Origin of the sequence: Pelosinus sp. sgz500959 (assembly GCF_042610375.1) — a bacterium.
Classification (GTDB): Bacteria; Bacillota; Negativicutes; order DSM-13327; family DSM-13327; genus CTSoil-075.
The window spans coordinates 1-57,671 of sequence record NZ_JBGJZL010000019.1; the positions used below are offsets into that span (position 1 = coordinate 1).

General features: G+C 38.6%; 50 protein-coding genes and 1 riboswitch (1 of these 51 running past the window's edge). Of the genes, 34 read left to right on the plus strand and 16 right to left on the minus strand.

Annotated features, from left to right (window positions below; genetic code table 11):
• Positions 1–124: 124 nt before the first annotated feature.
• Entirely contained in the window at positions 125–1,570 is a 1,446-nt protein-coding gene (locus ACAN52_RS19970) for a multicopper oxidase domain-containing protein (RefSeq protein ID WP_378956796.1), read from the plus strand.
• Positions 1,571–1,813: 243 nt separating this feature from the next.
• The gene (locus ACAN52_RS19975; RefSeq protein ID WP_378956798.1) at positions 1,814–4,459 is read left to right on the plus strand and encodes a GAF domain-containing protein; all 2,646 of its coding nucleotides are present in this window, start codon (positions 1,814–1,816) and stop codon (positions 4,457–4,459) included.
• Between the two features lie 378 nt (positions 4,460–4,837).
• Here ACAN52_RS19975 and ACAN52_RS19980 read toward each other — a convergent pair whose 3' ends face one another.
• Positions 4,838–5,434 carry a TetR/AcrR family transcriptional regulator gene (locus tag ACAN52_RS19980; RefSeq protein WP_378956799.1) on the minus strand — a complete coding sequence of 199 codons (597 nt, stop codon included), beginning with the start codon at positions 5,432–5,434 and terminating at the stop codon, positions 4,838–4,840.
• Between the two features lie 367 nt (positions 5,435–5,801).
• On the opposite strand from ACAN52_RS19980, the gene ACAN52_RS19985 reads away from it, so the two are divergent.
• The 5 genes from ACAN52_RS19985 (at position 5,802) to ACAN52_RS20005 (ending at position 13,080) form a co-directional block, all read left to right on the plus strand.
• Positions 5,802–7,127, plus strand: a complete 1,326-nt coding sequence (locus ACAN52_RS19985; RefSeq protein WP_378956800.1) for an MATE family efflux transporter — start codon at positions 5,802–5,804, stop codon at positions 7,125–7,127.
• Positions 7,128–7,186: 59 nt separating this feature from the next.
• Complete coding sequence (locus ACAN52_RS19990; protein WP_378956801.1) at positions 7,187–8,350, plus strand: efflux RND transporter periplasmic adaptor subunit; 1,164 nt, start codon at positions 7,187–7,189, stop codon at positions 8,348–8,350.
• A 14-nt stretch (positions 8,351–8,364) separates the two neighbouring features.
• Complete coding sequence (locus tag ACAN52_RS19995; RefSeq protein ID WP_378956802.1) at positions 8,365–11,532, plus strand: efflux RND transporter permease subunit; 3,168 nt, start codon at positions 8,365–8,367, stop codon at positions 11,530–11,532.
• 347 nt (positions 11,533–11,879) lie between these two features.
• The gene (locus tag ACAN52_RS20000) at positions 11,880–12,524 is read left to right on the plus strand and encodes a Vat family streptogramin A O-acetyltransferase (RefSeq protein ID WP_378956805.1); all 645 of its coding nucleotides are present in this window, start codon (positions 11,880–11,882) and stop codon (positions 12,522–12,524) included.
• A gap of 127 nt (positions 12,525–12,651) precedes the next feature.
• On the plus strand, positions 12,652–13,080 hold the full coding sequence (locus ACAN52_RS20005; protein WP_378956806.1) for an N-acetyltransferase: 429 nt from the start codon (positions 12,652–12,654) through the stop codon (positions 13,078–13,080).
• 221 nt (positions 13,081–13,301) lie between these two features.
• Here ACAN52_RS20005 and ACAN52_RS20010 read toward each other — a convergent pair whose 3' ends face one another.
• Together ACAN52_RS20010 and ACAN52_RS20015 are read right to left on the minus strand one after the other, a co-directional pair.
• A complete protein-coding gene (locus ACAN52_RS20010; RefSeq protein WP_378956807.1) occupies positions 13,302–13,619 on the minus strand; it encodes an AzlD domain-containing protein in 318 nt (105 codons plus the stop codon).
• On the minus strand, positions 13,612–14,301 hold the full coding sequence (locus tag ACAN52_RS20015; RefSeq protein ID WP_378956808.1) for an AzlC family ABC transporter permease: 690 nt from the start codon (positions 14,299–14,301) through the stop codon (positions 13,612–13,614). The genes ACAN52_RS20010 and ACAN52_RS20015 overlap by 8 nt, the downstream gene beginning before the upstream one ends.
• 262 nt (positions 14,302–14,563) lie before the next feature.
• On the opposite strand from ACAN52_RS20015, the gene ACAN52_RS20020 reads away from it, so the two are divergent.
• Complete coding sequence (locus tag ACAN52_RS20020) at positions 14,564–15,136, plus strand: helix-turn-helix domain-containing protein (protein WP_378956810.1); 573 nt, start codon at positions 14,564–14,566, stop codon at positions 15,134–15,136.
• A gap of 108 nt (positions 15,137–15,244) precedes the next feature.
• Positions 15,245–15,583: an antibiotic biosynthesis monooxygenase family protein gene (locus ACAN52_RS20025; RefSeq protein ID WP_378956812.1), complete on the plus strand. Its 339-nt coding sequence runs from the start codon at positions 15,245–15,247 to the stop codon at positions 15,581–15,583.
• A gap of 54 nt (positions 15,584–15,637) precedes the next feature.
• Here ACAN52_RS20025 and fosX read toward each other — a convergent pair whose 3' ends face one another.
• From fosX to pta, 4 genes are all read right to left on the minus strand, one after another.
• The gene (fosX, locus tag ACAN52_RS20030) at positions 15,638–16,042 is read right to left on the minus strand and encodes a FosX/FosE/FosI family fosfomycin resistance hydrolase (RefSeq protein WP_378956813.1); all 405 of its coding nucleotides are present in this window, start codon (positions 16,040–16,042) and stop codon (positions 15,638–15,640) included.
• Between the two features lie 42 nt (positions 16,043–16,084).
• Positions 16,085–16,945: an EamA family transporter gene (locus tag ACAN52_RS20035; RefSeq protein ID WP_378956815.1), complete on the minus strand. Its 861-nt coding sequence runs from the start codon at positions 16,943–16,945 to the stop codon at positions 16,085–16,087.
• A gap of 63 nt (positions 16,946–17,008) precedes the next feature.
• Positions 17,009–17,956 carry an NAD(P)-dependent oxidoreductase gene (locus ACAN52_RS20040; RefSeq protein WP_378956817.1) on the minus strand — a complete coding sequence of 316 codons (948 nt, stop codon included), beginning with the start codon at positions 17,954–17,956 and terminating at the stop codon, positions 17,009–17,011.
• 69 nt (positions 17,957–18,025) lie between these two features.
• Positions 18,026–19,000, minus strand: coding sequence for a phosphate acetyltransferase (gene pta, locus ACAN52_RS20045; RefSeq protein WP_378956818.1), 975 nt, complete (start codon positions 18,998–19,000; stop codon positions 18,026–18,028).
• Between the two features lie 185 nt (positions 19,001–19,185).
• Here pta and ACAN52_RS20050 point away from each other — a divergent pair, with 185 nt between their 5' ends.
• A complete protein-coding gene (locus tag ACAN52_RS20050; RefSeq protein ID WP_378956819.1) occupies positions 19,186–20,070 on the plus strand; it encodes a LysR family transcriptional regulator in 885 nt (294 codons plus the stop codon).
• Positions 20,071–20,281: 211 nt separating this feature from the next.
• Positions 20,282–20,902 carry a DJ-1/PfpI family protein gene (locus ACAN52_RS20055; RefSeq protein ID WP_378956820.1) on the plus strand — a complete coding sequence of 207 codons (621 nt, stop codon included), beginning with the start codon at positions 20,282–20,284 and terminating at the stop codon, positions 20,900–20,902.
• 572 nt (positions 20,903–21,474) lie between these two features.
• On the opposite strand, the gene ACAN52_RS20060 is transcribed toward ACAN52_RS20055, so the two are convergent.
• Complete coding sequence (locus tag ACAN52_RS20060) at positions 21,475–22,560, minus strand: response regulator (RefSeq protein WP_378956822.1); 1,086 nt, start codon at positions 22,558–22,560, stop codon at positions 21,475–21,477.
• A 265-nt stretch (positions 22,561–22,825) separates the two neighbouring features.
• On the opposite strand from ACAN52_RS20060, the gene ACAN52_RS20065 reads away from it, so the two are divergent.
• From ACAN52_RS20065 to ACAN52_RS20100, 8 genes are all read left to right on the plus strand, one after another.
• Entirely contained in the window at positions 22,826–23,464 is a 639-nt protein-coding gene (locus ACAN52_RS20065; RefSeq protein WP_378956824.1) for a lactate utilization protein, read from the plus strand.
• A 451-nt stretch (positions 23,465–23,915) separates the two neighbouring features.
• Positions 23,916–24,917: a saccharopine dehydrogenase family protein gene (locus ACAN52_RS20070; RefSeq protein ID WP_378956825.1), complete on the plus strand. Its 1,002-nt coding sequence runs from the start codon at positions 23,916–23,918 to the stop codon at positions 24,915–24,917.
• A 230-nt stretch (positions 24,918–25,147) separates the two neighbouring features.
• Positions 25,148–25,447 carry a helix-turn-helix domain-containing protein gene (locus ACAN52_RS20075; RefSeq protein ID WP_378956826.1) on the plus strand — a complete coding sequence of 100 codons (300 nt, stop codon included), beginning with the start codon at positions 25,148–25,150 and terminating at the stop codon, positions 25,445–25,447.
• Between the two features lie 362 nt (positions 25,448–25,809).
• Positions 25,810–26,703, plus strand: a complete 894-nt coding sequence (locus ACAN52_RS20080) for a LysR family transcriptional regulator (RefSeq protein ID WP_378956828.1) — start codon at positions 25,810–25,812, stop codon at positions 26,701–26,703.
• A gap of 25 nt (positions 26,704–26,728) precedes the next feature.
• Entirely contained in the window at positions 26,729–27,919 is a 1,191-nt protein-coding gene (locus ACAN52_RS20085; RefSeq protein ID WP_378956829.1) for an MFS transporter, read from the plus strand.
• Positions 27,920–28,091: 172 nt separating this feature from the next.
• Positions 28,092–29,015: a hypothetical protein gene (locus tag ACAN52_RS20090; RefSeq protein WP_378956882.1), complete on the plus strand. Its 924-nt coding sequence runs from the start codon at positions 28,092–28,094 to the stop codon at positions 29,013–29,015.
• A 129-nt stretch (positions 29,016–29,144) separates the two neighbouring features.
• Positions 29,145–30,929, plus strand: coding sequence for a glycoside hydrolase family 3 N-terminal domain-containing protein (locus ACAN52_RS20095; protein ID WP_378956830.1), 1,785 nt, complete (start codon positions 29,145–29,147; stop codon positions 30,927–30,929).
• 193 nt (positions 30,930–31,122) lie between these two features.
• Positions 31,123–31,365: a hypothetical protein gene (locus ACAN52_RS20100; RefSeq protein ID WP_378956832.1), complete on the plus strand. Its 243-nt coding sequence runs from the start codon at positions 31,123–31,125 to the stop codon at positions 31,363–31,365.
• Positions 31,366–31,506: 141 nt separating this feature from the next.
• Here the strand turns inward: ACAN52_RS20100 and ACAN52_RS20105 are convergent, their stop codons facing one another.
• The gene (locus tag ACAN52_RS20105) at positions 31,507–32,457 is read right to left on the minus strand and encodes a LysR substrate-binding domain-containing protein (protein ID WP_378956833.1); all 951 of its coding nucleotides are present in this window, start codon (positions 32,455–32,457) and stop codon (positions 31,507–31,509) included.
• 130 nt (positions 32,458–32,587) lie between these two features.
• On the opposite strand from ACAN52_RS20105, the gene ACAN52_RS20110 reads away from it, so the two are divergent.
• The 5 genes from ACAN52_RS20110 to ACAN52_RS20130 all read left to right on the plus strand — a co-directional run bounded on the left by ACAN52_RS20110 (position 32,588) and on the right by ACAN52_RS20130 (position 39,024).
• Positions 32,588–33,292 (plus strand): aspartate/glutamate racemase family protein, encoded by a 705-nt coding sequence (locus tag ACAN52_RS20110; protein ID WP_378956835.1) that lies wholly within the window; start codon positions 32,588–32,590, stop codon positions 33,290–33,292.
• A gap of 379 nt (positions 33,293–33,671) precedes the next feature.
• Entirely contained in the window at positions 33,672–34,220 is a 549-nt protein-coding gene (locus tag ACAN52_RS20115; protein ID WP_378956836.1) for a flavodoxin family protein, read from the plus strand.
• A 297-nt stretch (positions 34,221–34,517) separates the two neighbouring features.
• Entirely contained in the window at positions 34,518–36,041 is a 1,524-nt protein-coding gene (locus tag ACAN52_RS20120; protein ID WP_378956837.1) for a DUF1800 domain-containing protein, read from the plus strand.
• 14 nt (positions 36,042–36,055) lie between these two features.
• Positions 36,056–37,321, plus strand: a complete 1,266-nt coding sequence (locus ACAN52_RS20125; protein ID WP_378956839.1) for a DUF1501 domain-containing protein — start codon at positions 36,056–36,058, stop codon at positions 37,319–37,321.
• A gap of 176 nt (positions 37,322–37,497) precedes the next feature.
• Entirely contained in the window at positions 37,498–39,024 is a 1,527-nt protein-coding gene (locus tag ACAN52_RS20130) for a PAS domain-containing protein (protein ID WP_378956841.1), read from the plus strand.
• 253 nt (positions 39,025–39,277) lie between these two features.
• Here the strand turns inward: ACAN52_RS20130 and thiM are convergent, their stop codons facing one another.
• From thiM to ACAN52_RS20145, 3 genes are all read right to left on the minus strand, one after another.
• Positions 39,278–40,108, minus strand: coding sequence for a hydroxyethylthiazole kinase (gene thiM / locus ACAN52_RS20135; RefSeq protein WP_378956843.1), 831 nt, complete (start codon positions 40,106–40,108; stop codon positions 39,278–39,280).
• Positions 40,089–40,622 carry an energy coupling factor transporter S component ThiW gene (thiW, locus tag ACAN52_RS20140; protein WP_378956844.1) on the minus strand — a complete coding sequence of 178 codons (534 nt, stop codon included), beginning with the start codon at positions 40,620–40,622 and terminating at the stop codon, positions 40,089–40,091. Before thiW ends, thiM begins: the two co-directional genes overlap by 20 nt.
• Positions 40,623–40,981: 359 nt before the next feature.
• Positions 40,982–41,089, minus strand: a riboswitch (TPP riboswitch).
• A gap of 73 nt (positions 41,090–41,162) precedes the next feature.
• On the minus strand, positions 41,163–43,337 hold the full coding sequence (locus tag ACAN52_RS20145; protein WP_378956846.1) for a TonB-dependent siderophore receptor: 2,175 nt from the start codon (positions 43,335–43,337) through the stop codon (positions 41,163–41,165).
• A gap of 402 nt (positions 43,338–43,739) precedes the next feature.
• Between ACAN52_RS20145 and ACAN52_RS20150 the strand changes: the two genes are divergently transcribed.
• Both ACAN52_RS20150 and ACAN52_RS20155 read left to right on the plus strand, forming a co-directional pair.
• Positions 43,740–44,732: a helix-turn-helix domain-containing protein gene (locus ACAN52_RS20150; protein WP_378956848.1), complete on the plus strand. Its 993-nt coding sequence runs from the start codon at positions 43,740–43,742 to the stop codon at positions 44,730–44,732.
• 201 nt (positions 44,733–44,933) lie between these two features.
• Complete coding sequence (locus ACAN52_RS20155; RefSeq protein ID WP_378956850.1) at positions 44,934–46,226, plus strand: PepSY-associated TM helix domain-containing protein; 1,293 nt, start codon at positions 44,934–44,936, stop codon at positions 46,224–46,226.
• A gap of 170 nt (positions 46,227–46,396) precedes the next feature.
• Here ACAN52_RS20155 and ACAN52_RS20160 read toward each other — a convergent pair whose 3' ends face one another.
• Positions 46,397–46,474, minus strand: coding sequence for a hypothetical protein (locus ACAN52_RS20160; RefSeq protein ID WP_378956884.1), 78 nt, complete (start codon positions 46,472–46,474; stop codon positions 46,397–46,399).
• Between the two features lie 285 nt (positions 46,475–46,759).
• On the opposite strand from ACAN52_RS20160, the gene ACAN52_RS20165 reads away from it, so the two are divergent.
• The 3 genes from ACAN52_RS20165 (at position 46,760) to ACAN52_RS20175 (ending at position 50,818) form a co-directional block, all read left to right on the plus strand.
• On the plus strand, positions 46,760–48,514 hold the full coding sequence (locus ACAN52_RS20165) for an ABC transporter ATP-binding protein/permease (protein ID WP_378956851.1): 1,755 nt from the start codon (positions 46,760–46,762) through the stop codon (positions 48,512–48,514).
• Between the two features lie 39 nt (positions 48,515–48,553).
• Complete coding sequence (locus ACAN52_RS20170) at positions 48,554–48,976, plus strand: energy transducer TonB (protein ID WP_378956853.1); 423 nt, start codon at positions 48,554–48,556, stop codon at positions 48,974–48,976.
• A gap of 327 nt (positions 48,977–49,303) precedes the next feature.
• Positions 49,304–50,818, plus strand: a complete 1,515-nt coding sequence (locus tag ACAN52_RS20175; protein ID WP_378956855.1) for an FGGY-family carbohydrate kinase — start codon at positions 49,304–49,306, stop codon at positions 50,816–50,818.
• A gap of 76 nt (positions 50,819–50,894) precedes the next feature.
• On the opposite strand, the gene ACAN52_RS20180 is transcribed toward ACAN52_RS20175, so the two are convergent.
• The 3 genes from ACAN52_RS20180 to rpsD form a co-directional block, all read right to left on the minus strand.
• The gene (locus ACAN52_RS20180; RefSeq protein WP_378956857.1) at positions 50,895–51,389 is read right to left on the minus strand and encodes a hypothetical protein; all 495 of its coding nucleotides are present in this window, start codon (positions 51,387–51,389) and stop codon (positions 50,895–50,897) included.
• 332 nt (positions 51,390–51,721) lie between these two features.
• On the minus strand, positions 51,722–52,372 hold the full coding sequence (locus tag ACAN52_RS20185) for a hypothetical protein (protein ID WP_378956859.1): 651 nt from the start codon (positions 52,370–52,372) through the stop codon (positions 51,722–51,724).
• Positions 52,373–52,401: 29 nt separating this feature from the next.
• Positions 52,402–52,995, minus strand: a complete 594-nt coding sequence (gene rpsD, locus ACAN52_RS20190; RefSeq protein WP_378956862.1) for a 30S ribosomal protein S4 — start codon at positions 52,993–52,995, stop codon at positions 52,402–52,404.
• 197 nt (positions 52,996–53,192) lie between these two features.
• On the opposite strand from rpsD, the gene ACAN52_RS20195 reads away from it, so the two are divergent.
• The 5 genes from ACAN52_RS20195 to ACAN52_RS20215 all read left to right on the plus strand — a co-directional run.
• Entirely contained in the window at positions 53,193–54,248 is a 1,056-nt protein-coding gene (locus tag ACAN52_RS20195; protein WP_378956864.1) for an EFR1 family ferrodoxin, read from the plus strand.
• A 248-nt stretch (positions 54,249–54,496) separates the two neighbouring features.
• Entirely contained in the window at positions 54,497–54,931 is a 435-nt protein-coding gene (locus tag ACAN52_RS20200; protein WP_378956865.1) for an Rrf2 family transcriptional regulator, read from the plus strand.
• 105 nt (positions 54,932–55,036) lie between these two features.
• On the plus strand, positions 55,037–55,669 hold the full coding sequence (locus tag ACAN52_RS20205) for an NAD(P)-dependent oxidoreductase (RefSeq protein ID WP_378956867.1): 633 nt from the start codon (positions 55,037–55,039) through the stop codon (positions 55,667–55,669).
• Between the two features lie 80 nt (positions 55,670–55,749).
• Entirely contained in the window at positions 55,750–56,379 is a 630-nt protein-coding gene (locus ACAN52_RS20210) for a DsbA family protein (protein WP_378956868.1), read from the plus strand.
• A 417-nt stretch (positions 56,380–56,796) separates the two neighbouring features.
• Positions 56,797–57,671, plus strand: partial view of a GNAT family N-acetyltransferase gene (locus tag ACAN52_RS20215; RefSeq protein ID WP_378956869.1) — the 5' portion only. The gene runs 40 nt beyond the window's last position; the window shows 875 of its 915 coding nt (coding positions 1–875); its start codon is at positions 56,797–56,799; its stop codon lies off the right edge, out of view.

Consider the following 57,671-nt stretch of genomic DNA (forward strand, 5'->3'; position numbering starts at 1 on the left):
TCATAACTTATAGAAGGTTATTCTGTCTGTTGATGCTGCCAAAGCTGAGTATGTACAGTAAAGAGTCATAATACCGATTTTCTGCATAGGATATTTTAAAAAAATTTAAAGAGGAGTAATTTAAATGTCTATTTTTAAGTATAATCTATTTGCTACTGATAATAAGATTATGCTCCCCTTAACACCCGATCCCTGCGGACCAAGAACCGAGCTTTATATATGGGGGTTCGCTGGTGGTTTGTATGAAAAAGATGGAGTCGTTATTAATCCAGAGTTCGCTGTTGAAAATGGATGTCAGTTTTTTGGCAATGCTAGTTTCCCTTCCCCGCGAATTGACGTGGAGTGCGGAGATCAGTTATTTATTACGTTAGTTAATCTTGGTATGAAGTACCGGCCAGACCTTCCTGATGTGCACAGCATTCATATTCACGGCGGTCATGTGGCTACTCAGCTTGATGGTGTTCCCGAAACCTCGTTTGGCGTTCCCATGCAGATGGGTGATGAGATGATGCCCAAATGTGCAATGGCGAATCCCTCAGTTGATCCCAATCAGGCCATAACCTATTATTTCGTACCAGAGCATCCTGGCACGTATTTTTATCATTGCCATCAAGAGGCTGCCGAGCACGTCCAAATGGGTATGTACGGTGCTTTAATCGTCTATCCATCGATCGAACATCTAAAAGATGCAGGAGTCCATAAACCCCATGGATATACCAATCGAAACTTTGCTTATGCCGACCAAGATACCTTTTTCAACAAGGAGTATGTCCTATTGCTTTCTGATATTGACCAAATATGGCACCAATTTGTACTTGAGGGTAGAAAGTTTTGTCCTGCGGATTTCAAACCAACAGCCTGGTTAGTCAATGGCCGTTCCTTTCCTGATACTCTTTTACCTACTGAAGTATCTGATAGTATAGGGGCTTACTCTATTCCGCTAGGATATGAATCCTATGTTCATGTAAAAACTGGAGAAAAATTTCTGATCCGGTTAATTAATATGGGATATCAGGTTATCCCATGGCATATCCACGGTTGGCATTTCCGCATCATTGGTAAAGACGCTCACCCAATGCCAGCTAATCCAGAGGATAAGAATTCGCAGATGGGCTTTACTCAACTTATAGGATCAGGAGAAAGTTATGATCTTCTCATCACCGCTGATAACAAAAAACCGTTGTATGGTGAATATATCAGTCAGGGGTTTCCTTGTATTATTAATTCACTTATGGAGCAGGTAAAAAAGGCCGAAATTGCTTCAGGTCAACATCTTTGGGCAAATATACCTAAAGAAGGAACATTTACTGGAGATTGCCCTTATGAAAAACTCTTTAGTTTCTTTAACTACGGACAAGAACCAAATCAGTTTTTTCCACAATTTTATATCATGCATAATCACGATGATTATAAAGCGACCACTCCGAAGGATTTAGCTAATCCCGAATCCGAAGATCAATGTTTGTACCCGGGCGGCCAACTCTGTTTTATGCAAATCGATGCTCCTGATCTGGGGCCTTGTCAATGCGTAGATCAGTGCCATTGTGGCAAGTGTCATAAAACAGAATAAAAACATGCGACAGGGGATGGTGGTTTGTCTTGTTTATAAGACAAACCACCATCCCCTATCTTTTGTGTGAGGAATCTATTTAGTTCCTAAACGCGTGATTAAAAATGTTTTTTTATGGAAAATTGTGCAGGATTGTCTGTTTCAAAGTAGAATAAATATTTTTATATCCGTTTTTTTGAATTATGCAGTATTCTTTGATTAATTGTTTTCGCATTAAATTTCTAATAAAGCGAGTTGAACTAAGTGAGTGATATTTCACATGTAGTGGCTTCTACGTTACCTCCCGGAGTCAACTTTCACGACTTATCGGGTGGAGGAGAAACCGGCCGGCTGATTCTAGCCAAGAACTGGAGTAACACTGCGCTTGGACCAATAGATTCCTGGCCGAAGATTCTCAAGAATTATCTGCAGATGATCCTTGAGTTGCCTACCGCGGCCATTATTTTCTGGGGTGAAGACCACATGCAGATATATAACGATGGCTATGCGCAGATCATGGGTTCACTCCATCCTGGCAACCTGGGGGCGACATTTCAGCAATGTTGGCCAAATGAATATGAGACCATTCATCCATGGATGCATCGGGTATTAGATAACGGTGAGACGGTCAAGGTCGAGAAAATGCTCATTCCGCTTTTTAGGCACGGTTTTACGAATGAGGCCTACTTCACCTTTTCCTTTACCCCGCTTCGTGATGATCACGGAGTAATCGTCGGTGTTCTGCAACTGGTAACGGAAGTGACCGATACAGTTCTGTGTGAGCGCCGTATAAGTTGCCTATATGACCTTGCTGCTACTAAGACGGCACACATTAGAGACGTTGAAAAAGTCCTACGGAGTACTTCAAATGTGTTAAGCCGATATAATTCCGAAATGCCTATTTTCGCACTGTATATGCGAAATTTCCAAGACCAAATGAAATTGGTTCGTATAGGTCGATCCGAGGTGAGGAGCTTGCTCCCGCTAGAGATTGATCTGCGATCTGCTGGCAATGGATTAATTTCGAAGATAGCAGAGGCCATTCAAGAACAAAAGGTCATTTCTAGTAGCGATTCAATCCACACCATTCATAGTAGGGCTAGGCAAAATACTCGACGCTCCGTCGTTATCTTGCCAATAACTTCTCCAGATGTCAGGAGTGCTGCTGGCGTTCTTGTGGTTGAGACAAATCCGCACCTTAAGTTTGACCATAGGTATCAGAGCTTCTTGGAACTTATTATCGAGCAAATTTCGACTATGCTCAGAGCGGCACAAGACCATAAATATGAAAAGAGATGGACCGAAGAATTATCCATGCTTAAACGGGACGAAGAAGAGTTGGCAGCCATCCAGTGTCTCTACCGGATAAGCACCCTTCCCATCAGTGCCGATTCACTTATTGAAATCAGCAACATAATACTGGAAACTGCAATAGACCTGGCGGGTGCCGATATGGGCACTTTTCAGTTGCTTGACGCGGAGAGTGATGTGCTAAAGATAACTGCTCAACTCGGGTTTAAGCAACCTTTCCTTGATTTCTTTGCCACCGTCCACGCTGGTTGTGGAGCCGCCTGTGGTGCAGCTCTAGCGGAGCGGAATCGAGTATTTGTTGAAAACGTCAGCGAGAGTCCTATTTTTGTGGGCACACCTGCATTAGAGGTCTTACTAACGGCTGGAGTACGGGCTGTCCAGTCCACTCCACTGATTAGCCGCTCTGGCCGTTTAGTTGGCATGATTGCCACCCATTACCGGGAAAAAGTCGAAAGAGGAAAGTTTGACCTGACGTACATCGACCTGCTGTGTGGACAGGCGGCAGATATTATCGAACAGGTGCAGGCCGAAAAGGCACTTCTCGAGAGCGAGAAAAAGTATCGTCAACTTTTCGAAATGATGAACGAAGGGTTCGCCTTAATCGAAATGATCTTTGATGATGATGGTCAACCGGTGGACTATTTGATGCTGGAGATTAATCCGGCGTGGGAAAGGCACGCTGGGATGATCCGACAACAGGTCATAGGTAGGCGGATGACCGAGTTGCTACCGGAGGTCGAAGCAGTCTGGCTCAAGCGTTACGGTGAAGTCGTGACAAGCGGTAAGGCAAACAGATTTGAGGAATATAACGTCTCGTTGGACCGCTGGTTCGAGGTTTTCGCCTATCCGTTATACAAGGGCAACAGATTTGCCGTTATCTTATCTGACATAACCGAGCGCAGACGAGTAGAAGCCGAAATGCAGAGGCTGGATCGTCTCAACATCGTCGGCGAAATGTCGGCAGCTATCGGCCACGAGATTCGAAATCCCATGACCACCGTGCGTGGTTATCTGCAGTTTCTTCAGCGTAAAACAGAAGAAGGGTCTAACCAGTACGGAATCTTTGATACCATGATCGAAGAGCTTGACCGGGCGAATCTAATTATAAGTGAATTTTTGTCCCTGGCTAAAGATAAGGCTATAGAGTTGGCGAGCGGCAATCTGAACAATGTCATTAATAAGCTGCAGCCACTCCTACAGGCCGAAGCGTTACGTATTGGGCACGAACTCATTATTGAATTGGGTGAGGTTCCTGATGTAATGATTGATGAGCGGGAAATTCGCCAAATGATTCTCAACTTTATTTGCAACGGTTTTGAGGCCATGAAGATTGGCGGAAGATTGACAATCACAACTTACGCACAAAAAGAGTGGGTAATGGTAAGTATTCGTGACACCGGACCAGGCATACCTCCGATGGTTATGAATAAACTTGGAGTGCCATTTACAACGACGAAGGAAAGCGGAACTGGTCTTGGCCTGTCAGTGTGTTATCGTATCGCCCAGCGGCATAAGGCATTTATTGATGTAAAGACCTCTTCCCTGGGAACGGTATTTACAGTTTTCTTTCCTATGGTAGACCTTAACAATAATGGTTAAGAGTCGGACGTTGGATAACGTCCTTATGTAATAATAAACTTAGGGTATTGCGTAATGAAAGCCAGTCTTCACTTTGAACTGAACCCCTTGTATTGGATTTTCTAGAAAAAATCTAATACAAGGGGTTCAGTTCATGTTAGATGATAGCTTTCTTTCTATATTATGCTGTAAAATCTATGAATTCTTGAAGGGGAAAGAGATTGTGCTAAATTCATGAGGTGAAAATAATAAGAATGCGCTGACGATTATAATAGACGATAAAATCGTTAATGAATTATATGATTGTTGATATGCTTCAAATTCATAATGCTGATAACATTCTTGTTCAATAGTTTTAAAACATATCAGGAAGGGGGATATGATCTTCAAATCGCAAGTTTAAATAGGATTGCATATTGGTTCTAAATAAATAGTGTATAAGTTGCTCTTTATCTGCTCTATAGTATATTTATTATTACGTAGAAAGATGTAAGCATCAATACTGATTATCGTCAATAGAGTATGCGTAATAAATTTTATTTCTAAATTAATTGGACTTTGTTTGTTTAAATGATTCTCAAGTAAGTTATATAACGTTTGATACAACCAAGAGTAAATGGGTGATGAATAAAAATTGCAATGAATGGAAGGCTTGATGATCATTGCAGAGTCCTTAAAATATTGATATCCTTTTTCGCTGAATTCAATAAAACAATCGAAGAAAAATTTTATTTGCTCAAAGGTGGAATTTTTGGAATCTTCAATAAAAAGCGTTATTTCTGCTTTTAATAATTTGATATCCTCCATAAGTAAGTCTAGAAAAATCTCCTCCATACTCTTATAGCGGCGATAAAGAGTAGCTTGCCCTATACCTGTTTTCCTAGCAATCTGGTACATCTTGACGTTAGATATTCCGCCGTTTTCAATAATTAGCTTATGAGCAGTTTGTAAGATACGAGTGCTTATTTGGTCTTTTTCTTTAATATCATCTGACATATGGCAATAATCCTCCTCAATCTATAGTTATAATACATAAAAACATTCCAAAGATATTGCAAAAAAATAGTATTATTTATGATTGGTTTCATCATTATAACATATTTGAAAGATTGATTTAAAAATCTCCTTGTACGAAATCGGATAAATATAACGTTTTATCTAAGATCGATCATTATTATAAGAAAAAATCAATTGACCACCGGACAGTTGTCCGGTAAAATATAGACAGGACAATTGTCCGGTAGAAACTTTGTCATTTATGTAAAAAGTGTGAATAGCGAGGATGTACTACATTAAAAATATGGGACAGTGGTTGCTATTAGTTGAATAGATGAATTTCTATGTAATAGTAATGGAGTTTGTAATGAAAAATGATATTTTTGAAAATCTGCCAATCTATAAGGCGGTAGGAAGTTTAGCACTGCCAACTATGATGGGAATGCTAGTTATGGTTGTTTATAATTTGACGGGGACTTTTTTTGTTGGACAGTTACATGATGCGAATCAGATAGCTGCTATTACGATTAGTATGCCAATTTTTCTCCTATTGATGGCATTTGGCACTTTACTCGGTGTTGGTGGTGGCAGCTATATATCCATTCTTTTGGGAAAGAAGGAAGGTGTAGAGGCAAAACAAGCAGCGTCCTTTGCCTTTTATGGGAGCCTTGTAATAGGAGTTATCTGTATGCTTGTAGGTCTGATGTTTATGCAGCAGATCTTAAGTTTATCAGGAGCAAGTGTTCATACATATGAGTATGCTAAAGGTTATTTGATGATTATTGCCATTGGCTCTCCCGCTATCGTAGCGAGTTTTTCTTTAGGACAGATCATTCGCGCCGAAGGGGCGGCAAAAGAAGCAATGGCAGGAATGATGATTGGAACGATCATTAATATAGTTCTTGATCCTATTTTCATCTTATGGATGGGAATGGGCGTAACAGGTGCTGCCGTCGCTACTGTTCTTGCCAATGTTATTTCAGTCTGTTATTATATCGACTATTTTGTGAAGAAAAATAGTCAACTGTCTATCTCATTAAAAAGTTTTGTATTGACTAAGAAGATGCTTAAGGCTGTGTTTTCAATCGGAACCCCTGCGTCGATCAATTCTCTGTTAATGAGCACGTCTAATATTATTCTAAATAATTTTGCTGTACAGTATGGGGACAATGTTGTGGCTGCCTTAGGAGTAGTCAGTAGAGTGATTTTAATTCCCATCATGCTGTTACTTGGTTTATGCCAAGGAGTACAGCCACTTATCGGCTACAACTATGCAGCAAACAATAAAAAGCGTATGACTGACATTATAAATTTTACAGCTATCTGGGGAACTGCTATAGGAGCTATTTTTACAATATTGCTCTATTGGATAGGGAAGAGTGTAATTGAGGTATTTAGTAATGATCCTGCGGTTGTGAATTTAGGAGAATATTTTTTGCAAGTAATTTTACTATCAATTCCCTTTTTAGGAATTCAGTTTTTGGTGACGACTAGCTTTCAGGCTATGGGGAAAGGGATTCCTTCACTTTGGCTTTCCATTTCAAGACAAGGAATACTGTTTATTCCCATTCTAATTCTTGCTAATGAATGGGGGGGATTAAAGGGGGTTATTTCTGCTCAACCACTAACTGATATTATGACTACGGTTTTAGCTATAGTTTTGTTTTATAGGGAAATTAGAAAAAAGCATTAAGTGGACTGGTTTCGTGATGAAAAAAACATCGGTAACGGTACAATTAGGAGGAATCATAAATGAGTATTAAACTGTCAAGTAACATGAAAATTGGACTTATTGTTGTAGCCATTGTGGCAGCTGTTGGTGTCTCACGTCATATGGCATCATTCAAACCGCCTATGAACATGCCACAAACAGTACAAGTAAAAGCTATGCAGGTGATCCAGAGGGATACACCGATTAACTATGAGTTTGTAGGGCAGGTTAAATCCAAAAATGAAGTAAAGATCATGTCCAAAGTATCAGGCAATATTGTAGAAAAGATGGTGAATGGTGGCGATACAGTCTACAAAGGACAGCCATTGTTTCGAATTGATAATAAGCAATACCGGTCATCTGTTAATTCCGCCCGAGCAACATTGAGAAAATCACAAGCCGCACTAGAGAATACCCAAAAAGATGTGGAAAGATACAGGCAATTGGTAGCCATTAATGGCATTGCTCGGCAAACCTTAGATAGCCAAGTAGCCCAAGCAGCAGAAGATGCTGCTGAAGTGGAAGCTAACCGGGCTAATTTACAACAAGCACAAGAGGATGAGCAGGATACGTTAATTCTATCACCTGTTGATGGTCGAATTGATTTGAATGATTTAAGTGTGGGAGACTATGTAGCAGCAGGAACGACTAAAATGGCGACGGTATCATCAATTGATCCTACCTGGGTTCAATTTAGTATGAGTGAAAATGAATATTTAAATCTTGCCCAGTTGGGAAATGGTAATTTACCAAATAGCTTTAAGGATAATCTCAAACTTATCCTTAGTAATGGAACCCAATATCCATTGGCAGGTCACATCGAACAAATCGATAAGGGCATTAGTGACGCAACAGGTACAATTACGATAAAAGCAGCATTTAGTAATCCACAAAAAATGCTCCTGCCAGGCATGTTTGCTAAGGTATCTGCGCAAGGAGAAGTAACTCAAGGAGCTTTACTCATTCCGCAACGGGCCGTGACAGAATTACTAAATAAGACATTTATTAGCGTAGTAACCGATGATAATAAAGCACAAAGCCGACAAGTAACCATGGGAGAACGAATTGGTAATCTGTGGTTAGTAAAGGATGGTGTAACGATCAATGATCGCATTATTGTGGAAGGGCTCACTAAAGTGAAAGACGGAACCGCATTGGAAGTCATTATGGTACAACCGGATCAATTGCAAATTCCGGCTAAGTAATAGGGGGTTTTTGAATGGCTAGTTTTTTTATTAATCGACCAATTTTTGCGATTGTATTATCGATTATCATTACGATCATCGGCGTGACTTCTGCATTTAATTTGCCTGTAGCCCAGTATCCTCAAATTTCGCCGCCAACAATTTCGATTAGTGCAGCATATCAAGGCGCAAATGCTGAAGTAATAGATCAAACGGTAGCGCAGATCATTGAACAACAAATTAATGGTGTGGAAGGTATGTCCTATATGTCTTCCACGAGTTCAGATTCAGGTTCCTATTCACTAAGTGTGCAGTTTGAATCTGGAACCAATGCTGATACTGCCGCAGTGCAGACACAAAATCGGGTATCAGAGGCCACATCATCATTGCCAAGTGATGTTCAGACAGCGGGTATTACAACCAGAAAATCATCCCAAGATATGTCTTTGATTCTTACTCTCTATTCGCCCAATGATGCATATGATGTAAATTTCTTAAAAAATTATGGCAGTATTTATCTGCTTGATAAGATAAAACGTGTCAAAGGCGTTGGAGATGTATCGGAATTTGGCTCTGACTATAGTATGAGAATATGGTTGCAACCTGAAAAAATGGGCAGTCTTGGAATATCAACAAAACAAGTCACAGATGCTATTACAAAGCAAAATATTCAAGCGCCAGCAGGGGCAATTGGACAGATGCCTGCAGATTCTCAACAAGAATTTGAGTATAATACCCGCGTAAAAGGAAGGCTAACTACGCCCCAAGAATTTGAAAATATCGTCATCAGTTCAGCAGGAAACGGTTCTTTTATTCGTATGAAAGATATAGCGCGGGTGGAATTAGCCAGTAAAGCCTATACTTATGAAAGCGTAGTAAATGGTCATATCGGTGCAGGGATTGCTGTTAAATTAACAAGTGATGCGAATGCTTTAGAAACAATTGGAAATGTGAAAACGGTGATTGAGAATGCCTCACAAGATTTTCCTCCTGGTTTGGAATATAAAGTGGTTGTCGATAGTACTAAATTTGTTCGGGAATCCATGATTGAAGTGCTTAAAACTCTGGGCGAAGCCATGCTACTGGTTTTAATTGTGGTATTTCTTTTTTTACAGAGTTGGCGTGCCACTTTGATTCCGATGCTGGCCATTCCAGTATCCTTGATAGGAACCTTTGGTGTTTTTATTGCACTAGGGTTTACCATTAACACTCTAACGTTATTTGCCATGGTTCTGGCTATTGGACTGGTAGTGGATGATGCAATTGTTGTTATTGAAGCAGTGGAACATCACATGCGATATTCAGGGCTTACGCCAATCGAGGCCACTAAACGAGCCATGAGTCAAGTTTCCGGGCCCGTTATTGCCATTGCTTTTGTACTCGCTTCCGTATTTATTCCAGTTGCCTTTTTTGGCGGGATGATGGGGATTTTATACAAGCAATTTGCCTTAACTATTGCTGCATCCATGGCTTTATCAGCGGTGGTCGCGTTGTCTCTTACACCGGCACTTTGTGTATTATTACTTAAGCCCTATAATCCAGATGCTCATGGTGGATTTGTCGGTAATTTTTTTGAAAAGTTTAATCACTGGTTTGAAAGAATGATCGAAAAATATGGACGGGGTTTAACGCATCTCATTCCTAAATCACGTGCATGTATGATTGTATTGGTTCTTTTATGCTTTTCCATTGGCGGATTATATAAACTAGTTCCTACGTCTTTTGTGCCTGAAGAAGATCAGGGGTACTACATTGCCAGTTTTTCCCTGACTGAGGCAGCTAGTCTGAATCGCACGAAGGCAGTAACAAAAGAGCTTGGGAAAAAGCTGGGTGATCAACCAGGCGTTGCAAATATTATGGCCATATCGGGGCTGGATTTATTGGGTGGAGGAATGAAGTCGAATTCGGCAGTTATGTTTGTTGGCCTGGATTCCTGGGAGCAAAGAACAAGTCCCCAATTATCAGTAGGCGCACAAGTTGGTCAAACATTTGGCATTGGCGCTCAGTTACCGGAAGGAATGGTGATTGCGTTTGCTCCTCCGTCATTACCAGGACTTGGCATGGTGGGTGGATTAACTCTCATGCTCCAGGATCAAAACGGCGGTTCCTTAGAAAACCTGGATCGCATAACACAAGATTTTATCACTGCAGCGAAAGAGCGTCCCGAGATTGCGTCAATCACTTCAAGTTTTAACGCCAATACTCCAGGCTACGAATTTGAAGTGGATCGGGAAAAAGCTCAGAACATGGGAGTGGAGGTTGAGGATGTATTCACTACCTTACAAGTATTTCTTGGTGGATCACAGGTTAATGATTTTAATGAATTCGGTCGTAGTTATAAGGTCATTGTGCAAGCTGAAACATCATCTCGCAGTGATATCAATGCAACACGCAAGTTGTTTGTAAAAAGTTCTAGTGGCGCAATGGTACCATTAAATACTCTGTTAAAACCTAAGAGTATCAATGCGCCTGCGACCATTACAAGATATAATGGTGTCAAAGCTGTTCAAATCAACGCAACCCAAGCATCTGGTTATAGCTCGGGTCAGGCAATGGCGGCCCTTGAAGAAGTAGCTAAAACATTGCCCAGTGGCTATTCTTATGAATGGTCTGGCCAAAGTCGTGAAGAACGCAGTTCAGGTAATCAAAGTTTCATTGTATTTGGCATGGCGATTACCTTTGCATTTTTGTGTTTAGCTGCACTTTACGAAAGCTGGAGTGTTCCATTTGCAGTGTTACTTACCGTTCCCGTAGGCATATTTGGTGCTTTTTTATCTCAGTATGCACGTAACTTGGAAAATAGCATATATATGCAAATTGCGTTAGTTATGCTCATTGGTTTAGCAGCGAAGAACGCTATATTGATTGTAGAGTTTGCTAAAGTAAGGGTTGATCATGGTATGGACATCGTCCAAGCCGCCATTGAAGCGGCAAAAATTCGTCTACGTCCTATCATTATGACATCATTAGCGTTTATTATCGGTTGTGTTCCGTTGGCGATTGCTAGCGGCGCTGGTGCCGGTGCCAGAAATGCAATGGGAACGTCGGTGGTAGGCGGTATGTTAGTAGCTACAGCCCTTGGAATCTTCTTAATACCCGTCCTTTTTGTAGTAATAGAAAAGTTAACAAAAAAAACGAGTATATTGGATAAAGGTATAAGGCATTCTGTAGAAGTGTCAAATTCGGAGTATACAATCAAGTAACCGTTTATGGGTATTGAATAGGAAGTAGCTATTTGCCTTATTAGGAAAATAGCTACTTCCTATTTTGGAAGATATTTGCTTTGACTTCCTTAAAATAATAAATATTATGGAAGTTTCTAAAGTTTTAGCATTTGCTATCATAATAGTTTTTCGTATATAATTTAGTAAGATTTGCAAGGTCACGCCTCGCCACCACTACCTAAATCTGGAATATTTATGAAACCACGAATTTTGTGGCTTTTTTGCTATATGTGCTTTTAGAAGACCGACAGTGTTAAAAAATCCTGTGAAATACTATGCGCGGGTATGAAAGAGATTAATCAAGATTATAGAAGGAGTGAGAAAGTATGTTTGGACCAGATAGGAAAAAGTTATATCCAAATGCTAATATAAAGACCGTTTGTTATATTAGTAATCTGCCGAAAAGATCAAATGTTGAGATTGGGGATTATACATATTATAGCGATAACAAAAATTCCCCAGAGAAGTTTTATGATAACATTGAGCATCACTATGAATTTCTAGGCGATAAATTAATAATAGGAAAATTTTGTACAATTGCCGAGGGTGTTAAATTCATTATGAATGGTGCTAATCATCAAATGAATGGATTTACAACATATCCTTTTTTTATTTTCGGTGATGGTTGGGAAAAGGTTATGCCTAACATAGAGCTGTTACCTTTTAAGGGTGATACTGTAATCGGTAACGATGTATGGATTGGACAAAATGTAACGATCATGCCAGGAGTAAAAATCGGTGATGGGGCAATTATTGCTACGAACTCAACAGTGACAAAAGATGTTAAGCCGTATACCATTGTTGGTGGTAATCCTGCGAAGGATATTAAAAAACGTTTTAGAGATGAGAAAATTGAATTATTATTAGAACTTCAATGGTGGAACTGGGACGAGAAGAAGATCTTTGAGAATATTGAAAAATTAACATCGGCTAATGATCTTGATACTCTTAAAAAGATGCTTGTGAAATAGAAATATGATGACCATTCCGGTGGATTCTAAATTTGGCGCTAAATGCCTGCCTAATCTAATGCCGGAGGAAATACTCGGCGTCTAGACTATATTTTTCAATACTTGAATCAAGTTAAAAGGAGTATATATGATTGATAAATTTAACAAAAATGAACTAGATGAAGTCATGAATATTTGGCTTAATACCAATATAGATGCGCATGATTTCATCCCTAAAGATTACTGGATTAAGAATTATAATGTAGTTAAAGAACAGTATATTCCAATAGCCAAAACCTTCGTGTATAAAGAAAATAATATTATTATTGCATTTATTAGTATCATTGAAGCCTCTTTTATAGGTGCTTTATTTGTTAAAAAAGAATATCAGAGACAGGGAATCGGTTTAAAACTAATCAACCACTGTAAAACGCTATATCCCATTTTGAAATTAGCTGTTTATGTCGATAATATAAATTCTGTTAAATTTTATAAAAGATGTAATTTTAAAGTAAAAGCTGAACAAGATAATGAAAGTTCTGGCTTTAAAGAATATATAATGAGTTGGGATAAATAGTAATTGTAAACAGAATTGAAGATGATACACGCTATTTTCTTTTTAATACCATATTGTTATCTAGCAATGCCGTAGGTAAGCGTAAGGGCAGGGGACGGTGGTTTGTCTTATTTAAGACGCCCCACCGTCCCCTATCTTCACGTCAAAATATATCTGCTTCTTGTATGGGTGAATTCTTTTCTTCAGCGTCAACATGATTAGGATTTTTCAAGCAGCTCAATTTAACTTATTAAATAACGAGATAACCATCCAATAATTGCTCCAATTAAAACAGCAGGAAGAAATGTTTTTAGTATCTTGATTGTGATTGCTGTGGTAAGACAGCCGATAAGAATCGGGAATGAAACGACTAGATGTCCATTCGTGGGTACTAGGATTTGTTTGACGACAAGTGCCGATATAATTCCAATAGGAACATAATTAAAATATAGCCGCAAGGTGGAACTCATCTCTCGCCCTGCCATCATTTCCATGCCTATGATGCGTGATAGATAGGTAGAAATTGCTAGTAATCCAATTAAAATCCAATTATTAAGCATTTTGAGCCCTCCTCATTAAATAAAGACCCATAAGCGGTGAAAAAACACCAGTAATAATGATCGTAAATTCATTACCCGGAATGAAATACTCGAGCCCAAAGGCTATGACTACAGCAGTGAGCGCTGTTGCGATTACCGGTTTTTCTTTAAGACTGGGGATCAGGAGAGCTGTAAAGGTAACCGGAAACGCTAAGTCTAATCCCCATTTTTGAGGATCAATCTGGTTTCCAATTAAAGCTCCAATGAGGGAAGACAAGGCCCAAGCTACATAGAATGTACCAGTAACTATTCCAAAATAAAGAGGATCCGGCCCATATTTTTTAAACCTTGAAATTCCTAAAACAAAAGGTTCATCTGAAACACCAAAAGCTAATAACCACTTCCATTTATTAGCAGGGGCAAGACCTTCGGTTAAAGCTGCTCCGTACAATAAATTGCGCAAATTTAACAAAACGGAGGTAAAAAATATACTGGCTAGACTTGCGCCCGTCGTCAACATTGCAACTGCTACCATTTGTATAGACCCGGAAAATACCAACAAGGACATTGCCACGGCACCTACTAAACTAAAATTGGCTTGCGTTGCCAGTACACCATAAGATAACCCATAGGCTGCAATGGCAATTGCTAATGGCAAAGCTTCCGTAAAACCAGTTTTTATGGTTTCTTTTTTTTCATTCATCGTAATAACAACTCCCTTATCTTATATTGCAAAATATTACTTGCCCCAAAAAATGATTCATACCGATAGCACTTCACTGATAAAAAGCGAAAAGGCTAGTCCGTATAGTGTAAAATACACACTGAAATGGTATAATAAAATTTACCTATAGCTTATTATAATATAATAAACGTAAAAATGGTATATTAAATTTAATATATAGTTAATTATAATATACCAAAAAACGCAAAAAAATTATATGTTTTGATTGAGGGAGGAAAACATGAACACTGAAAAACCTTGGGCAGAAGGGGATGTGGGAAAGTATATCGGCGCTAATCTGCGACAATTCCGGGGGAATAAAGGAATTAGTATGGATGTCTTGGCCAAACAAATCGGGGTTAGTAAATTAACATTGATTAATATCGAGCGAGGGGAAGCCAATCCTACTTTGTCCGTAATCTGGAAAATCGCAAATGGTCTGAAAATCCCGATAACCGCTCTATTGTCGATCGAATCGGATGTCTCCATCAGTCGCAAGAACGATGGGATAAAACTGAGCAGTTCAAGCGACGTGTTTGTCGTTGAGCCTTTATTTCGTTCTCATAGCACGATTGAGTTTTATCGAGGATACTTACAGCCACAAGGGGAATATCTTTCAGAGGCACACCAACTGGGAGTGATGGAATTTGTTACCGTTATGTGTGGCCGATTGACAGTGGAGGTGGACGGCGAAACGTATCACTTGGATGAGTACGATTCCATTCGTTTTAAAGGAGATCGTCTCCATAAGTACACCAATCCCTCTTCCTCCTTAACAATTTTGCACTTTGCTATTTCTTATAATAATCTTTAACACAAGGACAGTGTTTCTTAAAAGCGCAGAGTTTGAGGAAATACAGAAAAGGATTTTGAGTCAGGATTCACGAAGAAGTTCATGTAATTCATTGCAAGGAGTGATTTAGTGAGTGAACTAGCTGAGACCCCGAGACCACCGTATTATGCCGTAATATTTACTTCAGTCAGAACTGAAGGCGACAATGGCTATGAAAAGATGGCTGATGAAATGGTTAAGCTAGGGTTTAACCAACCTGGGTTTTTAGGAGCCGAAAGCACCAGAGACATAAACGGAGTAGGTATAACCGTATCCTATTGGGATTCGATTGAGGCTATTGAAAATTGGAAAAATCACCTATGCCACAAGGAAGCTCAAAAATTAGGAGAAGATTTGTGGTACAAAACTTTTGCCACTAGAGTGTGCAAAGTCGAAAGGCATGGTCTCTTTAAGCCTAGCGTTGAGTGATAGACGAAAAAAGAGCAAAAAAAGGAGGGTCTAGTAGACTCTCCTTTCGTCTTGTCACTTCATTTTATATCTTTCTAACCGCTGAGAAAGTGTTCCGGTATGTATTTCAAATAAATGATTGTCGAAGTCATAAAAATACAATGATCTGCCTTCGCCTTCTACGCGTGGTCGGGGTGGTTTAAAATCTACACCCATTCGTCGAATACGTGATTCATAGGTTTCAAAATCTGCTTCTGCGATTTTAAATGCGATGTGGTTGTATGTACGAGTAGGAAGGGACTCTCCTTCCATAATTGCAATCCATTGCTCGCCAATCATGAAGAATTTTTCTCTCGATATTGAGAATGTAGTATCTCCGCTAGAGTAAACTTCTTCTGCTCCAAATATTTCTTTGAAAAATTTAGTCGCAAGTTCAAGGTCTCTAACAATAAAAGTAACGTGACTGATGCCTTCTATCACATTATCTCCTCCTATGAATTTGTTATTCTTTTGAAAATATTACTATCCTATGGACAGTGCTCCCAGACCAATGATCATCGCGCTCGCTCCGATGACACGAATCTTCATATTTCCTTCTGATAGCAGCCTGGCCCCCATTGCAGTGCCTATTAGAATGCTGATTTCTCGCGCTGGTGCTATATAACTTACAGGACTGAATACCATAGCAGTTAAAACCAAAATATACGTCAATGGGCATAAAATAGCCACACTAATAGCTTCGATTTTGTGACTGGACCATTGGTCTTTTACTTTGTCCCAATTTTTAGACGCATATGGAGTTAAGAGAAGTACTCGTCCTAAGTTTGCCGACCAATCAAGAAGTAAAGGTGGTATCAGGAAGGTGCTGACAGCCAATTTGTCTGAGAGGGTATATCCAGCAATCATAGTGCCGCAGAGAATAGCAAATATCATTGGCTTGCTGGCGGTTGGTTCCGTGAGCTTAAAGGGATTCCCCGTGATTACAACAATCCCGAGTCCGATTAGTAGCGTTCCGATAAGCGCTACTGTGGAAGGATGTTCGCCTAAAACTACAATGGCTGCAATAGTCGAAAGCATAGGGCCCGTACCGCGAGCAAGAGGATAGATAACCGAAAGATCACCAATCCGATAGCCTTTGTCCAACATGATATAATATAAAGAATGCAATATGGCGCTGCCTAGCATAAAGCCTAATTGATGCCATCCGATAACCGGCTTTTGCACGACAATGATCCATACAGCGAACGGAAAATAAAGAAAAGTGGAAAGAACGGCGAATAGCCAAATAAAGGCTGTACCACCGCATGCTTTCTTGGCTAAATAATTCCAGGTAGCATGACCAAAGGCGGCAATTAGGATAAGAATAATAGCCGATCCTGTCATATAATCCCTCCGAAGCTAATCGTCATTTGACTATTAGCTTTATTAATTTTTATTGTACCAAAGCTATAATAACTGATTGAGCTTGCTTTCAGGCTCTTTACCATTCTCTATACGTTTTATATTATTCACGAAGAAATCATATCTTTTTTTATGGAATTTGAGACCGTCAGGCATGCCTGCCGTATGGGGAGTAAGTATCACATTACCCAGATTCCGGAGCTCACTGTCAGTTGGAAGGGGTTCAGATTCAAACACATCCAGGCATGCGCCTGAAATGTCCCCGTTTTTTAATGCATCTATCAAGTCTCTTTCATTGACAATCCCGCCGCGGGCTGTATTGATAAAAAGTGTGGTATTCTTCATTTTCTTGAATACTGTTTTGTTGATCAACTGTTTGGTTTGCTGATTTAGAGGTATATGTACACTTACTATGTCCGATGCGCTTACAAGAGTATCGAAATCCGTTATTTTGACAAAACCGTCAGATTGTTGAGCGGCATTTCTAGCATAAGCCAGTACATTCATATCAAAAACCTTGCAAAACTCAGCTACTTTTTTACCGATGGCGCCTAGGCCGATAATCCCAATCGTTTTGCCTTTTAGTTCACTCCCTGTATAGTCCAATTGATTTTGATCCATCCTGTTTTTCATGAAAGCATCAAGAAACGGTATGTTTTTATAATAAGACAATATCAGTGCCATTACGTGCTCGGCTACTGCCTGTGCATTCACTCCTGCAGCATTAGCCACCCAAATGCCGAGCTGCGTGCAGGCATCGATATCTACATTATCAAATCCTGCACCCGTCTGTACCAATTTTAAGTTTTTTGCTATAGAAAGCAGGCTGCGATCCACTTTAATATGTTCAGGTATGATTACCTGGCAATCTTCAATATGATGCAGCATTTCTTTTCCGGGCGGGACAATTACAATGTCCCAGTCTTTTGGAAAATGCCTTGCAATATTTGATTTTGAGGTCTCTGTAAAATAGCCGACTATGAGAATCTTCATTGCTAAACCACCTTTCATACTCTATACCATGCTTCGAAGAAAACCCGTTAGGGATAACACTTGGGAAGTTTATCCTTTTAAGGAAGCAGTAATAATTGCCATATTATAAACTTCATCTGCATTACAACCTCTTGAAAGGTCGTTTATCGGTGCATTTAGCCCTTGTAGGATCGGACCATATGCCTCAAAGTTTCCAAGACGCTGAGCTATCTTATAACCAATATTACCGGCATTAATATCTGGGAATATGAAAGTGTTCGCTTCCCCAGCGACAGGAGAGTGTGACGCTTTTATTTTTGCAACATCTTTGGAAAACGCGGCATCAAACTGCAGCTCACCGTCAATTGAAAAATCAAGATTCATACTCTTTAATTTTGTGGCTGTATTTCGCATTTTATCAACTGATTCTCCTGTGCCTGAGCCTAACGTACTATAAGATAATAATGCAACTTTTGGATCAATTGAAAAGATTTTTGCTGTTCTTGCCGTTTCAACAGCAATCTCGACAAGTTCATCCTCACTTGGATTCAAGTTGATAGCACAATCGGCCATCGCGTATTTTTCTATAACATTCTCTATTTTGCGATATAGAATAAAGCAACTTGAAACAATTCTATTTCCAGGTGATGTTTTAATAAGTTGAAGTGCCGGGCGAACGGTATCGGCAGTAGAATAGGTTGCACCACCCAAAAGTCCGTCAGCATACCCTATTTTTACAAGCATCGTACCGAAATAATTAGTTTTCATCAAAGACTCTCGGCAGGCGGTCTCATCCATTTTTCCTTTTCTAAGTTCAACCATCATCAGAGCCATGGATTCTATAGCAGGATATGTTTTAGGATCGATGATTTCAATTTCATTTGTAAGAAAACCATACTTTTGCGATTGCCTATGTATTTCTTCTGGATTACCAAGCAGTATCGGTTCGAGGATCTTCTCTTTTTTTAAACGGCTTGCAGCCTCAAGAATTCTTGGATCTGAACCTTCCGTAAATACTAGCTTTTGCTGTTTGGTTTTTAATTTTTCAATCATACTTTCAAACATTTTATGTACCTCCATTTTTTACTTATTAGATTTTGCTTAGCCAATTCTGTCATATGAGCCTTCCAGTGAAAAAGCGTTTGACTATCATCTCTAATAATGATAATTTTAAACATAAAGAATAATGTTGTAAAACTCAAATTTTTTGTTAACTATATTAAATATTTCTATATATTGAGGGGTGCTTTATGTATTTTCCTGGAATTGAAGCGTTTTTAGCTATCGTACGGACCGAGAGTATAAGCAAGGCAGCTGAATTGCTGCACTTGTCACAAGCGACTGTAAGCTATCGGTTAAAGACCTTGGAGCAGGAAATGGGTGGCCTTTTGGTTGAGCGAAGAAAAGGGGCGCCCAAAATCCGTCTGACACCAAAAGGGGAGAACTTTTTTAGCATTGCCGAAAGATGGGATGCTCTTTGGAGGGAAACACAAATCTTACAGGTCAGTGGTTCGCAGTTAAGTCTGGCAATTAGTGCTGCCGAAAGTATAAGTCACTTTGTTTTGCCTCCGGTATATAGCATGCTAAATCAGCATACCCCGCCGATCCGACTGCAAATTCGTACTCAACATACTCAGGAAGCGTTTGATAGTATTGAAAGGCGCGAGATGGATGTGGCGTTTGTGGTGCGAGAAATCGTGTCGCCTAGTGTCACGGTTAAACCGTTTTTTGCTGAAGAAATGGTGCTGTTGCGCCTGGCTGTGCCGGGTCGGCAAGCTGGAGATACTGTTGAGATGGAAGAATTGGCGGTAGAGCACGAAATATTCATAAATTGGAACAGAGAGTTTCAATTCAGACATGACCAGTGGTGGGATCCTCTTTGCCCTTCCCGTGTTCATCTGGACACGGCGGGACTCATCACTACTTTTTTGAAGGACGCCAGACAATGGACTATAGTTCCTGCCTCTATTGGTGCACATATGATGCGGATTGGAGATTTTGTTCTTCAGAAATTATCGGCACCGGTGCCTCCAAGGATATGCTATAAGGTAACTCATAAGTTTCCGAACCAGGCTTTACACGAGCCCCTTCGTATTCTTGATAACTATCTGCAAGATATATTTGGGGTACAATGATCTGACCAGTCGAGGTAATAGCTGCAATTGATTCTGGGCCTGTAACTCTTTTCTCTCCATATACCAAATAAACTATATTAGACCCATTGAAGGTGCATTGTGAAAACTGGCTATATTAAGAAAATGAAATCTGCCTCTTTTTTAAAACCAGCTTGTATGTTGTAATATAAGTATCGCGTGCACGGGATAAAAAAAAATTCAGGAGGTTACAATGGAGCTAATTAAAAGGGTAGGTATTTTTTTATTTGATGGTATAGAATTGATGGATTTCGCTGGGCCATATGAGGTATTTACGGCTGCGAATCTTATGGCACCACAACAATATTTTGATGTTTTTACAGTGAGTGAGCAAAAGGGAGATGTTCTCACTAGCAATGGACTGACCGTAAAGGCAGATTACGGTTTTTCTGATTGTCCACAGGCGGATGTACTAGTGATACCAGGAGGAGATGTTCGTCCAGAGCTTCTTTCCAATGATACAATTCTGGAATGGATTGAAAGCCAGAATCGAAATACAGAAATCACTTTTTCTGTATGTAATGGGGCGATGTTACTTGCTAAGGCGGGCTTGCTCAAAGGATTGTCAGTCACTACACATCATTACTGTTATGATAAACTATCTGAAATCGATTTAACAATTAATGTTGTTCCGAAGATCCGCTATGTTGATACTGGAAAGATCATCACTTCTGCGGGAATTTCTGCTGGTATTGATGCAGCGTTACACATTGTGTTAAGGTTATTTGGTGAGAAAGTCGTTTTACACGCGATTGATATTATGGAGTATGAGAGTACTGCTTATAGAAACAATGGAAGTATTACATACAAATAGTTAAATTTGAAATATAAATGAAATAACTCCCCTCTATGTAGCGTGGCTTCCAACTGTTTACATAGAGGGGATTATTATGATGAAAAGAGTATCACCAAACTTTTGGTTCAGGGCTTGGATGAGGATATTATGCTTTTTCTTAAAATATTGAGTGGTTCTTCGTAGATGGCTCTCCCAATGACCTTGTTGGAGGAATATTTCAAGAGTTTTTTGAATGAGAAAGGGTACACCATGGCTGATCCATAATTAAGCATCTGCCTTTATAGTTGCGGAAGCACTCATTACTTACTCGTTGCCACTGAAGAAATGGGAATGATTTTGGACTTAGCTTTCCATAGGTAAAATCATACTGTAGCGTTTTAGGCTCTGGTTTTTGCTCTATAGGTTTATCGAAATTTTGATTTGGAGTAACTTGTAGTCCGGTAATATCCAGAAGATAGGCAGGGGACGGTGGTTTGTCTTGTTTAAGACGCACCACCGTCCCCTGTCTTCCCCAAAAAGTCGAAAGGCATGGTCTCTTTAAGCTTAGCGTTGAGTGTTAGACGAAAAAAGAGTAACGGGGAAGAAGTAAGTTAGTCACTTTGTAATGAAAAATCAGCAATAATCGATAAAAATGAAACATTTGGATTGATGTAGGTATAGGTGACTTTGATATTATAGAATTTTCCTACTTGATTTAACAATGTACTATAAAAGTTTAAGCTATCATAGGTTATTAACTCATCTTGGTCAATGAGTATTTGAGCACCATCAACATGTCCAATGTTAATAATATTGTTAATTCGAATACTTTCTTTGAGTTTTTCTGACGATACAGTACAACTATAATTTTGCTTTGAACCCTCTCGGTATAATAAATGGAATAAAGTAGTCATAATAAATTGAAATTGTTTATAGTTTCCGAAGCATGTATATTCTTTTAAATCGCCTAGTGTAGAACTATATTGCATATTCTTAATATTTGTTTTTATGTAGTAATCTAGAAAAATATTTACATCAGATAGAGTAAATTTTTCTAAAATTGTCGGTAATATATCGGTATAACTGTTTACAATGTTTTTTAGTAGACGAATTTGTCCAGCTAATCGATCCAGTGAGTGGATATTGTCGATAGTTTGTACAGATTCCATTAAATAATTAAATATTCTGTCTAAAAATACTTTAGTATTACCTAAGTCATAGTTACAACTATAAAATTGTTCTTCAAAATTTCGTAATAAAGTTTGATATGCTGTATTTTTTTGTTGTAATGATGATTCTTTATTTTTTCTTTCTTTACAAAAATCATAATAGTCGAGTGATTGCTGGAGCACTGCAAGCAAGTCTGATTCCGAGCCCCAAGGTTTTGTAATAAAACGAAAAACTTCACCTTGGTTAATGGCAGGCAATATGTCGAATATTTGAGTGCAGCCGGATAATACGATTCGTACTACATCTGGATATATTTCCTTTGTGTGACGAAGTAAAGATAAACCATCCATACCAGGCATAGATATGTCCGCAACTAAAACGCTGACTTTAGTTGTTTTCATAATCTCAAGAGCTTTTTGACCACTATCGGCATATAAAGAATAATAGTTTTCATTTATAACGATCCTTCGAATAGCATTTAATATACCCGGTTCATCATCAACAAATAATACTGTAGCATTGCGCATAAGTTACACCTCATATAATCTAGAATTTCTTCAAGGATAATTCTTAAAAATTCAATACAATGAAATATATTCCAATTCTAGTTGTGTTATCTTTAGGGTAGCAGAAATGTGAACTTTATTCAATTCCATATTATAAAAATTTACAAAAGCAGTTTATATATAGGTACTATCTTACAGAAAAGTGCGTACTTGTTAAAAACACGTATAAGATTTAGTATTAAAATAGAAATTTTTTTTAAGAATGATTTTAGGGGAGAGGTAAAATATGGAAGTGAAAAATTGGCATACAGAGGCAATTGGTAAACAGGTAGTAAATTCTTTAATAAAAAATGAGTTTGATGCTAGATATTATTCTACAACTGCGGAAGCAGCATCCTTTATTATGGAACATGTAAAACCAGGCATTAAAGTAGGTTTTGGTGGATCGATGACAATCAATGGCATGGGAATTCAAGATAAAGTTCAGTTGGCAGGAGCTACGGTTTTAGATCATGGTATACCAGATATTACGATTGAGGAACGAATCGCGATTGCAAAAGAGGAAATGTTGAGTGATCTATATTTGTGTAGCAGTAATGCGATTACTTTAGATGGCCTACTTGTTAATATAGATGGCATGGGAAATCGAGTAAGTGCAATGACTTTTGGTCCTAAAAAAGTAATAGTAGTCGTTAGTGTTGATAAAGTATGTAAAGATGAAGAAGCCGCCTTTGAACGGTTAGAAGGAATTGCTGCCCCTATGAATAATAAAAGACTAAGTACTCCCAATCCCTGTACACAAACAGGTATCTGTATGAACTGTAAGGCAAAAACTAGAATCTGTAGAGTATATTCTGTACTGAGAAAAAAACCGTGGGTAACAGATATGACAGTAGTCATTGTAGGAGAAAGCGCCGGATATTAATTTAACATTAATCGGAGAAAAGTATATCATCTCTAACTAAGAAGAACATTAGAAAACTATCCGTAGGCATTTGATTAATTTATCGTTAGATTAGAAAAAATAGGAATCTGCTAATTACCTGACTTGAAGGGTAATTAGCAGTTTTTTGTTTTTTCAAGTATCCATCTAGTTGTTTTTGACATTAAGGGACGTTCCTTTTCTGTCACAAAAATTGTCAAAAAAAGAATGTCCCCGATGTGTGGATGTGTCGCGATGTGTGGCCCAGGAGAGGGGGCATTTATTTATGAATCTCGATTTGAATATGACATACTATTGTCGTATTATCTTGTGTACAATCAAGAAGAACTGTATTCGCAATTTCTATTATCAGCTACAGTATATAATGCTTATCACTCGGGGTAATAAAATGAGCAAAAAATATAGTAAACATAATTATGTGGAGGTGGCACTGATGGATAATCATAACGTCTTAGTGTATGGAGCGACTGGTTATACTGGTAAGCTAATTTGTCTGAGGCTCAAGGAACTTAATATCAACTTTGCTATTGCAGGGAGAGATAAAGCTAAAGTAGCTGAGTTGTCCTCTCAATTAAACGTGCCCAACTTCGTGTTTGAAATCAGTGATTTTGGAGCATGGCAAGAGGCTTTGAGGGGGAGTATATGTTTAATCAATGCGGCTGGACCTTTTGCTCTTACTGCCGAGAATGCAATGTATGCTTGCCTTCAAAACAAAGTTCATTATTTGGATATTAGCGCCGAATTGTCAACTTACCAACTTGCTGAATCTCTGGATCAACAAGCGAAGGAAGCTGGGATCATGATGGTTTCTGGAGCTGGTTTGTTTGTTGCCTACGATGCCCTAGTCGTCCATACAGCGAAAAGAGTGAAACGTGCTCAGCAACTTTTCGTCGCATTTAGACATTATGGCGGATTCTCGAAAGGTTCCGTTAAAAGCTCTAAGTACATCGTGGACCTTGGCTTACTGATTCGAGATAATGGAGAGTTGAAACAAATCACCGAATCTAACACAAAGGCTTTTGATTTTGGTGAAGGGCAACAAGAGTGTTTTCCTACCTCGCTAGGAGGGATTATCGTGTCCTATAAATCTACATCAATTCCTAATATAAGAGAATATTTTCAATTGCAATTACCTGCACTAACGACTAACCCTACAGATATTGAAAATCTTTCAGATGGACCAACAGCCGAAGAACGTGCTGGGGGAAGAAGTAAATTGGCTGTGGAGATAATTGGGATAGACGGCGATTCTGCCTATTCAATTGCAGACCTACCTTCAGGGTATACACTAACTTCATTATCTGTCGTTGCAGTTGCTTGTCGGATATTAAATGGAGATTTAATGGCTGGGTATCAAACAGCAGGCTCCGCTTATGGCGAAAATATTATGAGCGATATTCCTGATTCTTATATTATTGACCTAAGCTATGACTGATCATCATTGATGATTAGCACGTTTAAAGGCTTTGTCGATACAGCTCCTAAATGGTTTGTTCCTGACCATGCGGACTTAGCAAGCCCTAAGTGAATTCCCTAAGAAGTCGCCTTTTTCATGCGGCTTCTGTTTTTGAGCTTCGCCAATAATTTTATGAAATATATTAATTATTATTGAATAATCATAATTAATATGATACCGTATAGACAAATCTACTGGAGGTGATTGTTATGACAGATAAAGAATTTTTGGAATTACTGATGTCATATAAAGCTGGTAAAGTTCCATTATTGAATGTCGGATTAGCATTAGCGAATAATCAATTTAGCCATGAATACTTAGCGTTAGCAAATAATATTTTGGTTGCAAAAAAAGAACAAAGCAAAGTTGGCAGACCACAAACTATTTCTCATGATGTAAAAGAATTGATTTTTAAGTTAAGAACAGAAGGAGCAGCACTAGAATCGATTGCACATCAAGTAAAATGCAGTTTATCGACTGTTAGAAGAACATTAGAAAACTATCAATAGGCATTTGATTAATTTATCTATGATACATTGAAACTAGACACCTTCACCCAACGATGAATTGTCTCTTTTCTTATCTGCTATAGTCAGTTCCAATTGAATCAAAAAAAACTGCTAATTACCTGACTTGAAGGGTAATTAGCAGTTTTTTTGATTTTTCTAGTATCTACCTAGTTATTTGAGGGCTACAACGTAAATTAGAAAATCCTATTGGTTCAATCAATATATTCAATTTCCCTTTTGCCCAAGGAACAGGTATTGTTAAAGAGGAGGAAAAATCGAAAAGTGGGAGCTTATTTAATTGTCAGGCATATAATAATGTCCTACAATATAAAAAGAGTAAAATTGTGGGATGTGTTAATTAAATGGATTTACGATTACTACAAACCTTTCTTCTGGTTGCAAAAATAGGCAATGTGACTCAAGCTGCAGAAAAACTAAATTTTAGTCAACCTACAGTAACGACCCAAATCAGAACAATCGAAGAACACTTTGGGGTCTTGCTATTTGAGAGAGTAGGAAAAAAGTTATATATAACAGAAGCGGGTCAACGTTTGATTGGCTATGCAGAGAAACTATTGTTAATACATGGAGAAGCACAAGCTGTCTTACAAGAATTCTCATATGATAAAACGATTAAAATAGGTCTTGGTACTGCAGTTGCAGCCCATACACTTTCACCTATTTTACGGGAATTTCAAGAGCAGATTTCTAATGTATCGGTAAGCATTGAGCATTGTTTTAATTTGCCGATTACAGTTAAAGGTATATTAGATAACAGTTTTGATTTTGCAATTGTGCATGACGAAATTTCAAATAATAGGATTTTGCAATTTAACGTTGTGGCGCAAAGACTAGTATGGATCGCACACCCTCTCCTTATCGAGAAGTATGGCAATAACGTTTGGCAGCACCCTTTCATTGCACTGAAACAAGGGAGTGTTTATCGCGCAAAATATGATGGGATATTACGGGAAAAAGAAATAAGTCCCATGTTGGAATACAGTGATTCTGAAGCAATTCGGCAGGCTGTATTAAATGGATTGGGAGTTGGTGTATTGCCGGAAGTATTGGTTAGGCACAATTTGGATGACGGAACACTTATTGAGTTTAATAATGCGCCTAAGTTTGAAATTATATTTTCTGTGATATTCCATAGAGAAAAAACATTTACTATTGCAACCCGTACTTTATTAGCAATGATTGCTGAAAATGCAAATATTCATAGCGAATTATTAGGATATTTACAATCGACGTAGATGATATGATTTTGGAGGAGAGCAAATGGAAAATTTTTATGATAACGAACAAATTAGAATACGTAAGAAAGCCTTATTGACGGGAAGTTTAGCACATTTTATACATGATGGATTTACTGATATGCTATATATATTTTTCCCCATTTGGCAAGCTCAATTTTTATTGAGTTTTACTGAAATTGGTTTTTTAAAAACACTTTTTTCGGGTACTATGGCATGTTTTCAGGTGCCATCAAGCAATCTTGCCAATCGAATTGGTGAAATTAGATTATTATTACTTGGAACTATCCTTACAAGTGTTTCAGTTTGGCTACTCGGGTGGTCTACAACTCCAATTTTTCTAGGCTGCTTACTCGTAGTCGGAGGATTAGGTTCTAGCGTACAGCATCCCTTATCATCTTCTATAATCTCCAATGCTTATACAAATAGCGATGCACGGAGAATATCGCTAAGTACTTTTAATGTAACTGGAGACATGGGCAAACTTGTTTTGCCAAGTGTAGCTGCTTTCTTAATTGGTCAATATGGTTGGCCGATGACAAGCCATGTACTTGGTATTGTCGGTATGGGGGTAGTTATCACTATTTTCCTAAGTAGTAAAAACATTCAGCAAGTAAATATAACTACAGAAAATAAGAAAACAAAGACAGCTATAAGTCTTTTAAAATGGAAGGAAAATAAAGCTTTTTGGTCGCTGTCAATGATAGGAGTTATTGATAGTGCAACACGTATGGGCTTTTTAACCTTTTTTCCATTTTTATTGCAGGAAAAAGGAGCAGAGGTGACAACCATAGGCCTAGCCCTTTCTCTTGTATTTGCAGGGGGGGCTGTCGGTAAATTCGTATGTGGTACGCTAGCTACAAAATTCGGAATACTACGATCAGTAATTATTACAGAGATTATTACAGCCTTTTGTATTTGGGCAATGCTCAACCTTCCGATAAATAATGTGATAGTACTCGCTCCGATTCTCGGAGTAGCCCTAAATGGTACTTCATCTGTACTTTATGGAAGCGTTCCTGAATTGGTTTCTGAGGAACGTAGGAAACAGGCTTTTGCAATATTTTATACAGCAACAATTGGTGCCGGGGCACTATCTCCTTCAATTTATGGGATGGCAAGCGACATAGTCGGTATAAAAACTGTCGTAATAATTGTTGCGATAGTAGCGCTTTTTACTATTCCATTAACGATACCTCTTAGGGGAAAACTTTAATCATTAATTGTGAGAATGATTCATTTTTTATGTATTCTAGTATTTCAAAAGATATTCTAAAAAATATAGGTTATATTTTAATGGCATATGGGAGAAAGACACTTGAGAACATCGGTGCAGACCATACGTATTTTTCATAAAGAGAAAGCTAAAAATGAGGAGGATGTTAAGAATGAAAACAATTAGCTTGCGCATTTTGCTCGCTTTGAGTCTGCTGCTCGGATTTGTGAATTCAAGCTCAGTTTGGGCGGAAGGGTCTAGTGAAGCACCAATGGCGAATATAAAAATCGAACAATGGAAAGGGCATAGTTTCACATTTCTTAGTTTGCCTGCTGATCAGCAATCTGCTGGATATGATATTTTTACGGAAGATCATGCAACGGAAGGATTCCAAGGCGATCGTTCCCTTCGCATTCCTTATGCGAATCATGTTGGAAAACAAGTTACAGTTACTGAAGTAGTGCCTTTTGAAGCTGGTAATAACCAGAAAGATTATATGGTGCACATGACAGTAAATAATACAGGAGAAAGATTAATTGGTCGCAGCTTGCGCGGACAATTAGAAGGTCTGGTACTAACATCTGATCTGGAAAATGCTAAGAAACAGTTTTTAGGAAAAACGATTTACCTTAAGTCTAGAGAACTATCGGGACTATATGTCCTTGGTATGACTACAGTACCACAAGCAGTGCCCACTACAATCGGTTACCCAGTTAAAGTGGTTGACGTTTATGCAGGTAATCAATCTCAAGAGCCTATTTGGTTAATTATTTCAGTGAATGAAGAAAAGGCGGTTTTACCTATAGGTTACAGTTGGACCAATATGCCAATTCAATCTTGGACCCAGAATCCTCCGTGGCAAAGTGCTTTTTTTACAGAAGATCCAAGAAATAGCCTCGGTGGATCGTATGATTTGTGGAATCAAATTCAAACTGGCAATGTAGAAGCTGGTATGAACAAAGGACAAGTAGATCTTAGCTGGGGTAAGCCAATCCGTACTGAAGAAAATGATTTAGTTTGGATCTACGGTACTAAGAAGCTTATTTTTGATGGCGATGTGCTGTCTTCTATTGAAGACTTTTCAGGAAGTGAATGAGGAACAATTGGGAAATAAATGAGAATCCAGGGGTAGGTATAATGTTTGAAACACTATACCTACCCCCTTGTTTATTTGGAGTATAGGAATATATAATTAGGAAAAGCAACTGGTGGAGGGGAGTATAACATGTATCGCTATTTTATAGCAATTTGTTTGGTGTTTGTTACCTTTTCCGTGGGTTTTGCTCAATCCCTCGTGAATATTTCTGAGGAAGAGGAACTTGCGTATCGTATAGATCAGATGAGCCTAGAAGAAAAGATTGGGCAATTATTTATGGTAGCTTTTCGACAAGAGAATGGAAAGCCAGTTACTACTGTAACTAGAGAAATAAAGGCTGAGTTACAAAAGTATCATTTGGGCGGAATTATTTTATTTGGTGAAAATTTTGTCGATATAGAACAAACAGTTACACTAACTATGGATTTGCAGCAAGCTGCAGGAACGATTCCTTTATTTATTGCTGTTGACCAAGAGGGCGGGCGCGTCAATCGGTTTCATTTTGGCACCAATTTACCAGGTAATATGGCATTGGGAGCTTCTGGAAAAGTCAGTAACGCCTACATAGCAGGAAATATTCTAGGAAGGGAATTAGTGGTGTTAGGAATTAATACTAACTTAGCACCTGTATTAGATATTAATAGCAATCAAGACAATCCTGTGATTGGTATTCGTTCCTTTGGGGCTGATGGGCAAATGGTAACAAAGATGGGAGCGGCGTATATACAAGGTTTGCATGCTGGGGGTATCATGGCAGCAGTCAAACACTTTCCCGGACATGGCGATACTTCACTGGATTCTCATTTGGGTCTGCCTAGTGTTATATATGGAAAAAGCCGTTTAAGTGAACTAGAGATACAACCTTTTCGCGAAAACCTTTCTGCTACCGATATGGTAGTGGCAGCTCATATTGCTTTTCCTGAATTAGATGATACTAAGGTTATATCAAAGAAAGACGGACAGCCAGTTTTCTTACCAGCTAGTTTCTCTCATAAAATTTTAACTGATCTTCTGCGGGAGAGTTTGGGCTATGATGGCGTAATTATAACCGATGCCTTGGAAATGAAGGCCATTACAGAACATTTTGGTACTGAAGAGGCAGTAGTAGGAGCGATTCAAGCTGGTGCGGATATTTTGCTTATGCCTAGTGATTTGCCTAAGGCATACGCGGGAGTGATAGAGGCTATAAAAACAGGCGTCATTTCCGAAGAAAGGATTAATGAGTCGGTGAAGAGGATTTTACGTCTAAAGCGCCAATGGATTACTCCTAAAAATATTCCAAGAAGTATGTTGCTTGCTGCAGCGCAAAGTATCGTGAGCAGCAAAGAACATAAGGAGCAGGAAAGAACATTAGCTTATGAAGCAGTCACTTTATTAAAGAATGAAGAGGGTACGCTGCCTCTAACGGTAAAACGTGATAGTAGGATTGTAGTAGCTGCGCCGCGACCAGAAATACTGAATGTTATGGGAGAAGCAGTTCTTACACAAATGAAGGCAGGTGGCCATCAAAAGGCTAAGATTACTGCTATTTCCTATGAAAATTTTGGTGAGCTGACTGCAGATCAGAAAAAAATGATTGATGAGAGCGATACGATTATACTTGCCACGTATAGTTCCACGCTAGCCAGTCGTACGCCAGGTCAAACAGCATCGGCTAGTTTTGCTGCAGCACTTACTCAGTATGCTGATCTATCGGATAAAAAATTGATTGTTATAGCTACGGGGACGCCCTATGATATTTTATATCTCCAAAGGGCCAAGGCTTATCTTGCTGTATATGGGACTAACTCTGCAAACATTCAAGCAGGTATGGCAGCTATTTTTGCTAGTATTAATCCATCAGGAAGATTGCCTGTACCTATACAAAATCAAGGAACGATTTTGTTTAACATAGGATACGGACTTAATAATTAATTAGATATATACATCAAATCAATAATTATGCCCTACAGTCAGGCTTAAGAACTGTAGGGCATTTGTAGTAATAGATTTTTGCCACGATAGGTGAAAGTTTTTTTACTGGAAATCTTTCGATTGCATACAGACATTGTTATAGCCGCACAATAACAGAGTAGCCTCCGAAAAATTTGCAAGGAGATGCTTTTATATGAAAATTATACCTACGTCTACCATTGTTATTGATAATGATACTGGAGTAACGCTACTTAATGAAGAGGATATGTCGCTATCTTTACCTGACCATGACGAAATTCAAGCACTTAAGGGTTATACCCTTTCAATTGCCAATAAAGAATACACAATAGTAGAAGCGACTACGGAACCAAGGCTTAACGACGATTGTGATATGATTGGTACTTATGTTTTTCTTAATGTAGAGAAAAAAACTTAAAATAACCGTATCATCTCTAACAGCAAAAATGCCCTAACCCTGACATATAGAAAGGGTTAGGGCATTTTTTTAGACAATTGGTCAGGCTTTAGGACGCTTGGTTTCTAACGAAAAAAAGAATTTGAGAAACTGTCGCTTTAGTTATTGTTCGTTATCTATTTTTTGTGCGGTTTTTATAAATTCTTCCATGACTTTAGTGATATATTTATTTTGTTTATTATAGAAAAATACATTGCGGAATGTATGAGTACTATTAATCTTGTAATATACCATATTTGAATCATTGCTTGCTTTTTGGGCTAAGGTATCGCTAATGATGGTAATTGCCATGCCGTAACAGGCAACATTATACGCAGTCGCTAACTGATCTAATTCTAAAATGATTTTGGGTGTTATACCGTTTTCTTGGAAAATTTTATCTGAGCGTGTTCGCGTATCATTTCCAATTCTTAAAAAAATAAATGGATCATGGGCAAATAATGATAAAGGCACGGAATTTGTCTCTGGCTTTAAGTGCATTCCTTGGTGGATATCGTCTATTGATAACTGATATTCTTGGGCGAGACTGTTTGAAGAAAATTTTTGAGGAACGGCAAGAATGAGACATTCGCGGCAGAATAAGTGTTTTTCATAGATTGCTTCATTTAGGGGGTAATTATCAATTACAAAATCAAGTGCGCCTGAAAATAGCTGATCTTCTAAATGTGCACTATTAGCTTCAACTAGATTTACTTTGATGGCAGGGTATTTATTAGTGAATTTCGTGATAATTGCTGGAAGAATAAATGAAGCAAAAACATTGCTTGCGCCAATAGAAAGGCGTCCTGTTTTCAGCTGGTTTAAATTACTAAGATAGTTTTCAAATCGATTTTCAATATCCATAATTTTTTCTATGGATTTTATATATTCTATGCCGGCCTCTGTCAATTGAACAGGATTACTGCTTCGGTCAAATATAGAGCTACCAAGGCGTTTCTCAATTTTTTTGATTGCAGCGCTTAAAGCTGGTTGGCTGATATATAGATTTTGTGCTGCTTTTGAAAAGTTTTTCTCTTTGTATACTTCATAAATATATTCTTTTCCTTTAAACATGGTACCTCCGCTATATAACCAAATGATTATATTATTTATACTAATATATCTATTTGATTCTATTGTATTTGAAATTTATAATAAAATCAAATAACGAATCAGTCTTTGATATAAACAGGGGGAAAGTAAAATGAAAAAGTCAATTGGAATTATTGGCGGCATGGGATCGTTAGCTACATGCGATTTGTTTAAAAAGATTATAGATATGACGGATGCCAAGTCAGATCAAGAACATATCCATATTTGTATAGATTGTAATACTAATATTCCAGACAGGACGAAAGCCATATTAGAAGGGGGAGAGAACCCCATTCCTGAAATGGTGAGAAGCGGTGTTAGACTGCAGTCCATGGGGGCAGATGTATTAGTTATGCCATGTAATACGGCGCATTATTTTTATGATAAAATTACACCTTTTTTCGATATTCCACTTTTAAATATGTTGAAAGAAACGGTTCTAGAAATTAAAAAAAGAAAAATAAGAAAAATTGGATTGCTGGCAACTGATGGAACCATTGAGTCAAGAGTGTATCATACGGCCTTAGCGGACGCGGGGATAGATTTGGTTATTCCTTCGCCAATAAAACAGATGAGTGTAATGGATGTTATTTATAATGGGATAAAGGCATCAAATAGAAATATCAATCTTAATGAGTTTTATGGAACAATCGACGAACTTTTTGAGAAAGGGGCAGAAATATTGGTGTTGGGCTGTACAGAGCTGCCGGTTGCATTTGAACTGTTTCATATTGATCGGCCGGCACTTGACCCCACCACAGTATTAGCGGCAGCAGCAATTCGATTTATTGATAGACCGTTATTAAATAGGCTATAGGATAATAGTCTCAAAATTTCGATAGCAATGAGGGGAGATAATCAAAATTCTGCACCGTTAGAGAGGATACGAAGAGCCACCTATTCGAAGGTTGGCTCAGTGATATCTATTTAATAAGGTTATCTTGTGACAATAAAAAAATACATGTGGTATAAAAATGGATACTATGCCACAAATAAGTGCGTACTTGTCAGTTGTGATATTAGTATATATTATTATAGCATAGCTCGAGCGTTCAGGGGACAATAGCAAAGAGTAGCTTTTTTCAATACAAAGCGGGATAACTTTGCGGTACGGAGGATGGGCTAGAGTTGATGAGCGGCAGATCCGAAGCTGCCGGTATAAGGTACAGTGATTTTGAATAGGGAGGAATCTATATATGTCCAAAAATATACTCGTTTTAACAGGTAGCCCGAGAAAAAGCGGCAACAGCGATAAGTTGGCGAATGCGTTCATTGCCGGCGCCCAGCAAGCGGGGCACACGACTGTAAAATTTACAACCGCAGATAAACACATCAAGGGCTGTATCGACTGTCAAACTTGTTTCAGCAGAGGTAGCGCTTGTTCCATTCCAGACGATTTTGCCAAACTTGCGCCGTTGCTGGAACAAGCCGATATGGTTGTGTTCGCAACGCCATTATACTGGTTCACATTTCCAGTACAACTGAAAGCTGCCATTGACAAGTTCTATTCCTTTTTGATTGGAAAAAAGCCCTTAAAGGTCAAGGAATGCGCACTTTTGGTCTGCGGTGGCGGGATGGAGTTAGATACGTATGACGGTATTGTCAAATCCTATAAGCTGATTGCCGATTTCTTAAACTGGAAGGACAGCGGCGTGATCATTGTACCAGGACTTCATGACGAAGATGAGATTCTGAAGACCGACGGACTGCAGAGAGCTGAAAAATTAGGAAAAAACATAGTTTGATGATTTAAGAAAACGCCACTAGCTAAGGGGTTAAACCTTACTAGCGGCGCTTTTTAATGATTTACATCAATTTCTATGCATTCGGTCACCAATGTAGGTATTCGTCCTATCGACCATCGAAGTAAATATCAACTGCAGAATATAGTCTATCTAACTTCTGAGGAGTATAGTCCATAGGAGGTTGGACAATTTTCTTGGTAGGATTTTAGAGCATCTATGAAGAACTATTGCAATGTAGGATAAGTCTTACTTACGAATCAATCGTTATAATATCGGCAGAATAAAGGTGGGTCGAGAGTGGAAAAGAAGATGGTACAAACTACTATGCCATATAAACAGGCAGGATTAACAGAACAACAGGCTGCCTTGCATTTGCTGAATCGTTTTACCTTTGGTCCAAAACCAGGGGATGTAGAGAAAATGGTACAAATGGGATTGGAAAACTGGCTAGAGCAGCAGTTGAAGATAGGATTATCAGATAGTAAGCTCAATGTAAAGCTACAAGAGTATCCAGTTTTGAGTATGAAGACACTGGACATCATTAATATTTACCCAGATAATAACAGCGTGGTGACTGAGGCAAAGCGGGAAGGATTTATTCCTAAGGAAGGTATTGCCGATCCAGTGGAACTAAAAAGAAAAATTGCTGAATTTGAAACAATTAAAGGCTATCGTTCCCAGCAGGAATTGATAAATGCGCTAAATGAACAAAAAATATTGCGAGCTCTCTATAGTGAAAATCAGTTGGCGGAAGTAATGACTGACTTTTGGTTTAATCATTTTAATGTATCTGTTACACAAAATAGAGCAAAGCCTTATGTATTATCGTATGAGCGGGATGGGATTCGCCCTCATGTTATGGGCAAATTTTCTTTATTACTACAGGCAACTGCTAGTCATCCGGCCATGCTTTATTATCTGGATAACGCTGAATCTATTGCGCCACCGAAATCTGCCCAGCAAGGCAAAGGAATTTCACAAAAACTTGGTGGAATTAATGAGAATTATGCTAGAGAATTACTAGAACTCCATACTCTCGGAGTTGATGGAGGATATAGCCAGGTTGATGTGCAGGAAACTGCGCGAATATTTACAGGATGGACAGTTTTGCCTCGGGAGGCTAATCAACGAGCAGAAATTATCACCAATATCCAGAGCGGAATAAATCATGATGTAATGACAGACGAGGGTTATTGGTTTCGAAAAAATTATCATGATGCTGGCGAAAAACATGTGTTAGGTTATGCTTTTGCTGCTGGTAGCCCCCAGGATGGCAAGAACTTACTAACTATATTAGCTAATCATCCATCCACGGCTTACCATATTTCTTATAAATTCGCTCGACGGTTTGATTCGGATAATCCTCCTAAAACCTTAGTAGAAAGCCTAGCCAAAACTTTTATGGATAAGGGTGGCGATACTAGGGCATTAGTACGTACATTAACTCAGTCCAAGGAATTCTGGGATGAAGCAAAACAGCCAACGAAGATTAAAACTTCATTAGAGTTTGTGGTTAGCGCACTACGAAGTGGTAATACTGAAGTAACTGATGCTAAGGCTATTCTGTCGTGGATCAATCGTATGGGGCATTCTCTTTATAGTTGTTTGCCACCGACGGGCTATCCAGATCGAGGGGATTTTTGGCTAAATTCAGGCACGTTGTTTACAAGGATCAATTACTCTTTTGCGCTTGCCTATGGTAATATCCGTGGCGTAAAGTTAAATGAAGACATAAATAGTACAAAGACAGATTCAGCGGGTATTGACAGACGCTATCAACAAGGTATCTTATGGTCAGCGCCCAATTTTCAAATGCATTGATGGGAGGGTTTGCCATGATCACACGACGGAATTTCATGAAGCTAGCAGCTCTCTGTTGCTTATCAGGATATGGATTATGTAGATCGAATTGGTTCTCTTATGTAGAAGCGCTACCAGCTATAAATATACTTGAATCAAATCACATTTTGGTGGTGATTTTTCAACGTGGAGCTATGGACGGGCTCATGGCAGTCACTCCTTATATAGATCCAATGTTATCACAATTAAGACCGTCATTATTGATTTCTGCTGTACAAAAGGGAAATACAGATCCGAATAAACTGATCGATTTAGATGGTCGCTTCGCTCTCCATCCAGCTTTTGGGGAATTAGAACCCTTATTTCATAGTGGCCGTTTGGCAGTGGTTCACGGAGTTGGTTTATCCATTTCTAACCGATCTCATTTCGATGCCCAAGATTATATAGAAACAGGTGTGCTGAGTCAAAAAGGATTTCCGTCTGGTTGGCTGAATCGATCAGCAGGTTTATTACCGCGTAGTGGTGCTCTACAAGCAATTTCTTTAACCCCTACTCTACCACGATCTCTGTCGGGGGAAATTCCAGCATTAGCGATGGCTAATTTATCAGATTTAGGAATTAAATTACCAACTAATAGTAATAATTTGAAGGAAATTGCGTTGAAAGATATTAGGGACTTGTATGCAAAGAGTAACAATAAGACTTTGCGCATAGCTGCTCAAGATGGATTGGCTGCTAGTCAAATTTTAGCGAGTGGCAAACTTAATGAGACCCTTCTTAGAGATGATTTGCCGTATCCAAAAAGTAGTTTGGGAAGTAGTTTGCAACAGATCGCAAAAATTATCAAAAGTAATATGGGGTTACGTATTGCTTGTACCGAATCAAGTGGTTGGGACACTCATGTGGGGCAGGGGACAACAAATGGTGCCTTTGCAAGATCAGCCAAAGATTTATCCCAAGCGCTAGGAGCATTTTGGCGAGATATTACTGATTACCAAAGTAAGGTCCTAGTCTTGACAGTGACAGAATTTGGTCGGACTGTACGAGAAAATGGTTCTAAAGGTACTGATCATGGGCGAGGTTCTTGCATGTTTATTTTAGGCGGGAGTGTAAAGGGTGGGCAAGTTTATGGAACATTACCAGAACTTCACGCTGAAAATTTAGTAGATCAACGTGATCTACCAGTCACTACGGATTTTCGTTCTGTTTTTGCCGAAGTCTTGCGCGGTCACTTAGGGATACAACAAATGCAAAAGATATTTCCAGATAACCCTCCATTAGGATCGATAAAACTTTTTTAGGTGGTAGTGATATAAAAACCATAATTTATATATAAAGTGAATTATGGCTTTAATATTTTATGGCAATTTTCGAATGTATGGATAGTGTTGTGAAAAATAAATCAGTAAAATCATTATATAATAAGTTGTTTACGTAGACTCACAGTAACAACTATAGGAAAGAAGAGGATGTAATTATGTTTTTTAATGGAGAAAAAAGTAATGATAATCTTATATTAGCCGAAAGTGAATCCCTATTAGAAGCCGTAAAGTCGGGAAAAAGCGATGCGCGCGCTAATATGCACAATATGTCCCCACAGGCTCAAAAAATCATCCATAACTTTAATAGTGTGCTGGATATTATAAATAGTACTAATCAAAATCTTTTAGTACGGTTTGAACTAGTTAATCAGGCTACTAATATTGGATTATGGGATATGAGTGTGATTGCGGGTGACCCCATTAATCCGGCCAATGAATTTATCTGGACAGATCAATTCCGTAAGATGCTAGGATTTAATAATGAAAGTGACTTTCCGAATAGATTGGATAGTTGGGCTTCTCGATTACATAAACAAGATAAAGATTGGGTACTAAAAGCTTTTGCGGCTCATTTGATGGATCACTCGGGACGAACCCCCTATGATATTGAATATCGGCTTCAGATAAAAAGTGGTGAGTATCGTTGGTTCCGGGCCACAGGTACTACTATAAGGGATCAAAAGGGAATTCCATTAAGAGTAGCTGGTGCGTTATATGATATACACGAGAAGAAAACTAAGGAAGCCGAACTTGAAACTATGGTTACGCGATTTGAGTTAATTAACAAAGCACTAGCTGCCGATGCAGAACTCAGTGATGCTCCCTGGGATATGAGTGTTGTTGCTGGTGATCCAGTTAATCCTAATAATAAATTCTGGTGGTCCCCTCAGTTCCGTAAGCTTCTAGGATACAATGACGAGCAGGATTTTCCTAACTTATTAAGTAGTTGGAGTGAGAAACTGCATCCAGAGGATCTTGATCGCACATTAACAGCGTTTGCTGATCATTTAAATGATCGATCTGGAAAAATACCCTATAGCATTGAGTATCGGCTCAAACTTAAAAGTGGAGAATTCCGTTGGTTTTATGCTGGTGGTGAAACTCTTCGTGATAAAAATGGTGTGCCTTTGCGGGTTGCTGGTACACTTAAGGATATTACAAAAAGAAAAATGAAGCTACAATTAGAAAAAGAACTAGCCGAAAAGGTGGAACAACTTGCAGAGTCTATGAATCAAATGGTAACTGGTATAACGGGAGTAACCGTCAGTGCTCAAGAACTTGTTTCTGCCCAAGAGGCTACAATGGCATCGGCGCAACAAACCAAAGTAAGTGCAGATACGACTACTCAAATTACTGAACTGATCAAGCAGTTCGCTGATCAAACAAATTTGTTGGGGTTAAATGCAGCTATTGAGGCGGCTCGAGCAGGCGATCAAGGTCGGGGGTTCGCTGTGGTGGCAGAAGAGGTTCGTAAACTGGCAATAAGTAGTGCAAGCGCTGTAGGGCAGATTGAAAATAGCCTTAGTGACATGAAAAAATCTCTGGATGTTATCGTAGAACATATTAACACCATGACGGAGCTAACTCAATCCCAAGCAGCTACAACGCAAGAAGTAAACGCCTCTGTCGAAGAGATCGGCGTTATGACAGAAGCTGTCATGGATATTATTAAGAGGATGTAAAGTGATATTTATTATCAGTTAAAGGATGAATTGAGACGGATCTTGTATGATAGCCCAAGAAGGGTTATCGTCGCCACCATCTAAATCTAGATTTTTTTAAAAAATGAACCCGCTAATTCCCTAGCTTGAAAGGTAATTAGCGGGTTCATTGTGATTTTTAGAGAATTTTTTCCATTCCATCATGACCAAGGCGCTCTAAGATTCAAATGGAGCTAAAGCTCTACCTGAATCAAGCCTTCTTTATCATAGAAGCTCACGTTAACGTACATCTTATTTTTTTCTTAAGATTATAGTCTGATAGGCTAAATATAGAGTCTAAGAGTTTTGTCCTAAAGGTTCCAGTCCCTTTTCGATTCGTTGAAAGTTCGCCGCATATCCCCATGAGCGCTACCGCTAATATCGTTCCACCTATGATGTTTTTATTTGAGATAAAGGCTGCAGTTAAGACATTTAGCATACAACCCGTTCCTGTTACCATTGAAAGCATTTCACAGCCATTTTCAATAAGATAGGTATCCGTTCCATTCGTTATAATATCAATCACTCCTGTTGCTGCCACAACGGAATCTGTTTGTAACGAAAGAGACTTTAACATTGCGATGCTAGTCAACATCGTATCATTCGTAATAGAATCCTTTTCACCGACATCAATTCCTTTTGCACTGCTTTCCATACCATAGAGTGCTTTAAGTTCTGACATATTGCCTTTGATAACGCTTGGATGACATTCTAAAATAAAGTTTTTTGCAAAATCAAGGCGAAGGGTACTGCATCCGACTCCAACAATATCAATAATAGAGGGAATATCTTTCTCAAGAGCAGCTTTGCCGGAAAGCATTATTGATTTCATACGAGTATCATTTATGTTTCCAAGATTTACGGCTAGTGCTTGGGAAAAGGTTGTGATTTGGGACACTTCAGCAGGATGTTCCGCCATGATCGGTTTTGCGCCGACAGCAAGTACAACATTAGCGCAGTCATTGATGGAAATATGATTTGTTATACAGTGAATCAGTGGTTTTTCAACCTTGACCTTATGTCTTATATCCAATAGATCAGTTATGTTATATGCTTGGTTTGTCATAAATCTTCGCCCCCAAGCTTTTTTGGAAATTGGCAAGCATACCTGATTTTCTTAGGGAAGTAAGGAAAAAATATGCAATGGTTCCGCCAATCAGCGTTCCACAAATAAATAAGGGAACATAAAACAACCATGTAAGCCCCGTTTTTCCGTAGATGAAGGCCATAACTGGGTAGGAAACAATAGCTCCAATGATACCTGTTCCAATAACTTCGCCGATAACAGCATAAAGTAGTTTCCCCTTCGACATTCTGTAAAAAATTCCTGACAACATTGCGCCGAAAACTGCACCAGTTAGAGCCAAAGGGGGGATACCCATAAGCATCATTCGGATTACACCTATTAATGTTGCACAAAGCAGGGCATACCAAGGACCAAGCAAGACAGCACATACGATGTTAATAAAATGAGCCATAGGACACATTCCTTCGATACGTAAAAGGGGGGAAATGACCACCCCAAGTGCAACTAGCATTGATAGCATGACGAGTTTTAAAAGATCAGATTTTCTTCTCATAAAAAATACCTCCTAAACAATATTTATTTTAAGCACAAAAAGGCTTAAATGCCTAATGGTTGACAGAATATGTCATACAGGCAGATTAATATTGTTTGAAGGTATATTTTTCTATAGCCAAATAGCATCCCCCTGTATGTCATAAAACATACCAGTTCGGTCGAAGCTGAAAAGCTTCCTCTCATCTCGAAACACGAGCTCCCTCGCTATTTAGTTGTCTTTTTATTTAAGGTGCAGGACGCTCCTCCTCCACCACAATTATTCTTTTAGCATAGTTAGGATCTAATCTTTCTAAAAGATAAATAACAAAAATGGGATATACCAATAACGGCATATCCCATTGTATTTGTAATAACTATAACGTCAAAAACTGCAGTTCCTACGTTGGCATTATCCAAATCAGGTATATGGGTCAAAGTTTGGTTACTTTTTCTCAGCCTGCTCTACAAGCTCCCCAGAGTATTTAATTTAATTGAATTGAATTTTATTCTATCATATAAAAATTTATCAGACAAGCACCTTTCTTTATAATGGGAAAGCCTACCAGCGACGGGTAGCTGTAAGCTGAATGGTGCGCCCTTCATCAACGGTATCATAGTAGTCAGAAGAGGCGAAATCGCCAATAATATAATGCTTGTCCAAGAGGTTATGAACATTAAGAGCGTAACGCCAACTGCCTGTATCATAACGAACGAGGGCATCAGCCAGCCATACTCCGCCTACTTTATGGAGGTTATCATAATCGTAGCGGGAACCGATATAGCGCAGTCCGGCACCAAAGCTCCAGCCTTGCTTTTTATCTTCTGTTGGCGAAGTGGTATCCAGCCAGATTGAGGCACTGTGACGAGGCACGCCTTCGGTATGTAAACCAATTCGTTGTGGATCCGTGTCTTTGGTAATCTTGTTATTAAGTAAAGTATAGGATGCTGTCAAATTCGCGCCTTTGAAAGCAGCAATATTGGCTTCCAGTTCTAATCCTTTAGAAGCTATCTCGCCAGTTTGAATGCTGAAGTTATCATCTACTGGATCAGTAGTCAACACATTTTGTTTGCGCAAGTCAAAAATAGCAGCAGTAAAACGGGCATTGCTATTAGCTGGCTGGTATTGGACACCTAGTTCATATTGGCGGCCAGTGGTAGGAGTGAAAGAGTTGCCGTTTCGGTCGTTGCCGGATTGGGCTTGGAAAGACTCATTATAGCTGATATAAGGCATTACACCGTCGCCAGCATCATAAACTAGACCTAGACGTCCAGTCAAGGCATCCTGATTAGTTCGTGTACGGATACCATTTTTGAGATTGAGTGAATCTTGGTCATATTGATCATAGCGTCCACCAACCAACGCTGTCCAGCGCTTATTGAATTTCAGTTGATCCTGCACGTACCAGCCAGTCTGCTCCGTAGTGGCATTGGTCATAGTTGAAAATGCTGGATTAGTAACGGCCTGGGCAGCCTGAAGAGTTAATAGATCAAGAGCTGGTAGTGAGCCACGCCCCCAGCGGTATTTGCTGTCACTGTGCTGAAAATCAAATCCTAACAAAGTGGTATGAGCAACTGCTCCTGCCGACCACTTTGCCTGAAAGTGGGTGTCAATAGCATTCGTGATAAAATCGCCCTTTATGTTGCGTCCTACTCGATTGAGGGTATGACCATCGCTGTCTAACGTTGAGACATTTGTTATTTTATTTTCATAGGAAAGATCCAAATGGCGAGCCGTTTGGGTTACGGACCAGGTATCGTTGAAGCGGTGTTCTAAGATATAGCCGATTTGGGTCTGATCTTTTGTATAGCGATCATAGTCTTGGCCAATGAGTAATTTATTAGAAAAACCGTATAAGGGATGGCCTGGTAGGTACACATTGCGGGTATAGTTGTAATCTCCTTTGATATTATTTTTCAAAAAGTGAGTCAGTAGGGTAAGACTAGTCTTCTCATTGGGGATCCAGGTCAAAGCTGGAGCAATAAAGTACTTTTCATTGCTACTTTGATTGACATATAGATCTTCTTCAGTGGTGTGGGCTGTCAGTCTAAATAATAATTTGCCGTCTTGACGTAGGGGACCGCCAAGATCCAAAGCGGTGCTAAGCTGCCCACTGTTGCCAACCTGGAGCTGAATTTCTCGTAGATCAGTGCTAGTTGGACGCTTGGATACTTGATTAATCAGTCCTCCAGGACTATTAGCTCCGTAGAGGATAGATGCTGGCCCTCGTAATACTTCAATACGTTCAAAACTATATAGATCGTTAGTTATACTATTCATGCCTGAGGCCAGCATATTTAGTCCATCCGTATAGGTTGTGTCGCCGCTGGAGAAACCACGAATATTTGTATTAAATACCCGAGCATCCCGGTTATAGGTTACATCGCTAATACCAGGAGTATAACCTAGGGCATCGAACAAGTCCGTTGCACCACGGGCCTCCAATTGCTCGCGAGTGATGACGCTGATAGACTGAGCCGCTTCGCTGAGAGGTGTATCGGTTTTGGTGCCGACGCTACTGCGTTGAGCGACATAACCTTTGTCAAGGGAGTTATCTTTTATTTTGTTGCCGACAATCTCAATTCCGTCGAGGGAAAATTCTCGTTGTTCCGCAGGAATCGTGGATTCCTCATTTTGTTCTGCTGCATGGGCAATTAGGGGTAGGTGCAAAAATAAGCTGCTACTTATCAGGGCACAAAGTAGGTTTTTACGAGAACGAGACATTGTTATTTTCATACAGACTATCGACTCCTTATCTTAGTTTACGACATCATATAGTTTTGTATTACCTCTAGCAACTATATTGGAAAAGAGAATAATATCTATTATCCTAAAAAAGTACAAGTGCCAGTTAGCAATCACCAGTGGCTACTGATGTTAATCTGTGGCTATTATAACAAGGTCAATCGGGCTAGACAAGCCGTCTAGACTTTAGTAATATGATGTTTATAAATTGGTTTTAGTCAAAGATAATGAGAATCTATATCATTCGATGGGCTGTAAATAGCCAGTTTTCTGTGATTAAAATCGATAAAAATCTGTCATTTTGGGATAATTACTTGAGAAAACAGTATGGTATAAAAATAGATAAAACACCATCTAGAAAAATGATTTTTGATAAAGTGAAGGGGTGATGATATGGAGAGCAAGGTATTATTGGGGGCGGGACATGATGGATTGGTGTCTCAAGTAGGGGGAGAAAAAACCGATTACAATACTGGCATCCGGTATATTCTTTTACCAAAAGGCAGTAGTAATAGCTGGATTGTGGATTTGTATCCTGCACCAGGGTTAGTGGTCAGTAATGCTTATTTTACACTTCCCCACCCTGTTACCTTCCAACATACTATTCAGCAAAAGTATTTGTGGTTATGTTTCTTTGAAAGTGGTGGTGTTACCATTATTCAAAAAGGCAAAAAGGCTGAACAGCTACAAAAAGGTGTCATTTATGCCTTAATCAGTCAAGGGTCGTCGTTTAAAATGATATTTGATAACACTGAACGGATTTTGTATACTAGTATTTTGATCACGGATGATCATATTGTAGAATATTTACAGAGTAGGCCATGGGAAAAGCTCTTTACCTTAATTGATGCTTCAAATTGGGAAAGTCAGCAGTATAATACCCCTGAACTGACAATGGCATTTGAGCAAATAAAATATGCAACTAGGCGAGCGATTGCACCATCCATGTATTTCGAAGGGAAAATTATGGAAATTATAGGGTTAATTCGGTGTAACGTTCAGCATGAAGAATATTGCAAAAAACATACCCAAAAGAAAATGGAAATTAGGCTGACGTATCAAAATAAGAAATATATTTGGAAGGTTAAGAAAACTCTAGATGGCAATATTCTCAACCCACCGTCAATTGAGCAATTAGCGGTCATTGGTGAGATGGGCACAACTAGGTTACGTCAGCGCTTTAAAGGTTTGTATGGGTTGACGATTGCTGATTATATACGACGGGAAAAAATGAAAATTGCTCTACAACTATTGGGTGATGATGCTATGAGTATTAATAATATTGCAACAAAGTTAGGTTATAAAAGCGCTAGCCAGTTTACCGCTGCTTTTCAAAAAATCCATAGCTTGACACCAAGTCAATTTAGAAAAACCTTAGGGTTATAGAGAGGATTAGAAAACATCACCGCATCTTCAAACTAGAAGGTTGGGTGATGTTTTTTTAGGAGGTTATTTAACTAATCTAATTGACAATGATTATTATTCTCTAATATACTATAACCTATGATAACAAGGTGGAATTTTATAGTTGGTTGTATTCAGCAATATCAATTGATCTCCATCAATACAGTAATATAGGAGTTAATAATGAAATACTGGTATAAAATTCATAAATGGGCAAGTCTGGTTTGTGCAATCTTCTTTTTAATTATGTGTATGAGTGCTTTACCCTTAATCTTTGGTCGGGAGATAAAGGAATTTAACCAGATCAATGTATCGGCTATTTCTGAGGACTCTCCGATTGGTGGGTCAAACTTGTCTTTGGACAAGCTAGCTGAAAAGAGTCTAAAACTCTACCCAGGATACAATCTGCGCTCCGTCTATTTGAATCATGAGAAGCAGAGTGCTGGTTTTTCATTGAAAGGGGAAGGGAAGGACTATCGGTATATCCAGATGGACCTGCATACGGCAAAAATTATTGAGCAGTCTGATGACCAAGGTATAAAGTATGAGTTTATATCCCAATTTATAAACTTTATGTACAGAATGCATGTTGATATGTATTTGGGATCTTTCGGACATAATTTACTTGGCTTTATGTGTGGATTGAGTATTGTCGCTCTTATCTCAGGACTATGGCTGTATGCACCCTTTATGAAAAATATTTCTTTCGGGACTATTCGTTCTGGTCACCGACGTATCTATTGGATGGACTGGCATAAACTTTTGGGTATTGTCACTCTTTCCTGGGCCGTATTATTATGCCTAAGCGGTTTTATTTTTGTCTTCTCTGGCCCTATTCAAAATACATGGCAGGAGAATACACGCACCGAATTTTTGGTTAGCTATCAGGGGAAACCTTTTCCACCTCAGCGCATTTTACTTGATGATGTACTGAATATTACTCAAATGGCTGCGCCTACTCGTCAAATAACACGCATCCAATTGCCACAAGAAGAAGGGAATATGCCTTGGCATTATGTAGTTCAGACTGCTGGGGAGGGTTTTTCTACCCACTTTTATCATTCTGTCTGGATTGATGCGGAGAATGGGCATATTACGGCTATGATTGAAGCACCCTGGTATATTGAATTGCTTTCCCTAGCTAGACCCATTCATTTCAGCAACCACGATACATTACTCCTCAAGATTCTCTGGTTTCTTATTGATGCGCTGACGTGCGTAATGATTATCACCGGCATTTATGCCTGGTTTGTAAAATTTCGACCATTGAATAAAACGATGGCAACTAAACCGACGAAAGTCCTCTGCCCTGTAAGACAATCGACACGGCAAATATGGCTACTGCCAGCCACCATCATTTTCCTGTCACTGTGTGGTATCCTTGGACCATTGGCAGGTAAGGAGTGGAACAACATATCTACTGTTGCCCTAGGTACACCGTTCATACTTACTCTATATTATTGGTGGCGCAGTTAAATCTCCTTATGCCATCTAAGAAAGTAACCATCGCCGCATCTTGGAATAAGAGGTTGCCATGATGGTTCTTCAGCATTTCTAAGACGCAAGAACTGGATTGATGGAAGTGGAAGGTGAATTATAATAAGATACAAAGTCGGCAAGTCATAATTTGCTAGGCGTGTGTTACCCTAGTGTGACGGAAGGATGCTGCCCTGTACCGGATCATAAAAGCGATTGAGAAGGTTAACTAGCGTAGTTTTCCCCACGCCAGTGGGACCAACCAGTGTAATAGTTGTACCCGACTGGATTTTTAAATTGAATCTTCTAAAATAGAGCTGCCTTGATGTAATGAAAGGTTACATGGATAAAAAGCTCTTAAAATTTCAATTGACGTTGATTCTCATTATCATATATAATTGTTTTAGAATATAAAATTCTAAAACAATTATATTTATTCTGCAGTTGATGGGAGATTGAGACACCCTTATTTGGAAAGGAAACAGTCGTTGCTTACTTTTCCAAGCTACAATTAAGGGGTGTTACGTAATGTTATGTTGTTAAAAAATAACTTAAAAGATGATCAATTAGCTGAAGTGAAAAACTTCAGCCTATTGCATGGGATTTGGAAAGTTGGCAATGGATATTGGCGATCCGCAGAAAAGAAACATGCTATTATGCTATTGCTAGCTATCATTGGACTGACTGCCGCCGATGTTTATCTACAGGTATGGCTGAATAAGTGGCGCAATATTTTTTTTAATACATTGCAAGACAGAGATATAGCAGCATTTTTCGATTCCATTTTCCTCTGGGGTACATTGACCGTATCTGCTTTGGTGGTTACCGTCTATCAGCGTTATTTGCAGAAAATACTGGAACTCAAATGGCGCACGTGGCTGAGTGGCTGGTTAGTGGAGGAATATTTACAGTCAAAGAAATATTATTGCCTGCAAATACTGGATAAGAGTGTCGATAATCCAGACCAGATCATTAGTGAAGATGCCAAGCTATTTATTGAGTCCATTTTGAAAATTTTTATATGGTTTTTGTATACAGTGGGTATTTTATGTAGTTTTACAATGATTCTTTGGAATTTGTCTGGGGCTTTTTCTTTGTTCTGGCATGACTGGCATGTTACAATTCCTGGAGACCTAGTTTGGATTGTATTTGGGTATGCCATTGTAGTAAATTGCATTGTGAGGAAGGTCGGGCACCCTCTGGTGTGGCTTAATTTTGAGCAACAACGTTATGAGGCCGATTTTCGGTTTTTGTTAGTGCGTTTGCGTGAATATGCAGAAGTGATTGCCTTGTATGGAGGCGAACAGCGAGAAGGACATATCTTACATGGTTGCTTTAAGAAAATATATGATAATTTTCATCAATGTATAAACCGGCAAAAAGTGTTGGATGGTTTAATTTTTTTCCTGTATCGAGGGGCTGAACCTTTGCCTTATATCATCGCAGTGCCCCGATTTTTCAGTGGACAAATTCAACTGGGTGGGCTAATGCAGATTACAGCAGCTTTTGACAAGGTGCACAAGTCACTCACATTTTTTGTCGGGTGGTATAAGGAGATCGCTGAGTTAGAGGCGATTGTCAGGAGACTAGTACTGTTTATGGAGGCGATAGAACAACTATCTGTAGTGCATCAAAAGAAGTCCATTCAGGTTGTGACTGTCCTTGATCCTATTTTTTCCGTAGAGGGTCTAAATCTCAGACTACCCAATGGAGCGTTGCTAGTACATAACTTTGCCATGAAGCTGCAGGCAGGCGAATCCCTACTGATTCTCGGAGCATCAGGCTATGGCAAGAGTATGCTGATAAAAGCCATAGCCGGTATTTGGCCTTTTGGTGAGGGGTGTATTAAAATACCACAAAACCAGCAGTGCTTATTTTTGCCACAGAATCCGTATTTACCCATAGGGACCTTACGAGAAGTGCTTCTTTATCCACAGCCTAGCCTGGGTTATTCGGATGAAACCCTACATGCAGTACTGAAAAAATGCAAATTAGATGGTTTGCTGGGACGATTAGATGCGCAAGAAGACTGGTCACACCTACTTTCAATGGGAGAGCAGCAACGAATTGCTTTTGCCCGTGCCATTTTGCAAAAGCCACAATGGCTATTTTTAGATGAAACCACTTCTGGATTAGATGAAGCCACAGAAAAAATGCTCTATAAATTACTACGAAGTGAACTTAGGGAAACGGGGATTATTAGTGTGGGCCACCGCAGTAGCATTATGCCTTATCATGATAAGATATTGACGATTAAAGAAAAAGGAGGGTGGGCATTGGTGGCGTGAACAGTAAGAGAGACCAAAAAAATAAAAGAGGGTGTTTTTATGAAAGAAATAAGATTTATTACAATGTTTACTTTATTATTATTAATGACTGGCATGTCAGTGTCTGCTTTAGCGCAAGAGAATACGCAGATGACTCCGCCCCGCATTATTACCTTAGCAACGCTCTCTCTGTCGCCAGAACTTCAAGACAAATATGCAGAACAAACACTGCTAGTGAAGATCAAGGCCACTGTCTCTGAGTATGGAGCAGCAGATGGTGATGTGCAGATCATGACAAGTTCTGGGGATATTGCTTTTGATAATGCAGTCATCGCGTTAGTTAAGGAATCTGAATTTAGTCCCGCATATCGTGGCAATACGGCAGTTTCTTCTTCTATTCTTCTTCCCTTGCATGTTAAGGTAGAAAAAAACATACCTGAAGAGCAGGCAATCGTTGGAACACAGCCCGTTGTCAATAAATAATAAGCTCTTCTCTAGTGCAACAAGTGGAAAAAGGGCTTGGCAAGAGTATAAGAGGAAGCCTTGTATGACAACAAAGGTGCAAAATCCCATTAAAATGAGGACCACTGAAGCCACAAAATTTTGTGGCTTTTTTCTTTGTGTGGAGTTGATGATATAGGGGAGATTATCCTTGGAAAAAAGTAATATTTTCAAGGAATTTATCCCACGATAGCGAATGTAAACAGTTAAGCTAAATAAATTGAGTTTCGAAGAGATAAAATAAAAGGTGCAATGACATTAGAGGTCATTTCAAAAGATATGACTAGCTAAATACAGGAGGCGTGGCAAATGATGGAGCAATACTATCTTAGTTTTGATGCAGGAACGCAAAGTGTAAAAGTGGCGGTATACAATGAAAATATGGAATGCGTAGCGAAAGTATCCAATCAGACGACTTTGACCTATCCCCATCCCGGCTGGGTTGAGATGGATGCGGATGAATATCTTGAACTGACTAAACTGGGCATGAAACAGTGCATGACGCAGTTAAAAGAACAGGGGATTAATCCAGGATTGATCAAAGCGATTATGGGCGATGGAATTATTTGTGGAATTGTCGGTATTGATGAGAACGGCAAGGCAATCACACCCTACATAAATTATTTGGATTCACGGACGCAAAGCGATGCGGCAGTACTTAAAGAATTTGATCTCGACATCTGGGGTAAAGAAACGGGTAATGCGGAGCCGCTCTGCATGTTTCCAGCCTTGCATGCCCGTTGGCTGTTGGCCAATAATAAAGAATTTCAGGCCAGAGGCAAGAAATTTGTCCACAACACACCGTATATCTTACTCAATCTTGCCGGTTTAAAGAGTAGCGATGCCTTTATTGATTGGGGAGCGATGTCAGGTTGGGGATTAGGTTACAAAGTGTATGAAAAAGAATGGTCCGATGAACAGCTATCTATATTGGAAATCGATAAAAGTTATATGCCAAAGATCGTAAAACCGTGGGATATCATCGGTACTTTATCAGCTGAAGCAGCCGCGGAAACCGGTTGCCCATCAGGGATCCCTATCTGTGCCGGAGCCGGAGATACTATGCAGTCCATGTTAGGCAGTGGGATTTTTGAAGCCAATAAGGCCGTAGATGTTGCCGGCACCTGCGCAATGTTCTGCGTTTCGACCACAAGGATCATGCCAGAACTAAGCCGTAAAGGTAGCGGCCTAATCTTCAACAGCGGTACATTAGAAAATACATATTTTTATTGGGGTTTTGTCCGAACCGGTGGGTTGGCACTGCGCTGGTTCAAGGACAGTATCTGCCAACAAGCCGATGATGACAACTATTACGAAATGTTAAGCCAAGGCGCGTCCAAAGTCGCCCCAGGATGCAATGATGTGATCTTTTTGCCGTACCTAACTGGTGGCTATGACGAATATTCCAATGTCAAAGGCAGTTTCCTGAACATGACTCTAGACACCGACCAATTTGTCTTATGGCGGGCCGTGCTTGAGGCCATTGCCTATGACTATCGGGAAATCATCGACACATACCGCAAAGCCGGTATTGAAATCAATAGAATCACTATTACTGAAGGTGGCAGTGGCGATGCTCTTTGGAATCAGATCAAAGCCGATGTCATGAACAGCGAGGCGATCACTTTGGAGATTTCTGGTGGCGCAGTACTGACAAATTCCATCATCGCAGCCTATGCAACGGGCGCGGGCAGAGACTTGAAAGAGCTGCTCACCAGCAATTTGAAAATAGCCCATACCTATAGACCTGAGAGCAAAAATTCCGATATCTATAAGCAGCAGTCGCAGAAACAAAAAGATTTATTGAATAAATTAGGTCACTAAATGCCAGTAAAGATCAAAAAACAAGCCTTGCAGGTGCAAGGCTTGTTTTTTGGGGCGAAAATAGCAAAGTGCGATCTTACAAAGATGACAATTGGTTTTTCCAATATTGTAAATCTACGGTGCTTAACGGCAGTTCAATAGCGGAATCACTGCCCAAATAGTTAAAGGAAACTTTTACAGTATCAGCCTGGGATATTTCCTTTAGGATTTGTGGGGGAAAGGTAACAAATAAAGTATTAGTATGTTTAAAACATTTTCCTATGGAGAAATCTTTTAGAGAATAAGTCGGCGGCTGGGCGGATATCTCAATATTATCGATTTTGTATGTTTTACCATCAACATCAATGATGAAATTCTTTTCCATTGGTCTAGAATCATAACGGAAATCGACTACAGATAAGGTTGCACCTGTAACATGAGTTGTTTTAGGATCAACCACGCCACGAAAATCAATATTACAGTAGGCTGATAAGTTATTGGCAGTACGATTGTCGTAAGAAAAAACCGTATAACTGCAATAAAAGGCAATGGCGGATATAAAGAAAACTAGGATGGTTGTCTTTTTGCGCATAATAACTCCTTGAAAAGTGTGCTGTATTTATGGCTTAATGTTACAGGAGATTAACTTTTTTGTCTATATAAGTCTAATTAAGTTATTATTGTTTCATGCATGTTTTTGATATAATGAAATTGATAATATTATATCGCCAAAAATCATGACGAAGATTTCAATTAAATATGGCATTTTACCATCAATTATTGATAAGACTGGGGAAGATGTTACTAGTATTCTGCAAAATGAAAAAAGACTGTACTGAAACTTAACATTCAGATAGTCTTTTCTCAGATAACCTATGATTTTTTCATATGTGATTCATATCAATATCAAATTACGTACCATTTTTAGATAATACATCCAATGTTATTGTTTAAAAGTTGTACAAAAGATCTTTTGCTAAATTGATTGGTATAAAAACTTTCGCACATATTCTTTAATTGAGTAGTGGTTAATCCAATATATTCTTCTAGAACTTCACTAAATTCGATAGTGTGAATTAAATAATCTGCAATCTCGAAAGTGCTACCAAAGATACCCATATGCAGAATAGAGTTTTCTTGATACCAAGATGCATTAAATTTATTAGAAAACTCCCTGATTTTTTCTAGGCAGGATACATTATCTAATTCCCAATAAGTATTTAGTTCATCAAGAGATGTTTTCATCACACTGCCATATTCAGAACCAGAATCGTCAATGTACTCAATCATTTCACTATGTGAGCAGATCGGAATATATAAATCTTGATTTGTGACGTTGATGATATAAAAGAATGCTAAGGGGACATAGATATATTGGATAAAACCCAATAGAGATTTTGCATCAGGATAGCATGCCCAATTATTATCTATGACATCTCTTTCATAATCAATCACCACTGTATTTATAAAAATCGCATCGTGTGGAGACTTAAGCTTGGCAAAGTCATCTCGCCAAAGATTTTTTTTCTTTAACAGGACGTCTTCCCAATAATACGGATTATTGTACTTACACATTCTGTTCCCTCCTTGTGGGAAATAAACTCTTATTTTGAGTATAATTCAATGGCGAGAATTTCATTGACTTCAATAGGAATTTCTTCTCTATTTGGTAGTCGTAGCAACTTCCCACTAAACTGTTCATGATCCTGTTCAATATATGGTAAGGAGAACCCTTGAATTTCTAAAAAATTAGCCGAAAATAATTGATTATTTCGTTGTTTTTCACTCAATGAGATAACATCCTCTACCTTTACTCCATACGAAGGGATATCAACTTTTTTTCCATTAACTAGTATATGACCATGAGTTACGATTTGCCTTGCTTGACGTATAGAACTCGCAAATCCGATTCTATAAACAAGGTTATCAAGTCTGCATTCTAAAGTTTTTAAGAGAGCAACCCCTGTGATTTCTTTACTTTTTTTAGCCTTTTCAATATAACGTATAAATTGCTTCTCAAAAAGACCATAATAAGCTTTTATTTTCTGTTTTTCTAACAGTTGCAAGCCATAATTTGATAATTTTTTTCCTGCTCGGCTATTTTGCGGGGTAGCCTTGTTCATTGCTTTTGGATGTCCAAAAATATTAACTCCTAATCTTCGAGATAATTTAAATCTTGGTTCGCATCTTGTTGCCATTTTAAAAACTCCTATCTTAGCTTTTTTAAATATCAAATATGCATTGTATTAAACCGACTTTCAAAGTATAACATTAATGAGAATGATTTTCAATATCATTAAATGAAAATATGCTTATTTTGCAATATATTATAATGGATAGCGAATTTTTTTCGATATGGTAAGTTAGTAAGATATTTATAGAGGGGGAGATAAATATGGCATTTGAAAAAATGTGCGTGTTCTTTATGACAGGTACAGGAAATTCATACAAGATAGCAGCATGGTGTAGCGAAGTAGCAAAAACATTTGATCTACAAACTAAAATGCAACAAATAACAACTGACAAACTAGCGATAGAGCTGGGTGAGAAAATACTCTGTATTTTTACATTTCCTACTCATGGCTTTACAGCTCCATGGTTAATAGTAAAGCAGATTTTATACATTCCAAGAGGAAAAGGTACATCTGCCGTTGTTCTAGCTTCACGTGCTGGTATTAGAATCAAGGGTATTTCTCTCCCCGGAATGGAAGGAACAGCAGGTTATCTAATAACGTGTTTATTATTTTTAAAAGGTTATAAGGTAAGGGGAGTTATAGGTATAGATATGCCTAGTAATTGGACTGCGGTTCATTGGGGCTTAAGTAAGGAAAATATTGAATTTATTATTTCAGCAGCTCAGCCTAAAGTTAAGCACTTTGCTAAAGTGATTTTGTCAGGGCAAGTATATTTTGACGGGATTGTTTCGTTGGTGCTAGGTCTATGGTTAGCGCCGATTTCCTTCATGTACCTTATTATGGCACAATTGATTTTCTCGAAGTTATTTTTTGCTTCGGATCAGTGCATAGGGTGTAGTTTATGCGTTAATTCTTGTCCTAAACACGCCATTATAATGAAGGGGATAAAAAGAAAACGTCCATATTGGACCTATTCTTGTGACAGTTGCATGGCCTGTATGAACTACTGTCCGCATAAAGCGGTAGAGGTAAGTCCATTATTAGCAATCATTTTTTATTATCTTACAACAGTACCCATTTCAACATATTTGCTGGGGAATCTATTGCCTGCTACTCTTACCTGGTTTCCTATTAATTTGGATGGGGCCATACAATACGTCTACATATTAACGAGTGTTCTACTTGTATATCTAATTTTGCATACTGCATTAGGGTGGCGATTTTTCAGTATGATTCTGAGTAGGTTTTCTCATACTCACTATCTTCGCAGATATCATGCTCCAGATATAACTTTAAAAGAAATCAATAAAAGATAATAAAGCTTAAATTTAGCCATTATACAAAAAAAATTCCAGAGTTTATTTTAATCAAAGCAAGATGTTCTTAAGATTATATTAAAGAAAACCGGAAGGATTTTTAGGATCTGATTAAGTGCAAGTGAATACTTTCGTGAGAAAAATGCTACTCATCTAATTCGATTAACCAGATGAGTAGTTTTTCTTATTAAATCTCTTGACTATATTTTAAGTTGTAAGTATAATGGTTACAACAAGAGGTGATGCAGATGAAAATTAGCAGTCGTTTCGCCGTAGCGGTACATATTTTATCTTTGCTAGCAGTAAGCCCAACATCTCACAATACATCAGAATGGATTGCGGGAAGTGTCAATACAAATCCTGTGATTATTCGTAGAGTTCTTGGGCAACTAAAAAAAGCTGGATTGGTAAATGTACGCTCTGGAACAGGAGGAGCTTACCTCATTAAAGAGTTAAAAGATATTACATTATTTGAAATCTATCAAGCAGTAGAAGTTGTTAAAGAGGATCAATTATTTAATCTTCATGAGCAGCCCAATCCTCGATGTCCTGTTGGGGCCAATATCCAATCTGTATTGCAGTTGGTGCTAATCAGTGCTCAATCTGCAATGGAAGAAGTCTTAATGAAAGTAACAATGGACCAATTAGTTGCCGGTTTGATTGAAAAAATAGGTTCTGACTAATCTATTTTTTTAGGCAAGTTGTAACAATTATAGTTACAACAAGTTAAAGGAAAATAAATAGTTTGCATCAATCTCTTAAATAAAATAAAAAGGAATGAATTAATTATGAAAATTGCATTAATCGGAGCTAGTGGAACTGTGGGGCAGCGTATTTTACAAGAAGCATTAACAAGAGGACATCAAGTCGTAGCCATTGTGCGAGATCCTTCTCGTATTCCTCTAGAACACGAGAGATTACGTGTAGTAACAGGGGATCTTTTAGACGGTGAGAGCATTCGCAAGGCAGTAGTAGGTCATGATGCGGTGATTAGTGCTTATGGACCATCACACGGAGCTGAAGATGCTATGAAGGCTGTGACCAACGAACTAATCAATGCTGTCAAACAGGCTGGCGTACAACGGTTGTTGATCGTAGGTGGGGCTGGCAGTCTAGAAGTTGCCCCTGGTCTCAAACTGGTCAATGCACCAAATTTTCCAGAGGCATGGAAACCAATTGCATTGGCTGCTGCTGAAACCCTAGAAATTTATCGTAAGGCAGATTTGGATTGGACCTATTTTAGCCCTGCTGCCATGTTTCAACCAGGAGAACGTACAGGTGTATTTAGAATAGGTACTGATCAGCTTGTAGTCGATGAAAAAGGGGAAAGTCATATTTCTACAGAAGATTATGCTATTGCCATGTTAGATGAAGTAGAAAATCCTCACTTTATCCGTAAACGTTTCACTATCGCCTATTAAATGGGTACAATCTTATAGTAAAGCAAGAGAAATATTGCGCTCAAAGGCACAAATCTCTTGCTTTCAAGGAGGACTAGAAGATGAAAACAAAAATTTATTATGTTATGGACACAATGTGTGGATGGTGCTATGGATTTAGTGATACAATCAACCAAATTCATGAAAAGTATAAGAGTGAGTTGGATTTTACCATTTTACCGGCTGGAATGTGGATTGGTGAGAGCGCAAAAACAATGAATAGTAGTCTTAGTCATTTTATGAAAACCCATAATGTAACAATCACGAAACTGACAGGAAAAAAGTTTGGTCATGAATTTGAAAAAAACATACTACAAAAAAACGAAGTTGTTTTAGATAGCTTGCCTGGTGCAAAAGCGGTTGTTATTATGCAAACAATAAAAAAAGAAAAGACTTTTGAATATTTAAAAGAAATACAGAAAGCCTTTTATGTAGATGGGAAAGATACTAACGATTGGCAGCTTTATGCTAATATTGCTAATAACTTTGGCGTTTCCAAGGAAGTATTTAAAAAGGAATATTTCTCTGACCAACAATCAAAAATCGTGAATGACTGCTTCGTATTGGCTGAGCAGTTAGGAGTATCAACTTATCCTAGTGTAGTGGCCATAATAGAGGGGAGATCTCAATTGATCTCTCAAGGGTATATGCCATTGAGTGAATTAGAAGTAATACTTGATAAGTATATCTGATGTTGTACTATTCAAGGTAGATTGTAATTCATCTTATTACAATCTCATTTTAAAATGAAAGAAGTATTTATGGTTTCAAAAAATGGAAATAAATTAAAGAAAACTTGGCTATTTGGCCAAGTTTTTTTAATTTATTTTTGATCTTTTGACTGTTCTAGGATCTTACAATTGAGATGAAGATACTACAATCCATGCAGCGCGCGGATTGCGGTACGTATTTTCGTATTTCTCGAAATGGAAAATTCTATTTTTGTTATCAGTCAGCCCGAAAAAAACGATAGACGATTGATTCACATATCTATTTGCAGAATAAAATAGTGAAAATAACTAGAATTGTTGACACAGTCCACAAAAACACTATATAATGATAGTGGATAGAGTCCACCATTATTATATAGATAACAGGAGGAAAATAAATTGTTAACATCAGCAGATATTATTTCAAATATTAGGGGATTTAACCGTTTTTACACAAATATTTTGGGATTACTGGATCAATACATCTTAGATTCAGGCTATTCATTAACAGAAGCGCGGGTTCTATTTGAAATAAGTAAAACAGAGCAGTGTACCGCAAATACGCTGGTAAATCAACTGGGGATTGACCGCAGTTATATGAGTAGAATGATACTGAAGTTCGAACGAAATGGCCTCGTTACAAAAACCGTATCAGAAACAGATACTCGTGTAAATTATATTCAGCTTACTGACAAAGGGTGGCAAGAATTTAAGGATTTGAATGAGAAATCGAACGAACAAATAAAGAAACTGATCGAACCTCTTAGTGATGAAGCTTGTATTCAAGTTCATAATGCTATGAACACTATTAAAAGAAATCTTTCGATTACTACGGATTCAATATCCATCCGTCCTTTTACCCCGAGTGATATTGACTATGTAATTTCTCGTCATAAAGCTTTATATCGAGAAGAACGTAATTTATCTTCGACTTTTGATAAATATGTTGACGAAAGCATACATCACTTTGTACAGAATTTTGATGAGAAAAAAGAGTGCATGTTTATTCTTGAATGTAATGGAAGTCCTGCAGGATGTGTTGCAATTATGAAAGCAGATGAGAAAACCGCACAATTTAGATATTACATACTTGAACCTGAAATGCGCGGAAGAGGATTAGGACATAAATTGATTGATATGGCATTGGATTTCTGTCGTCAAAAAGGATATCAACACGTTTTTCTTTTAACAATGAATTCTCTAAAAGTAGCAAGGCATTTATATAAGAATAGGGGATTTAAGATAACAAAAACCTATGAAAACCCTGAATGGGG

Excerpts from the sequence above, each read along its gene's own strand:
- ACAN52_RS19970 (WP_378956796.1), top strand. The coding sequence starts at position 125 with ATGTCTATTTTTAAGTATAATCTATTTGCTACTGATAATAAGATTATG.
- ACAN52_RS19980 (WP_378956799.1), bottom strand. The coding sequence starts at position 5,434 with ATGTCAGATGATATTAAAGAAAAAGACCAAATAAGCACTCGTATCTTA.
- ACAN52_RS19985 (WP_378956800.1), top strand. The coding sequence starts at position 5,802 with ATGAAAAATGATATTTTTGAAAATCTGCCAATCTATAAGGCGGTAGGA.
- ACAN52_RS19990 (WP_378956801.1), top strand. The coding sequence starts at position 7,187 with ATGAGTATTAAACTGTCAAGTAACATGAAAATTGGACTTATTGTTGTA.
- ACAN52_RS19995 (WP_378956802.1), top strand. The coding sequence starts at position 8,365 with ATGGCTAGTTTTTTTATTAATCGACCAATTTTTGCGATTGTATTATCG.
- ACAN52_RS20000 (WP_378956805.1), top strand. The coding sequence starts at position 11,880 with ATGTTTGGACCAGATAGGAAAAAGTTATATCCAAATGCTAATATAAAG.
- ACAN52_RS20005 (WP_378956806.1), top strand. The coding sequence starts at position 12,652 with ATGATTGATAAATTTAACAAAAATGAACTAGATGAAGTCATGAATATT.
- ACAN52_RS20010 (WP_378956807.1), bottom strand. The coding sequence starts at position 13,619 with ATGCTTAATAATTGGATTTTAATTGGATTACTAGCAATTTCTACCTAT.
- ACAN52_RS20015 (WP_378956808.1), bottom strand. The coding sequence starts at position 14,301 with ATGAATGAAAAAAAAGAAACCATAAAAACTGGTTTTACGGAAGCTTTG.
- ACAN52_RS20020 (WP_378956810.1), top strand. The coding sequence starts at position 14,564 with ATGAACACTGAAAAACCTTGGGCAGAAGGGGATGTGGGAAAGTATATC.
- ACAN52_RS20035 (WP_378956815.1), bottom strand. The coding sequence starts at position 16,945 with ATGACAGGATCGGCTATTATTCTTATCCTAATTGCCGCCTTTGGTCAT.
- ACAN52_RS20040 (WP_378956817.1), bottom strand. The coding sequence starts at position 17,956 with ATGAAGATTCTCATAGTCGGCTATTTTACAGAGACCTCAAAATCAAAT.
- pta (WP_378956818.1), bottom strand. The coding sequence starts at position 19,000 with ATGTTTGAAAGTATGATTGAAAAATTAAAAACCAAACAGCAAAAGCTA.
- ACAN52_RS20050 (WP_378956819.1), top strand. The coding sequence starts at position 19,186 with ATGTATTTTCCTGGAATTGAAGCGTTTTTAGCTATCGTACGGACCGAG.
- ACAN52_RS20055 (WP_378956820.1), top strand. The coding sequence starts at position 20,282 with ATGGAGCTAATTAAAAGGGTAGGTATTTTTTTATTTGATGGTATAGAA.
- ACAN52_RS20060 (WP_378956822.1), bottom strand. The coding sequence starts at position 22,560 with ATGCGCAATGCTACAGTATTATTTGTTGATGATGAACCGGGTATATTA.
- ACAN52_RS20065 (WP_378956824.1), top strand. The coding sequence starts at position 22,826 with ATGGAAGTGAAAAATTGGCATACAGAGGCAATTGGTAAACAGGTAGTA.
- ACAN52_RS20070 (WP_378956825.1), top strand. The coding sequence starts at position 23,916 with ATGGATAATCATAACGTCTTAGTGTATGGAGCGACTGGTTATACTGGT.
- ACAN52_RS20075 (WP_378956826.1), top strand. The coding sequence starts at position 25,148 with ATGACAGATAAAGAATTTTTGGAATTACTGATGTCATATAAAGCTGGT.
- ACAN52_RS20080 (WP_378956828.1), top strand. The coding sequence starts at position 25,810 with ATGGATTTACGATTACTACAAACCTTTCTTCTGGTTGCAAAAATAGGC.
- ACAN52_RS20085 (WP_378956829.1), top strand. The coding sequence starts at position 26,729 with ATGGAAAATTTTTATGATAACGAACAAATTAGAATACGTAAGAAAGCC.
- ACAN52_RS20090 (WP_378956882.1), top strand. The coding sequence starts at position 28,092 with ATGAAAACAATTAGCTTGCGCATTTTGCTCGCTTTGAGTCTGCTGCTC.
- ACAN52_RS20095 (WP_378956830.1), top strand. The coding sequence starts at position 29,145 with ATGTATCGCTATTTTATAGCAATTTGTTTGGTGTTTGTTACCTTTTCC.
- ACAN52_RS20100 (WP_378956832.1), top strand. The coding sequence starts at position 31,123 with ATGAAAATTATACCTACGTCTACCATTGTTATTGATAATGATACTGGA.
- ACAN52_RS20105 (WP_378956833.1), bottom strand. The coding sequence starts at position 32,457 with ATGTTTAAAGGAAAAGAATATATTTATGAAGTATACAAAGAGAAAAAC.
- ACAN52_RS20110 (WP_378956835.1), top strand. The coding sequence starts at position 32,588 with ATGAAAAAGTCAATTGGAATTATTGGCGGCATGGGATCGTTAGCTACA.
- ACAN52_RS20115 (WP_378956836.1), top strand. The coding sequence starts at position 33,672 with ATGTCCAAAAATATACTCGTTTTAACAGGTAGCCCGAGAAAAAGCGGC.
- ACAN52_RS20125 (WP_378956839.1), top strand. The coding sequence starts at position 36,056 with ATGATCACACGACGGAATTTCATGAAGCTAGCAGCTCTCTGTTGCTTA.
- ACAN52_RS20130 (WP_378956841.1), top strand. The coding sequence starts at position 37,498 with ATGTTTTTTAATGGAGAAAAAAGTAATGATAATCTTATATTAGCCGAA.
- thiM (WP_378956843.1), bottom strand. The coding sequence starts at position 40,108 with ATGACAAACCAAGCATATAACATAACTGATCTATTGGATATAAGACAT.
- thiW (WP_378956844.1), bottom strand. The coding sequence starts at position 40,622 with ATGAGAAGAAAATCTGATCTTTTAAAACTCGTCATGCTATCAATGCTA.
- ACAN52_RS20145 (WP_378956846.1), bottom strand. The coding sequence starts at position 43,337 with ATGAAAATAACAATGTCTCGTTCTCGTAAAAACCTACTTTGTGCCCTG.
- ACAN52_RS20150 (WP_378956848.1), top strand. The coding sequence starts at position 43,740 with ATGGAGAGCAAGGTATTATTGGGGGCGGGACATGATGGATTGGTGTCT.
- ACAN52_RS20155 (WP_378956850.1), top strand. The coding sequence starts at position 44,934 with ATGAAATACTGGTATAAAATTCATAAATGGGCAAGTCTGGTTTGTGCA.
- ACAN52_RS20165 (WP_378956851.1), top strand. The coding sequence starts at position 46,760 with ATGTTGTTAAAAAATAACTTAAAAGATGATCAATTAGCTGAAGTGAAA.
- ACAN52_RS20170 (WP_378956853.1), top strand. The coding sequence starts at position 48,554 with ATGAAAGAAATAAGATTTATTACAATGTTTACTTTATTATTATTAATG.
- ACAN52_RS20175 (WP_378956855.1), top strand. The coding sequence starts at position 49,304 with ATGATGGAGCAATACTATCTTAGTTTTGATGCAGGAACGCAAAGTGTA.
- ACAN52_RS20180 (WP_378956857.1), bottom strand. The coding sequence starts at position 51,389 with ATGCGCAAAAAGACAACCATCCTAGTTTTCTTTATATCCGCCATTGCC.
- ACAN52_RS20185 (WP_378956859.1), bottom strand. The coding sequence starts at position 52,372 with ATGTGTAAGTACAATAATCCGTATTATTGGGAAGACGTCCTGTTAAAG.
- rpsD (WP_378956862.1), bottom strand. The coding sequence starts at position 52,995 with ATGGCAACAAGATGCGAACCAAGATTTAAATTATCTCGAAGATTAGGA.
- ACAN52_RS20195 (WP_378956864.1), top strand. The coding sequence starts at position 53,193 with ATGGCATTTGAAAAAATGTGCGTGTTCTTTATGACAGGTACAGGAAAT.
- ACAN52_RS20200 (WP_378956865.1), top strand. The coding sequence starts at position 54,497 with ATGAAAATTAGCAGTCGTTTCGCCGTAGCGGTACATATTTTATCTTTG.
- ACAN52_RS20205 (WP_378956867.1), top strand. The coding sequence starts at position 55,037 with ATGAAAATTGCATTAATCGGAGCTAGTGGAACTGTGGGGCAGCGTATT.
- ACAN52_RS20210 (WP_378956868.1), top strand. The coding sequence starts at position 55,750 with ATGAAAACAAAAATTTATTATGTTATGGACACAATGTGTGGATGGTGC.